Below are 49,010 nucleotides of genomic sequence, written 5' to 3' on the forward strand. Positions count from 1 at the left end.
GACCCGAGCAGCGTGGTCCGCCGGTCCGTCGCCTGGGCCGGGTACGGGGTGGCCGGGCTCGCCTCGGCACTCTGCGGGATGGCGGCGATGGCCACCATCGACGGCCCGCTGGCCGTACTCGCCGGGGGTCCGTTGCTGGTGACGGCCCTGCTGCCGGTTGCCGCAGCCGTCCGGTTGCGCAGCGCCGCCGTCGGGACCGGCGCGGCGGTCGTCTTCGTCGTGGCGCTCGCGGCGGCGCTGGTCCGGGCCGTCGTCGAGACGCCGTGGCCACTGCTCGGCTCCGCCGGGGTCGTCGCGCTGCTCGCCGCCGCGATCGCCGGCACCGCCCGGCTGGTGCCGGCCAATCTCCGGGTCGGTCCCCGGGCCGGCGGCCTGGTCGTGGCCGGCGCCCTGGCGGTGCTGACCGGGACGATGGCGCTGGTGGTCGCGACGGCCGTGGCACTGCGCTCGCAGCCGGCCTGGCGGGCGGAGTTGACCGCGCGATCCGGGCCGTTCGACTGGCAGCTTCCGCTGGCGCTGGCGCTGGCCGCCACGGCGCTCGTCCTGCTCGGCCGGCGTCTGGACCGGTCGCTGGTCGTGCTGGCCGCCGGGGTCGGCACGGTACTGGCGGCGCCGGCCGCGCTGCCGCTGCCCTGGTGGCTCGTTGCCGCCCTGGACCTGGTGGTGGCCGGCGCCCTCGTCCTGGCGGCCGCCCGGCCGGACCGGCGCCTTCGCGCGGTGCTGCCGATGGCGCTCGCCGCCGTGCCGCTGGCCGGGCACGCGGTACTCGTCGGGCTGGCCCGACCGGCCGGTGCCGCCGCCGTCTTCGGCAGCCTGGTACTGCTCGGCGTGGCGGTCGCGCTGACCGCGCCGCGTCCCGGCACCGTCCCCGGTCCGGCAGCGCAGGGCCGACCGGGCTCGGCCAGTCCTCGCGGCGACGCGGGCTCGGCCAGTCCTCGCGGCGACGCCCGACCGCCGGTCCCGGCGTTCCGGCGGGTGCTGGGCGGCACCGGGCTCGCGGTGGCGGTACTCGCCGCCCCGCTGACCGTCCTACTCGGACTCTTCGCCGTCGACGTACCGCCGTGGTGGCAGGCGCGGGCGGTGCTGGCCAGCGCGGTACTCCTCGCCGCCGGGCTGGTGCCGGTGCGTCGGGCGGTGCCGCACTACCAGCCGTACGCGAACGCGGCGCTGGCGGCCGTCGCGCTGGTGGTCGGCCTGGCGCCCGGGCTGCCCGGTGTCGGCGAACCGGCCGGCCCGTACGCCGCCGGAGCGCTGCTGCTCAACCTCGGCGTGTGGCTGACGGGGCGGGGTCGACCGCTCCCGGCCGACCGGAGCGTCGACCGGACCGCCGAACGGGTGGCGGCGGGCGTACCGGCGCTGGTCTCCGGGGCGATCCTGCTCCTCCGGACCGCCGCCGTGGCGGTGCCGGCGGTGCTGGTCGTGCTCGTCACCCCGTACGGCTGGCTGGGCCGGATCTGGTCGGGCCCGCCGGTCGGGGTGGGGCTGTATCCGGTCGGGAGCGGCTTCGAGCCGGGGCTGGACGCCGCCGCCACGCTGACCCTGCTGCTGCTCACCGTGGCGGCGGTGGTCGCCGGCTGGGCCCGGTGGCGGGGGGTCCGGACCGTCGCTCTCGTCGCGGCACCGCTCGCGGTCGGTACCGCGCTGGTCGGGCTGGTCGCCGCCGGGGCACCCTGGCCGATCGTGCCCGCGTCGAGCCTGCTCGCCGGGATCGCCGGCCTGCTCGCCGTGGCGCTGCGGCGGGACGCCGGCCGCCGCCTCTGGCTGCTACCGGTGGGGATCGCGTTCGGGGCGGCGGGACTGGCCGGGCTGCTGCCCACCAGGTCCGGCACGCTCGCCGGACTGGCGCTGGTCGGGGCGGCGGGACTGGCCGCCGGTGTGCTCGGTCGCACGTCGGCGGCCCGGGTGGCGGGGTGGCTGACCGGCGTCGCCGGTCTCGCGGCGCTGGCCGGCACCGCGACGGTCGCCGCCGCCCTGCCGCTGCGGATCACCGCACTGGTGGTGCTCGGCGTCGCCGCGCTGGCCCTGGCCGGCAGCACCCTGCTGGCCGGCTGGCGCGGGCCGGTCGGCGAGGGCGCGTCCGGTGTCGGGCCGGGTGGGGTGCGGCCGGGCCGGGGGGCCGAGGCGGTCGCCGTCGAGGTGGCCAGCCACGTGACCGCCGGGATCGCGCTACTGCTGACGGCCGGCCAGATCCGGTACGCGGCGGCGGTCTGCACGCTCTGGGGCGTGGCGCTGGGACTGCGCGCCCTGCGCCCGGCCGAGCCGGTGGCGCGGCGCTGGGCCCGGGTGGCAGCGGCCGGGGTCGCCGAGCTGGTTGCCGCCTGGCTGCTGCTCGGCTCGGTCCGGGTGGCGCTGGTCGAGGCGTACACACTGCCGGCGGCGGTGCTCGGGTTGCTGGCCGGCGCGCTGGCGTTGCGGGCCCGGCCCGCGTTGAGCAGCTGGCTGGCGTACGGCCCGGGGCTGGGCGCCGCGCTGCTGCCGAGCCTGGTGTCGGTCATTGTCGCCGGCGACCAGCCGTGGCGGCGGCTGCTGCTCGGCGCCGGTGCCCTGCTGGCGGTACTGGCCGGTGCCCGGTGGCGACGCCAGGCACCGGTGCTGCTCGGCGGCGGCGTCCTTGCCATACTGTCGCTGCGGGAGGTGGTCGATGTGTGGGATCGGCTGCCCCGGTGGAGTTTCCTGGCCGTCGGCGGTTTCGCGCTGATCGGCCTGGCCATGACGTACGAGCGGAGGCGCCGCGATCTGCGCCGACTGCGCTCGGCCGTCAACAGGATGAGCTGACCGCGTCGAAGCTGACCGCCGCGTCGAGCTGACGGCTCGCCGAGCGGTGAGCCGGCGGCGGGCGGCCGGGCGGGCGTCCTGGCAGTGGTGCTAGCACTACCCCGGATACGGGGGTTTCCGGGTTTACTGTGCGCAATCTTGGCCCGGAGACTGGAAGTCAGCGCTTCGCCGACCGGCGTGGCGAAAAGCGACGTAGGGAGCATGAAATGGCGGTCCTCGCTGCCGCGGCCGAACCGGAGGTCCGTCGAGGAAGCGATTACTCACGGTTATCTCGACGGATCAGTGCGGCGGGTTTGATGGAACGCCGAACCGGCTGGTACGTCACCCGGATCGCGCTCACCGTCGTGCTCTTCGTCGCCGGTTGGGTCGCCTTCGCCGTCGTCGGCGACTCGTGGTGGCAGATCCTGGTGGCCGTCTTCCTGGCCGGCGCCACCACCCAGGTCGCCTTTCTCGGGCACGATGCCGGGCACCGGCAGATGTTCCGGCACCGGCGCGCCAGCGAGGTGGCCGGGCTGCTCGCCGGCAACCTCGCGGTCGGGCTCAGCTACGGCTGGTGGATCGACAAGCACAACCGGCACCACGCCAACCCGAACCACGAAGACGACGATCCGGACGTCGGGGCGGGCGCGCTGGTCTGGACCGAGGAGCAGGCACAGGCCACCCGGGGCTTCGGCCGGTGGCTGGCGCAGCGGCAGGCGTACCTGTTCTTTCCGATGCTGCTGCTGGAGGGGCTGGCCCTGCACGTCTCCAGCGTCCGGGCGCTGACCGACGGTACGCCGATCCGGCGCCGCCGGGCCGAGGCGGTGCTGCTGGCCCTGCACGCGGTCGGCTACCTGGGTGCGCTCTTCACCGTGCTCTCCCCGGGGAAGGCGCTGGTCTTCCTCGCCGTGCACCAGGGGCTCTGGGGGCTCTACATGGGGTGCTCGTTCGCGCCGAACCACAAGGGCATGCCGGTGGTGACCGCCGAGGACGAGCTCGACTTCCTGCGCAAGCAGGTGTTGACCTCACGCAACGTCCGGGGCGGGGTACTTGTCGACTTCGCGCTGGGCGGCCTCAACTACCAGATCGAGCACCACCTGTTCCCGAGCATGCCCCGGGTGAACCTGCGCCGGGCCCAACCGATCGTCGCGCGGTACTGCGAAGAGCAGGGCATCCCGTACGAGGAGACCGGGCTCTTCGACTCGTACCGGCAGGCGTTGCGGCACCTGCACTCGGTCGGCGCCCCGCTGCGGGACGGGGCTCGTCACACCTCCAGGCTGTCGACCAGCGATCCCGGCAGCTCGACGACCTCGGAGGCGGCGGGGCGCTCTGCCTCCACCGCCTCCGACCTGCTGTAGCTGTACCTGACCTCGCCGGATCCCGGCAGCACGGCCGGCACGTCGATGACGATCTCGTGCAGGTGCCCACCGGAACTCGTACGGGCGCGGAACGGGACGGCGCCGGCCCTCGGACCGAGTGCGGCAAGCAGGCTCCGGCTGGTGATCCGCGACCGGGTGAGGTCCATCATGCCGACGAACTCGTACCCGCCCTTCCGAACCGCGCTGACGACGCAGTCGGCGAGGTCGGCGGCACCGGTGTGGTCGCCGCCGCGCAGCAGGCGCAGCGGGTTGCCCGCCGGAAGGTCGGCGGCCTTGCCGCGCATCCACTTCTTCGGCGCGCCGGGCAGGTCGGGCATCCGCACGTACACGTCAGTGTCGAACTGGAGCACCTCGATCCGGAGGATCTGGTCATCCAGGTCCCGCAGCGTGATGGTCATCCTAGCCTTCCTGCCGGCCAGGTCGATCCTGGTGTCGGTGAGCACGCCGGGGGCCCACTTCACCACGGTGATGACGCCCTGGTTCGTCTTCGCCGCCGCGTCCGCCAGTTTCTCCACCGGGCTGAGCTGTTTCGGTGCGGGCGTCTCCGCCTCGCGTGGCGCCGCCCGGTCGGGGAGTCCGGCACGGATGCCGCAGCCCGCGACCGAGAGGCACATCGCCGCGGCGAGGACGAACACTGGTACAGCCGACCGCAGAGCAGGCACCTGCGTTCCTCCCGTTGACAGAGCACGCGTACCCGGACCCTTACCGGCAGGATCCGACCGAACCACTGAAGCGGGCGACGCGGCGACCGCCAGGGTCAGGGGCGGCGTCAGCTACCGACCGGGTCGGGACGCTCATCGTAAGGCGTAACCGCGCCGGGCGTGGGCCCGGCGACCGACGTACTGGTCGCCGCTGCCGGCGAATCGGGTTGCACACCACGGCCGCCGGCCCCGGCGGTAAGGTCTGGCCATGGCAGAGGTGCTGGACGCGGAGGCGGTGCGGACCGGGTTGGCCGGGTTGGACGGCTGGGCCGGTGACCCGGCCGGCATCGCCCGTACCGTCGAACTGCCCACGTTCCGTGACGCCATCGGTGTGGTGGACCGGGTGGCAGTGGTCGCCGAGGAACTCGACCACCATCCCGACATCGACATCCGGTGGCGCACGGTGACCTTCCGCTGCGCGACCCATTCGGTGGGTGGGGTGACCCGACGTGACGTCGAGCTGGCGCGGCGTATCGACGAGACAGTCCGGGGAGCGGTGTGAGATTCGAGATAAGCAAGGTCCTCGACGCGATCGAGGACCGGGTCAGCACCGACCCGTCGCTGGTCCGGGGCGTGCTGGATCTGGCCGAGGTGGTCCGCTACCAGGATCTCGACGGCGGCCGTCCGGCCAGCACCCTGCGACTCGGCATGGTTATCGACGCGCTCGGGCGGCATCTGGAGGAGGACAACGTCCCCGTGTACGCGGTGGTGCACCGCGCGCTGCTCAGCGAGGCCGACCTCACCTCCAACGAGCGGATGGTGCTCCGGCGCTGGGCCGACAACGGCCTGATCGAGGTACTGGTCAACCCCGGTGACCGCGTGCTGGAGGTGGCCGACCTGCTCGGCCTGCCGGTGCTGAGCCGGGGCCGCTTCGACGGCATCTCCGGGCGCTTCCCGTGGGTGACCAGCGCGCCGGGCCGACTGCTCGCCCCGCTGCCGGGAGCCGGCGGCCCGGTGCTGGCCCAGCGGGTGAAGGGGACGCCGGCGGCCACCGGGCCGTCGCCGACCGGCCGGAAGCTGCTCGCCCGCACCTGGCGGTGCAAGGAGCCCGGCTGCGTGTTGTTCGGCGGCGGTGGCGGTGGCGGTGCCTTCGCCGACCTCGCCGAGATCGACCGCAAGCCGAGCGGCCAGCCGCCGCCGACGCTGCGTGGCGGGATGCCGATGTGCCCCCGGCACGACCAGCGGCTCAGCGACGCCGGGCCGAGGCCGAACGAGGAGGTGCTGTCGATCCGGATCGGCGGCATGGTCCGACGCCGGTTCGTGGTGACCGCCGAACGCCCGGTGGTGGTCGGCCGGGCGCCGGACGACTCCGGCGGGATCCGGCTCGGCCAGTGGCTCAACGACGAGGCGCGGCGCTGGATCAGCCGCAGCCACGTCCGGTTCGAGCTGCGTGGCGGCGACCTGGTCGCCCAGGACGTCAGCACCAACGGCTCCGGCGTACGGCCGGGTGGCTCGATGGACGAGGCCGAGCGGGTCGCGCTGGCCCGTCAGCAGTCCCGGGTGATGCGCGGCGGCGACATCGTGGAGCTCTATCCGGGCGTGCAGGTGGGGCGGGCGAGCACCTGGACCTCCGGCGGCATGACGAACCCGACCTCGGTGATGGCCGAGGCGCCGACCATGGCGATCCGGCTGCCCGACCGCCGCTGACCCGTCCGGGGCGGCCGGGTCAGCGCAGTACGGCGGCGAGCTGCTCCAGCACGTGGTCCAGTTCGGGTGCCTCGATGACGAGTGGCGGCGCGAGCCGGATCGTCGAGCCGTGGGTGTCCTTGGCCAGTACGCCGCGCTCGGCGAGCCGCTCGCACGCCTGGCGCCCGGTCATCAGCGCCGGGTCGATGTCGATGCCGGCCCATAGTCCCCGGCCGCGCACCGCGACCAGCCCTTCGCCGACCAGCCCGCGCAGTCCGGCGTGCAGCCGCGCGCCCAACTCGGCCGACCGGTGCTGGAACTCGCCGGTGGCGAGCAGCCGGACCACCTCGGTGGCTACCGCGCAGGCCAGCGGGTTTCCGCCGAACGTCGAGCCGTGCTCGCCGGGCCGGAGTACCCCGAGCACGCCCGCGTCGGCCGCGACCGCCGAGACCGGCACGATGCCGCCGCCGAGCGCCTTGCCGAGGACGTACATGTCCGGCGTGACGTCCTCGTGGTCGCAGGCGAACGTCTCGCCGGTCCGGCCGAGCCCGGACTGGATCTCGTCGGCCACGAAGAGCACGTTCCGCTCGGTGCAGAGCCGGCGTACTCCGGGCAGGTAGCCCGGGGGCGGCACCACGACGCCCTGCTCGCCCTGGATCGGCTCCAGCAGGACGGCCACGGTGGTCTCGTCGACCGCCTCGGCCAGCGCGGCGAGGTCACCGTACGGGACGATCCGGAACCCGGGGGTGTACGGCCCGAAGTCGTCCCGGGCATCCCGATCGGTGGAGAAGCTGACGATCGTGGTGGTACGCCCGTGGAAGTTGCCGTCCGCGACCACGATCGTGGCCCGCCCGTCCGGTACGCCCTTGACCCGGTAGCCCCACTTCCGGGACACCTTGATCGCGGTCTCCACCGCCTCGGCGCCGGTGTTCATCGGCAGCACCAGGTCCTTGCCGCAGAGCTGCGCCAGCTCCCGGCAGAAGTCGGCGAACTGGTCGTGCACGAAGGCCCGGCTGGTCAGGGTGAGCCGGTCGAGCTGGGCGTGCGCGGCGGCGATCAGCGTCGGGTGCCGGTGCCCGAAGTTCAGCGCGGAGTAGCCGGCCAGGCAGTCGAGGTAGCGCCGGCCGTCGACGTCGGTGACCCAGGCGCCCTCGGCCGAGGAGATCACCACCGGCAGCGGGTGGTAGTTGTGCGCGGTCCAGCGTTCCGCCTCACGTACCGCTTCCGGGGTCCGCAACGCGCCATCCGCTTCGGAGCCGCGCAGCACGTCGTCCACGATCACTTGGTCGCCTCTCGTTCCCGCAGCACCAGGGTGCAGCACTTCGGTCCGCCGCCGGCCTTGCGCAGCTCGGACAAATCAACACCAATTGTGTCGTACCCGCGTTCGCGCAGCGCCGCCGACAGTCCGGTGGCCTGGGCCGGGAGTACGACGTGCCGGCCGTCACTGACCGCGTTCAGGCCGAGCACCTCGGCATCGGCCATCCCGGCCAGCACCGCGTCGGGGAAGAGCCGGCGCAACACCGCCCGGCTGCCCGGCGAGAACGCCTCGGGCAGGTACGCCACCGTCTCGTCGTCGAGTACGCAGAGCGCGGTGTCCAGGTGGTAGAAACGCGGGTCCACCAGTTGCAGGGTGATCACCGGCCGCCCGAAGACCTCCTGGAGGTGGGCGTGCGCGGCGTGCGAGGTCCGGAACCCGGTGCCGGCGAGCAACAGCCCGCCGACCGACAGGATGTCGCCCTCACCCTCGTTGACGTGTTTCGCCTCGTGCACCTCGAAGCCGGCCCGGTCCAGCCAGCCGGCGTACGCCGGGGCCTCGTCGGCGCGCTCCGGGTCGCGGAACTGCACCGCCAGCGCGCGGCCGTCCAGCACCGTCGCGCCGTTCGCCGCGAAGACCATGTCGGGCAGCCCGGGCAGCGGCTCGATCTCGTCGACGCTGTGCCCGAGGTCCAGGTACGTCTGCCGCAGCGCCTCCCACTGCCGCACCGCGAGGGTGGTGTCGATCGGCGCGGTCGGATCCATCCAGGGGTTGATCGCGTACTCGACGGTGAAGTACGTCGGCCGGCACATGAGGTAGCGCCGGGTCTGCGCCGGGCCGGCCGGGGTACGCCCGCCGGTGGCGGTGGCGTCCAACGTCATGCTCCTGCTCCTGGGGGGTTGGGCGCGCCCGGCCTCCGTACGGCTCACGAGCTGGCGCCGAACCTCAACGCTATGCGCGGCCCGCCGGCCGGAACCACGGTTGAGAATTGCTTGTCCCGGCTGATCGTTGCGTCTGGCGGGGGAGGCAGCCACGAACCGTTGCGCGGGCCCGGGATTCCTCCGGGCAGGAGCAGGATTGGCCCCGGACGCACTTCGGGGGCGGCGTCGACGCCGCCCCCGAGAATGTGCGCTCAGGTGGTGAACCACCACCGGCTGGCGGGGCCGGAGCGATGCACCACCGCTCCGCGCCGGTCCTTACCCGATCAGAACCGGTCGACAAACTGTGAATCAAGCCACTCGCGGAACCGGACGACGTTGTCGCCGTCGGTGTTGGGCCAGTCGAACTGGCCGGTCATCGCCAGCACGGCGACGACGACGGCGCCGACCCCGAGGACGAGGCCGATCAGCGCCTCGGTCCGGCCGGCGACGTGCCGGCGGGCGGTCGCGGAGACACCGCCGACGCCGAGCAGCAGGGCCAGGGTGCCGAGCACGATGCCGTACCCGGCCAGGGCGCCGGTCAGCACGAAGGCGGCGGCGGCCACCCCGAGCACCAGGCTCAGCGTGGCGAGCATGCTGGCCCGGGGACGCGGACCCCGCTCCACCACGACCGGCTCGGTCTGCGGCGTACGCTCGCCGAGCCCGCGCTCAGGTTCGGCCCTGCGGTCGGTTTCGGGCCGGGTGTCGGTCCTGGCCCCGGCCGGGGGAGTCGGGGCGACCGGCGGCGCCTTCCGGGGTGCGGGGTCGGGCTCGGTGACCGTGCTTCCGGCCCGGCGGTTCGGCCCGCTGTCGGTCCGGTCGGCCTCGTCCCGCCCCGCGGTCCGGTCGGCCGACCGGGTACGGGTGCCCGCGGTGTCGGCGGCGGTGCCGGTCGACCGCTCGTTGCGGTCGCCAGGGCGCTCGTCGCGGCCGTCGACCCGGCCGTCGCGGTTCTCGTCCCGCGTCGGCGCCGGCTCCGTATGGCGCATCAGTGATGGAATCCTGACCACAACACACCTCCTGATCCATGCGTGGAGCCTCGTCGATGGCGCCTACGCAGCGTTGGGATCGGTGTACCCCGATGGGCGATCCACCACACACATCGGGCGAGGTGGGTCGAACTGGCCTGGTGATGGTCGGGCCGAGTCGAGTGATGGTGGGCCGAGTCGAGCCTCAGTCGTCGTCGACCTGGGTGAAGGTGACGGTGGCCGGGCGGTAGCCGGGCACCGTGAGGGTGAGGACGGCGACGTCGTCGAACGAGTCGGCGTCCTGCGTGCTGTAGAGGAGGTACGACTTCGGCGTGCTCCAGTCGGTCGGGCTGAAGGTGATGACCATCGGCGGCGAGGCCCAGACGCCGGTGCCGTTGATCGTCATCTGGACCTGGACCGACTGGGTCGGCGGATGGCTCAACCGTACGGTGAACGAGGCGCTGCTGCCCTCGGGCACGGTCCGCGTAGCCGGGTCGACGAGCACGGCCGGCGACCGGCCCGGCGCCGAACACGCCACCCCGTTGACCCGCCAGTTGGACGGCGGCAGGGCGGTCCCGGTGTAACGGACGACGAAACCGAGGTCTATCGAGCCGCCGGGTGGCACCGGAGGCGCTCCGATCGCGCGCTCCGCCCGGACGTGCTGGCCGAAGACCTGCACGTTGTAGTTCCAGATCGATGTGAGCTGGTGGTTGTCCGGAAGGGTGAACTCCACCAGGACGCTGTTCCAGGGGATGTCACCGACGTTGCGGATCCGGGCATTGCCGACGTAGCCGCCGGTCCAGATACTCGAGGTGAAGTCGACCTCACAGGCGACCGCGGCCGGGGCGGGCGCGGCCGAGGCGGGCGCGGCCGGAGCGGCCAGCCCGGTGACGGCCAGGGCCAGTGTGGCGAAGGTGGCGGACCAGCGGCGTACGGAATTGCGACTCATCAGTTTCCTCTCGGGTCGGAGTCGGGCGTGCGGAACCTGCCGCCGTTGCCCGTCGGCGGTTGTGACCCGTGCCACCCGCTAGGAACATTGACAGCCTCCCATCTGTTGGGGTGTCCCGGAAGGCCGATGCCGGTTCGGTCGTACCGGACCATCCGGTAGTCCGGCACCATCCGGTAATCCCGGCACCGTCGGTTGTCCGGCTGTCCCGTTGGAGAGGTCGTCAAGCCGATGTTCGACACCGTGCAGAGGTCGCCAAGCCGACGTTCGACCTGGCCGGCCGGATACTGCCGGGCGGCGGCGCCCGTTTCTGAGCCCGGTCGCCCCCTCCCATGGTTTGCCGACCGGGTTCCTGTGCGGGGCGCCGCCGCCTCGGCTGCCGGTACCGTTCACGGGACCGGCTGCCGTCGTGATGCGGAAGCGGCGATTGCCGGCATACCGACCACCAGAAGACGGCGTAGAGATGAGTAGTGGGTGCGTCGAAGGCGAGTAGAGGATGCGTGGAGGGCGAGTAGGAAGTCCGATGCTGGAAATCCACATCCGGTGCCGGTCGAGGACCGTCTATGCAGTGGCCTACGTCAATCCGACTTGCGCACGCCGGGTCCGCCTACACCCGGAGGGGACGCCGGCCGGTTTGTGTCCTGTCGCGCCGCTGTGCAGGCAGAAGTTTCGGCTTCTGCGGGGGGTGGCGGACCGGGCGCAGGCCAGCGAACTGGACGTAGATCTCACGTCGCGCAACGGCCTCCCCGTATTCGTCGACTGTGTAACCGGTGAGCCAGCACCAGCCGTGATAGGTGGGCTTTTCGTCCACCCGGGTCACCCTGAACAGCAGTCCCCGCCGACCGCTGAACTGTATGCTCGCGGCCGCCCCAACCTGCACCAACATTCCGGGGCGGGGTGGCCCGTGCATCACGGCACCGGGATGAGAAAGCCGGGCCCGTTCGGGTCGAGCCGTACCCAGCAGTTGACGGCATCGCCACACACGGGGCATCTTCCGAACCGATCGGGGCTGTGTGAGTCGGCCAGCAGATAGCTGTTGACGAGGATGTCGGCCGACGTGTACGGCGGTGGATCCGCAGCCCGGTCGGTCCAGGCGATGAAACGATTGTGCAGCCAGCCGGCCGGAACGTGTCGCAGATCCTCGGCGGCGTTGACGAGATGATGGGCGAGGTAGTACCGGAGTGAGACGGTACTGCCTGCGAACTCCGCTCGTAGCTGTCGCCTTCGGACCGCACAGGGCCAGTCGTCGCCGCATCCGGTACAGGTCCACAGGGGAGCGGTGGGGTCGTGGTCCCACATTTCCGTTTCCCCCGCTTGGGTCGTCAGAGGTTCGGCTGCCATGCGATCGATGCTTTACTAGAGCGCGAAATAATGCAATATTACGTCTTGGCTGAACGATTTCCCTCTAGCGATCTGTAATTGCGGGTATCACGGAGAGTGCTCAGTGGACGTTACACATCGAGTGAAAGGTTCGCTCGAAACGTAATAACCGAGAGGGGGAGTGAAGTGCAGGCAGGGGTGGACTCCACCGTTCCTCGCAGGGCGCTCGGGCGGCATCTACGCCAGCTCCGAGAGGAGGCCCGGCTCACCATCAAGACAGTGTCCGAGGCGCTGGAGTGGTCGATGCCGAAGATCTGGCGGATCGAGAGCGGGGCGACCAGCATGCGCTCGCTGGACGTCGAGGCGATGTGCCGGATATACGGTGCGTCACCAGAAATGACCAAGGCCCTGACCGGGCTGGCGAAGGAAACCAGGGCACGCGGCTGGTGGCACTCCTACGGCGACACCATCCCCGGATGGTTCGAGCCGTACACCGGGCTGGAGGCGGCGGCCAGCCATCTCCGGATGTACGAGCCACGGTTCGTCCCGGGGCTGCTACAGACACCGGCGTACGCCTCGGAGGTCGTCCGGATCGTCAATCCTGAACTCGGGCCGGTCGAGCGCGAGCGGGCGGTCGGGGTCGAGCTGGCCCGGCAGGAGATCCTCAACGGGCGGCGGCGGCATGCGCCGCAGCTCGACGTGGTCCTCGACGAGGCGGTGCTGCGCCGGGTCGCGGGCAGCGGGCAGATGATGGGCGAACAGCTACGGCACCTCGTGGCCGTCAGCCAGCAGCCGAACATCTCGATCCGGGTACTGTCGTTCTCGGCCGGGCTCTACCGGGCCGAGCGCGCCAACGGTGGCTTCGCCATCCTGGAGTTCCCGAAGGACGGACTCGGGCGCCGCATCGAGCCGTCGATCGTCTACAGCGGCGGCCTCACCGGCGCGCTCTATCTGGAGAAGCCGCACGAGGTGGACAGTCACGCCGCCGTCTGGCGTGACTTCGAGGAGATCAGCCTCACCGAGGAGCTGTCCCGGAAGCTGATCACGACGGTGGCGGAGGAATACGGCGGCTGACGCTCCTACGGCGACCGGATCACCATCGCGCAGCCGGTAGCCTGCCGTACGTCGTCGGTGTGGGGAGACATCGACGACGGGCAGGCCGGCGATGGAAGTGCCGGACCGAGTCGTCGGACGCTGTTCGGTAGCCCGCCGTTGCCCGGGACCGGGTCGGTGGGGTGGAGTGCGGTTGCCCGCCTCCACCCTCCGCGTCCGCACCCGAGGTGGACCGACGATCCCGGGCCGCGACGCGGGTCAGGCCCAGGCCCGGTCGAGTGCCGACGCCAGCCGGTTGACCCACTGCTGTGCGGTGCCGCCGACGCCGGGGTACTCGTCGACGAAGTTGGTCCAGTCCACCTTCCAGCCGAGCACCGTCTCGGCGGTGAAGGTGTCGGCTTCGGCGCCGAGCTCGGGTCGCATGAGCGTACGGACGAGGGCCGGGTCGACGGTGGTGTGTTCGGCGAGGAGCACGGCGTCGTACAGGTCCTTGCCCTGCGGGTACATGTCGGTGGCCAGCCACAGCAGCTTCCACGCCAGGGACAGCTCGGCGGACGCGGCGCGCACCGGCTCGTCGACGCCGGGCAGCATCAGCGCCTCGGGTGCGAGGGGGAGCCGCTCACCGAACACGATGTCGAGCTGCACGTGGCCCTCCGGCGCCTCCGGCGGGTGGAACGGGATCGCCAACCGCCGCCCGTCCGCGCGTTCGTACGTCCAGATGGCCGTCTCGGTGATCTGGTCCGCCCGCAGCCCGGCGTCGTCCTCGGGGATGCGCCGGACGGCGGCCTTCAGGTCGTCCAGCAGCGCGCCGGCGTCCGCGCTGTCGCTGGTGACGGTGTGCGGGGTGACGACGAAGTCGAGGTCGCCCGGCTCCCGCGCCGCGTCGCCGACCCAGGCCGCCATCGTGACACTGCCGCGCAGCACCAGGTGCTCGGCTCCCCAGCGCGTGCCGGCGATCGCCGTCAGGATGCGGTTCATCGCGGCGTGCCGGGCGCCGCACCAGCGTTCACCGGTGGCCGCGACCAGGAAGGTGGGTTCACCGGCGCGGTAGGCGTGCCGGTACTGCTTCAGCGCCGGGTCGAACGCCGCCCGCTGCCGGACGGCCGGTTCGGCGGGCAGCGGCCGGTAGGTCGGCGGATAGTTGGGGGAACCGGCCGGTGCGATCCTCATCCTGTCCTCGTGTCTCTTCGCCTGGTCGCTCGTGTGCCGGTCGTGAACGTCGGTCAGCCAGCCCTGGTCGTGCGACAGCTGGTCGTCGAAGACGACGTACTCCTGCTCGACCGCCACGATCTCGTGTCCGGCCGACCGGAGGGCCTCGACGAGTGCGTCGAGCCGTTGCCCGGCGGTGTCGAGCCCGACCCCGTGGCAGCGCTGGGTCACGAACCTCTCCTGCGCGCCATCGGCCCGCTCCCGGCGGGCGTTGCGGGACAGCCGGGCGCCGTGCGGCGTGACGACGTCGGTGACGGCCAGCAGCTCCGCGACCGTCGTGCCGGGCAGCAGCAGTTTGACGTCGTGCTCGAAGTACCGCCCCGCCGGCTCGCCCGCCGCTTCCCGATCGGAGCGCGGCACGCCGACGCACCACGGTGCAGCCTCGATCTTGGCACGGCAGGGGTGCACCCCCGCCGCGCGCAGTTCGTCCTGCCAACGCCGGACCGTGGCGTGCTGCTCGGCCAGGCTGCCCCGGCCGGTCAGGGTGAGCATCGGCTGCGAGGCGTACGCGCCGCGGTCGAGCACGATGTGCAGGTACTTCACCCCGTGCTGCGCCGCGAACGCCGCCAGCTTCCCGGCCTGCTCGGCATGGACCGTAACGTGGATCTCGAAGTCCCCCGACACCTCGGACATCGGCGTAGCGTACGAGACCGGCACGCCGACCCGTCATCCACCGTCAGCCGGGTAGGGCGATCCAGGTGGCACGGGCGCGGGCCAGCTCCGCGCCGTCCGACGCGTACAGGGTGGTGTGCACCAGGGCCTTGCGGCCCTCGGCGGAGGCGAGGGCGCCGCGTACCACACACTGCTGGCCGGGGGCGGGCAGCCGGTCGACGCGCACGGCGATCCGGCCCAGCACGTACGGCCGGCCGGCGGCGATCACCGCCCAGCCGCCGGGGCAGTCCAACGCGGCCCAGACGGTCGGGGTCGAGACGTCGTCCGGGACGGTCCACGGTGCGGCGGTGCTGCCGTCGGCGAGCCGCCCGGGGAAGATGCCCAACCCGTCGGACCGGTCCGGGCCGCAGACGTAGCAGGTCGGGAAGGGATGGTCGGCGAATCCGGCGTACCATTTGGCGGCCTCGACCGCGTCCGCCCACCCGATCGGCGGGACCACGGTGTCGACCTCGGCGTTCGCGGCGACCTCGGCCACGACGGCGTCGTCGGCGGTGCGGACCTGACAGTCGAGCACCGACAGCGGGGTGTCCAGCGGCGGCGGCATCCGGAGCGTCACCTCGGCGGTCTCGCCGTGTGCGAAAAGGCCGGCGGAGTAGCCGCCGTTGCCGGAGCCGGGCGGCCCGTTGAACCGGGCGGGGATGTACATCGGTCGGCCTTCCGCGAGGTCAGGGCCCGGGTCGCGGGCCGGTGGAGGACCACCCCACCGTACGCGGGACCCGGTGCCGACACCGACGGGCGTCCAGGGGGCACGCCTGCCGACGCGACGGTTCGGCGGGGCGGGTGTGAGAGCGGTACCAGCGGACATGGTGCCCGGCATGCAGATCCGCCCGTACCGACCGGGCGTACCGTGCCCGGCACCGCCGCCCGGCACCGGCCCGAAATGGGTGGGTGCGTCGCCGCCCCGTCGGTAGCCTGGGCCGGTGCCTCCGCAAATCCCGCATCCCGAACCGGGGGTGCCGGACACCCGGGGACCCCTGCGGTACATCTGGTGGCTCGCGCGCCGCCAGCCCCTGCGCGTGCTGCGGGGCAGCTTCTTCGGCACGGCGTGGATGGTCGGGCTCTCACTGCGGCCGTACCTCGTCTCCCGGGCGATCGACGACGGGCTGCGCACCGGAAACGGTGGTTCCCTGCTGTTCTGGGTCGCCACGATCGTCGTCGCCGGGCTGGGGCTGGCCCAGCTCGGGATCCAACGGCACCGGACGATGACGTTCATCCGGGAGGACGCGAGCGCCCGCTCCGCCGCCGTACTGCTGCGGCAGCTCTCCCGGATCGGCGCGGTACTGCCGCGCAAGCTCGCCGCCGGTGAGGTCGCCACGGTCGGCGGCTCCGACATCGGGCACACCTCGTACGTGTTGACGCTGACCGGCCCGGGCGTCGGCGCGGTCGTGGCGTACGCGGTCGTCGCGGTGATCCTCTGGTCGATCTCGCCACTGCTCGCCCTCTGCGTGCTGCTGGGCGTGCCGGCGGTCGCCGTCCTGATCGGGCCGCTGCTGCGCCGGCTGGACCGGGCCGAGTCCGTCTACCGCCAGCGGCAGGGCGTCCTCACCACCCGGGCCGGGGACATCGTCGCCGGGCTGCGGGTGCTTGCCGGGGTCGGTGGCCGGGACCTGTTCGCCCACAGGTACGCGGCCCGGTCGCAGGAGCTGAAGGACGAGGGCTACCGGGTCGGTGCCGTCGGCAGCTGGATCGAGGCGCTGACCGCCGCGATCCCGGCCGGGTTCCTCGCCGCCGTGATCTGGCTGGCGGCCCGGATGGCCGTCGACGGCGACATCACGATCGGGCAGCTCGTCGCCGTCTACGGGTACGTCGCGGTGCTGATCGTCCCGGTGTGGTTCCTGATGCAGGGGAGCTACCACCTGATCCGGGGTCGGGTCGCGGCCCGCCGGATCATCGCGCTGCTCCGGCTGACTCCGGACGGCGTCACCGGTTCGGGTCCGGACGGTGTCACCGGTTCGGGTCCGGACGGTGTCATCGGTTCGGGTCCGGACGGCGTCACCGGTTCGGGGCCGGTCCGTGTCGGTGGCTCCAGCCGGGACGGCGGCGATGGCGCCGGGCAGCGGCCGGGCCCGGCCGGCCCCGCCGAGCTGCACGATCCGGCCACCGGGCTGACGGTACCGGCCGGGCGGCTGATCGGGGTGGCCGCCGCCGACCCGGCCGAGGCGATCGCCCTGGCCGACCGGCTCGGGCGGTACGTCCCCAGCGGGGTGACCTGGGGCGGGGTGCCGCTGACCGCGATCGGGCTACCCGAGGTGCGGGCCCGGATCCTGGTCGCCGACCACGACGCCTACCTCTTCGCCGGGACACTGCGGGAGATCCTGCACGCTGGACGGTGGCACACCGACGCCGAGCTGCGGGCCGCCCTGCGGGTCGCCTCGGCGGACGACGTCGTGGACGCCCTGCCCGAGGCGCTGGACACCCCGATCGACACCCGGGCCCGCCGGCTCTCCGGCGGTCAGCGGCAGCGGGTACGCCTGGCCCGGGCGCTGCTGGTCGAGCCGGAGGTGCTGATCCTGGTCGACCCGACGTCGGCGGTGGACGCGCACACCGAGGCGCGGATCGCGCAGCGGCTCCGGACCGCCCGGGCCGGTCGCAGCACGGTCCTGCTCGCCACCTCGCCGCTGCTGCTCGGGCACGCCGAGCTGGTGGCGCACCTGCGCGACGGGCGGATCGTCGACCTCGGCAGCCATGCCGAGCTGCTCGACCGCGACCCGGGCTACCGGGCGCTGGTCTCCCGGGACGGCGAGCCGGTCCCGGCCGGCGGGTCCGTCGACGGCGAGGGGGCGCTGCGGTGACCGGACTGCCGGTGGCGGACCCGGCCACCGTACGCCGGGCGGCACGGGAGCTGATCGACCGGGATCGGCGGGCGGTCGCCGTCATCCTGGTGTTGCACGTCGGGGCGACCGTCGCCGGGCTGGCCGCCCCCTGGCTGCTCGGGATCATCGTCGACCAGGTGGTGGCCGGGGCCGGCACCGGCACCATCGACCGGCTGGCGCTGGCGATCGTCGGCTGCGTACTGGTGCAGACCGTGCTCTCCCGCTATGCCCAGTACGCCGGGCACCGGTTCGGGGAGCGCGCGGTGGCCCGGCTGCGCGAGGAGTTCGTCCGGCGGACGCTGGCGCTGCCGGTCTCGGTCGTCGAGCGGGCCGGCACCGGAGACCTCGCCACCCGCAGCTCGGTCGACGTCGCCACGGTCGGAGTCACGGTCCGCCAGGTGGTACCGGTGGTGGCGATCGCCTCGGCGCAACTGATCCTGCTGTTCGGGGCGATATTCCTGCTGCATCCGGTGCTCGGCGTCGCCGCGCTGGCCGGGCTGCCGTCGATCGTCGCGGTGACCCGCTGGTATCTGCGGCGGGCCTCCACGGCGTACCTCGCCGAGGGCGCCGCCTCGGCGGAGCTGACCGAGACCCTGACCACCACCGCCGAGGGGTCCCGGACCGTCGAGGCGCTCCGGCTCGCCGACGAACGGGTCGCGCACGGCCGGGCCCGGATCGGGCAGGTCTGGGCGACCCGGCGGCGCACCCTCGGGCTGCGCTCGGTCTTCTATCCGGTGGTGGAGTCGAGCTATCCGTTGCCGATCGCGGCGGTGCTGCTGGTCGGCGGCCTCGGCATCGACGGGGGACTGGTCACCCTCGGCGAGGTGGTCGCCGCCGCGCTCTACCTGCAACAGGCGATCGGCCCGATGGACCAGATCCTGCAATGGATGGAGCAGGCCCAGCGCGGCCTCGCCTCGTTCGCCCGGGTGCTCGGCGTCGGTCAGGTGCCGCCGGAGCCGCGCGGGCGTGGCACCGCCCCGTCCGGGCAGCAGATCGAGGTCCGGGGTGTGCGGTTCGGTTACGCCGACGGCCCCGAGGTGCTGCACGGCATCGACCTGGCGATCCGGCCCGGCGAACGGCTGGCCGTCGTCGGTCCCTCCGGAGCCGGAAAGTCGACCCTGGCCCGGCTGCTGGCCGGGATCGACCACCCCCGGCACGGCGAGGTCAGCCTGGGCGGCTGCCCGGTCACCGACCTCGACCCGGCCGGGCGGCGCCGCCGGATCGCCCTGGTCACCCAGGAGCACCACGTCTTCCTCGGCTCGCTGCGGGACAACCTGGCGTTCGCCGCCCCGGACGCCACCGACGCGCAGATGCGCGCCGCGCTGGTCGCGGTCGGCGCGGACTGGTACGCCGACCTCCCCGACGGCCTGGACACCGAACTCGGGGACGGGGCCCGGGAGTTGAGTCCCGCCGACGCGCAGCAGCTCGCGCTCGCCCGGCTGGTCCTGGCCGATCCGCACACGCTGATCCTCGACGAGGCGACGGCCGCGCTCGATCCGACCACGGCCCGGCGTACCGAGCGGGCGTTGGCGGCGGTGCTGGCCGGGCGTACGGTGATCGCGATCGCGCACCGGCTGAACACCGCGCACGACGCCGACCGGGTGGCGGTGATGGCGGACGGCCGGATCACCGAGCTGGGCAGCCACGACGAGCTGCTCCGGGCCGACGGCGCGTACGCCGCCCTCTGGCGCTCCTGGCACGGCTGAGTCGCTCACCCTCCGCCCGGAGCGTGCTGAGCGGGCCGAGGCGTGGGTCGGCGAGCTCGGCCTCCGGCACGTCCAGCCGGAACGGGCGCGGTGTCACGCGCGCTCCTAAGAGGTCGGGGTATCGGACCGGTCGTGTCGGGTGGCCGACCACCGCTGGCTAAGCTTGACGACCATGCCCGAGGGTCACACCATCCACCGGCTGGCCGCCCGGCACCGGGAGCTGTTCGGTGGAGAGAAGGTGCTGGCCAGCAGCCCACAGGGGCGGTTCGCCGAGGGTGCCGCACTGATCTCCGGGACGGTACTCGACGCCACCGAGGCGTACGGCAAGCATCTGCTGCACCACTACGACGGTGGGCAGACGCTGCACGTACATCTCGGGCTCTACGGCAGGTTCACCGACGGCGAGGGTGAGCCGCCGGCGCCGGTCGGCCAGATCCGGTTGCGGCTGCACACCGACCTGCACTGGCTGGACCTGCGCGGCCCGGCCGCCTGCGAGCTGCTCGCCCCGCCCGAGGTCGACGCGCTGCGGGCCAGGCTCGGCGCCGACCCGCTGCGCGCCGACGCCGACCCGGACGCCCCGTACGCCCGGATCCGGCGCAGCCCGACCCCGCTCTTCGCGCTGCTGCTCGACCAGTCGATCGTGGCGGGCACCGGGTTGATCTTCGTCACCGAGGCGCTGTTCCGGGCCGGCCTGCCACCCACCACTCCCGGGCGGGAGCTCAGCCCGGAGGGCTGGCGGAGGATCTGGGCCGACCTGGTGGAGCTGATGACGGCGGCCGTCGCGACCGGCCGGATCGACACCGTGCGCCCCGAGCATCTGCCGGAGGCGATGGGCCGGCCGCCCCGGGTCGACCGGCACGGCGGCGAGGTGTACGTCTACCGCCGCGCCGGGCTGCCCTGCCATCTCTGCGGCACCGTGATCCTCCGGGCCGACCAGGCCGGCCGCAACTCGTACTGGTGCCCGCGCTGCCAGCGGGCGCCGCGCCGCTCCCGGACCCTCAGGGCGTGACGCGGCGGATGGTCAGGTAGCCGGCCCCGGCGAAGAGTGCGGCCAGCAACGCCGGCCAGCCGACGAACCAGGCCGCCATCGGCTGCCCGGCCAGCCAGCCTCCGATGCCGGACCAGAGGTCCAGCCAGGTGATCAGCGCGGCGAGCCCGGCCAGCCCGAGCAGGGTGGCGGTGCTCAGCAGCCACATCCCGGTCAGCCCGAACCGCTTGTAGAAGACCGCGACGAAGATGCCGAGGAAGCCGAGCACGATGAACGGCATCGTGTAGATCGCGATCTGGAGCAGCGGGTTCAGGTCGTCGATGAAGTTCAGCCCGAAGAACCGCAGCCGGATTCCCCAGCCGTCGGTGGCGTCCTCGATCAGTTGGCAGCAGAAGAGCAGCAGGCCGAAGAGGACGGACTGGACCAGGAGAAAGAGCGCGGAGGCCAGGTAGAAGGTCCGCCGGATCACGCTCAGCGCCATGCTGAACGGCAGGAGCTGGGTGATCCAGTGGATGCAGGTGACGAAGACGACGATGTAGATCGAGATGAGCGCACCGGTCGTCGGATTGCCCTCCCGGTCGGCGATCAACAGGAAGAGGGCGTAGTTCACGGCGAAGATCATCAGGAGCAGCAGCCAGGGCCAGCCGAGGGTGTTCTGCCAGCCGACCAGTTGCACCCGGGTCACGGTCAGCACGCGGTTCATCGGGTTTCCTCCCCCTTCCGGGTACCGGCGACGCCGTCGCCGGACCGGGCGTGTGCGGTGGTGAGCCGGATGACGATGTCCTGGAGCGAGACCGCTTCCAGGTCCAGCCCGAGCGCCTTCGCCTGGGCGCGCTCGGCGGTGTCGAAGGTGCCGCGCAGGGTCACCCGGGCGTACCGGCCGAGGGTCTCGCGGTGCAGCTCCTCGTTGCGCGCGGCCAGCTCGTCGACGGCGGTGGCGGGCCCGGCGACGGTGACCACCTGGCCGCGCAGCGCCTCGGCGGCAGTGTCCAGCAACATCCGGCCCTGGTCCAGCAGCAGCACGTGTTCGAGCAGTTCGCCGACCTCGTCGATGAGGTGGGTGGAGAGGATCACGGTCCGGGGGTGCTCGGCGTAGTCGGTGAGCAGGTGGTCGTAGAAGAGGTGCCGGGCGACGGCGTCCAGACCGAGGTACGGCTCGTCGAAGAGGGTCAGCGGGGCACGGGAGGCGAGCCCGATGACGATGCCGAGCATCGAGTGCATGCCCCGGGACAGCTTCCGGACCTGCCGACCCAGCGGCAGCCGGAAGTCCGCCAGCAGGGCCTGCGCGAAGTCCTCGTCCCAGCCGGGAAATAGCAGCCGCGCCGCTTCCAGCGCGTGCCGCACCTTGAAGTACTGCGGATACGTCTGGCTCTCCTTGATGAAGCAGACCCGGGACATCACCGCCTCGTTCTCGTACGGCGACTTTCCACCGATGTCCAGCCGGCCCGAGCTGGCCAGCAGCTGCCCGGTCATGATCTGCATCAGGGTGGTCTTGCCGGCCCCGTTCCGGCCGAGCAGGCCGTGGATCCGGTTCTCCTCCAGGGTGAAGCTGACGTCGTCGAGCGCGGTGACGTCGCGGTACCGCTTGGTGACCCGCTCGGCCCGCACCGCCGTGGTCATCGGTCCTGCTCCCATCGGTCGATCATCCGTTTCAGTTCGTCGGCGTCGATGCCGAGCTTGTTCGCCTCGGCGAGCAGTGGGTGCAGGAACTGCTGGGCGAACTCCTCGCGGCGGCGGTCCCGCAGTCTCGCGCGGGCGCCGGTGGCGACGAACATGCCGATACCTCGCTTCTTGTAGAGAATTCCGTCGTCCACCAACTGGTTGACGCCCTTGCCGGCGGTCGCCGGGTTGATCCGGTGGAAGGCGGCCAGCTCGTTCGTCGAGGGCACCTGACCCTCCTCGGCGAGGGTGCCGTCGATGATCGAGTTTTCGATCAGCTCAGCGATCTGGAGAAAGATCGGACGCCCGTCCTCCATCAGCCGGACCCGCCCGCCCACCGCCCGGGTCCAAGGGGCGGAGCGGCCGGGTTCGGCTTCGTTGGTTCATTACTCATGTAACTAACCATCCAACCAGCGCCCCGCACTGTCAAGGTCGGGGAAGCGACTCGCGGGGTGGGCTAGGCCTGGCGGCGGGCGGTCAGTGCCGGTCCGGTGGGCGTACGGTCACCGAGCCGAAGATGACCCTGGAGTGCACCTCCAGCACCGGGGCGCCGGGCGAGGTGGCGCCACGCAGCTTGGACTCCTTGCTGCCGAAGATCGCCGTACCGCTGAGCCGCACCTCCACTCCCTCCGGTACGAAGATCGTGACCGACCCGAAGATCGCGGTCGCCTCGACCGTGACGACCGGGTGCGGCAGCGTGGTGTCCTGCAACTCGATGTGGCAGTCGCCGAAGACGGAACGCGCCTCCAGTCGGGCCGGGACGGGCCAGCGCCCCTTGCGGGACTCGTTGCCGAAGATGGCGACCAGGCGTTCCTGAGCCGGCCCGGCGACGGCGGACCCGGGTCGGCGGGCCGGCAACGGCGCGGCCGTCGAGTCGGTCGGCAGGTCGTCGGTGAGCCGGGCGAGTTCGCCCCGGGTCTTCGCGACGTGCGCGGCGGTGGCGCGGTCGGCGTACTCGTCCAGGGTCAGCCGGCCCTCGGCGGCCGCCGTCCCGAGCAGCTCGACGACCTGCTCGCGCTCGCGGTCGGAGACCCGGATCCGGTCGGCGTCGTCCTGCGATTCGCGCTCCACGGTGGCACAGCCTAGCGGGCGGCACCGGAAGGCGGGGCAGCCCGAAGCGTCGGCGTCTCCTCGGCTGGCAAAGGGACCGTTTGAGTTGTGGTCTCCGGCAACCAGTGGAGTGGTTTCGGCGCCGGGGATATCAGGAGAGCGACGCAATAATTACGTCTAGTGACCTCCGGCCGATCGCCAGCCAGTCCATCCAATTGATTACCCAAGCGATCCAATGTGTTACTGAGAGTGGCTTCAGGGCTATCGGGCTGACGAGGTTCACGACCAGAACGATCAAGGCGGCGGCCACGGCGGGTAACCTACCCTAGGCATCCGTTGTGGTTTCAGCCGGGATGCCATGTCTCTGGCGAAATTGGCAGCTTGCCTCTTACTTATTCTGATCCGTCAATGTTTTTGTGTATTGTTGACGTGTTGTCGCGCAAGGGACAACCCGTAGGTTCTCTCGGTTGGTGGGGGTGCGCTGGTGCGGGCGGTAGAGTGTTGGTCACCGGAATGATCGAGCAGGGTCGCTCACATTGATCAATCCGTGACCCCGGGTGCGACCTGTCGGAGGATTACGGAGATCGTCGATGCAGGATCAACTCGTTCTGGCCGTTGCCACCGCCTTGGCGACCAAGGGAAGCGAAGCGCTGATCACGGGCGGCGGTGGTGCCCTGGGACGGCTCTACCGGTTGTTGCGAGATCGATTCCGTTCCAGCGGAGTCGGAACGTCGGGTCTGGACGCGGCGACAGATGATCCGGACGAGGTCGACCGGGTCGAACTTGCCGAAAAGATCGGCCGGCTCATGGCCGCGGATCCCGATCTCCGCACTCGGGTGGAAGCGTTGTGGCGGGGCGCCGCAGCCGAGCTGGCGATGCAGTCCGGCGGGGTGATCAACCAGTTCAGCGGTGTTGCCGACCGGGTGCTGCAGGCCCGGGACATCGGAGGCGACGCCTCACTCTGAGTATCTGTACGCCGATCTGCGGAGGCGCCGGTGCGACAGCGGTCCGACGGAGACCCGCGAACCAACGACCTCGCGACACCCGGTTCGGGAACGTCCAACGTCATGTCGGGAACGGTCAGTGGACCGAGCCTGCAGGTCGGCTCCGTTGCCGGCAACGTGCACATTCATGCGTCAGAAGAAAACGTACCCCCAATTCCGCGTCAGCTCCCGGTTTCGACCCCGAACTTCGTCGGCAGGAAGCGGGAGATGGCCGAACTTGATGAAATTCTGGGCGGTGATGTCCCTGGGCTCGCGGTCCTCAGTGGTCCCGGCGGTGTCGGCAAGACGGCATTGGCCGTGCGCTGGGCAGAAAAGGCGCGGAACAGCTTTCCTGACGGACAACTCCATGTCGATCTGAACGGGTTCGGTGAGGGTGAGCCGGTCGATCCGAGCGAAGCCCTGGGCGAACTTCTCCGGGCGCTGGGCAGCCCGCCGGAGCGGGTCCCGGTGACGCTCGCCGAGCGGCGGTCGCTGTACCGGTCGGCGACCGCCCGGCGGGCCGTCCTGGTACTCCTGGACAGCGCGCGCTCGACTGCCCAGGTCCGGGCACTGCTACCCGCCGGGCGCTCGAAGGTACTGGTGACCAGCCGGGCCCGCCTGGTCGGGCTGGTCGCCGACGGCGGTCGACTCATCGAGCTGAGTCCGCTTCGCCCGGCGGAGTCCGTTCTGCTCCTGTCCCGGGCGGCCGGGCCGGATCGGATCGACCGGGAGCCGGCCGAGGCGGCTCGACTTGCCGAGATCTGTGCCGGACTGCCGATAGCCCTCTGCGTCGCCGCCGCGCGACTGGCCGCTCGGCCACGCCTGTCCGTGCGCCGGATGACGCTGGACCTTGCCTCCGAGACGCACCGGTTACGTCAGCTGTCCTCCGTGGACGGACTCTCGGTGCAGGCGATCTTCGACATCTCCTACCGATCCCTGCCGGTCGAGGCTGCTGCGGTCTACCGGCGGATGGCATTGCATCCGGGCCCGGAGTTCGGCATCGGTGCCGTTGCGGCGGTGCTGCCGGTACCCGCCCTGGGAGACACCAGCCCGGAGGATGCCGCCGAACCGCCCAACAGACCGGGCGGGCCCGACGATCCGGGTCCCGAGCGGTCCGACGGATCCGCCTGCCGGGACGAGCCCGAGGGACCTGCCGGGGCGGACCTGGTCGAGGCGTTGTTGGCAGCGAGCCTGCTGGAAGAGGTCGCCGAGGACCGTTTCCGCTACCACGACCTGATGCGGCTGCACGCGCGGCAGAAGGCAGAGACGGACGAGCCGGAGCCGGAACGCCGAATCGTGCTCCGCAGGCTGCTCGAGTGGTACCTCGCCGCCGCGGCTCGGGCCGACCTGGTACTGACCCCCTACCGTCGCCGGCTCCCGTACGACTTCGTCGGGAGCCCCGCCGAGCTGCCCCGGTTTCCGGACCGGCGGTCGGCGTTGGCGTGGCTGGACCGGGAACGGGCCAACCTCTTCACGGCGGGACGCACGGCCCTGCGGTGCGGCTACGCCAGGCTGGCCTGGCAGCTCTCCGACGTGGTGTGGCCACTCCTGCTGTACCGGAAGCACTATGTCGACCGCTTGGAGGTCGACCGGTGCGGTGTCGAGGCCGCCCGTTCCTGCGGCGACCCCTGGGCCGAGGCGGTGATGCTCGAGCGGTTGGGGCGGCTGCTGCGCAAGTTCGGTGACCACGAGGCCGCGCAGCGGCACCTCCGGGATGCCATCGAGCGCTACCGGGAGGCTGGTGACCTCCGGGGCTGCCTCGATGCCGAGGCCGGCCTGGCCACCCTTTACCGCGAGTCGGGCAGGCCGGCGGAAGCGGTGGAACTCCTCGTCCGGCTGGTCCGGGACAACCGGGCCTTCGGCAACGACCGGAGCATCGGGCTCACCTTGATCAACCTGGGAACCCTGCTCGCCGAGGTGGGCAGGCCCGACGAGGCGATCGGATTTCTGCGCGAGGCGGAGTGCATCTTCGCCGAGCTGACCTCGGTCGACCCGTACAACGGCGCCCGGGTGCTGATCGCCCTGGCCGGCGCGCTGTTCAGTACCGGGGATCTGGCCGGCGCGGATCGGGCCGCGACCGAGGGGGCCCGGCGGATGCGCGAGCTCGGCTCCGAATACGAGTACGCGGAGGCTCTCGGCAAGCTCGGACGGGTCGCGCGGCGGCGGGGGGACTCCACCGCCGCGCGGGAGCACTACCAGCGGGCGCGGGAGATTTTTCTGCGGCTGGATTCGTCACGAGTGGTTGACGTCGACCGGCACCTGTCCGAGTTGGCCGGCAGCCCGGGTGGGAACGGTCCGACGTCGCCGCCGGGACCAGCGGACGGTCCGGGTGTGCAGCCGGAACCCGGCGGTCGCGGCCAGAGCCCGCCCGGCTGAACCGGTCAGGTCGACGCCGAGCGACCAGTGTGTGTAGATCCAGCTGGCGACCTGCTCGATACGTCCCGCCGCGAGTACGTCCGAGTCCCCATCCCGGTCGCCGCCATGCGGTGCGGTGCGGCGTGACCGGTCGACCGAGACGGTCAGCAGCAGGCCGTCGCGCAGCCCGGCGGCGAGGCGGCGCCCGGACGGGGACGGCCGCCCGTCCCAGGTCTCGACGTGGCCGGCGCCGTCGGGCAGACCGCCGGACGCGGTGCCGACTCCGCCGGGCAGGAACAGGACCAGCGTCAGCCCCGGGTACCGGCCGAAGAGGTACGTGCAGCGGTCCGCGAGGACCTGCCGGTCTGCGACCGCGACCAGTACGTCCGCCAGCCCAGCCTGTCGGGGTGCTACCCCGGACGGGCCCATCCACCCGATCACCGGCTCCGGCGCCCCGTTCACGCCGGGTGCTCCGGGCGGAGCCGGGGCTCCGGTACCGGTGCCGGCCGGCGATGCCGGCCCGGTTCGGGGAGCCGCAGCAGCCGGTACATGGCCTGCCGGAGCAGGGAGTTCGCCCGGCCCGGCCGGGAGGTGAGTCGGGCCGCCACCGCCACCGGGTCGATGGGACGTACCACGCGGAGCTGGTCGAGCAGCGGCCGGTGCGGGTCGAGCCGGTCGGTGCCGGCGATCACCGCCGCCTGGGCCGAGCCTTCGGTCACGGCGGCCAGGCCGGGCGTGAGGTGCAGGATGTTGCGACCCAGCGCCGCCGCGTACGTGGTTACCGAGCCGTGATCGCCGATGACATGATCGGCGGCCACGACCAGGCTGCGCCAGTCGTCCTCCGGGTCGGGCAGGATCAGCCCGGCCTCGCGGCAGCTCCGCAGCCAGGCGCGGACCTGCCGGTGGCCGTGCGCGGACCACACCGCCGGATGCAACAGTGCCGCGACCCGGAACCGTTGCGGAGGGAGCTGGTCCATCACCAGCGGCAGTAGGTCCGGCCAGTTGCCGAAGAGGCCCGTCCGGCCCCAGGTCGAAGTCACCACCACGAACTCCCGGTCGTCGATGCCGAGCGCCCGGCGGTACCGGCTCCGCTCGGGCAGGCTCGCGACGAGCCGGTCGAAGCACGGGTCGCCGGCGACCACCGCCACCGGCACCGCCTCCGGGCACTGCCGTCGCAGGATCTCGAGTTCGTGTTCGGTGGCGAGCGCGATCGAGGACGGCAGTACCTCGCCGTTGCGGGTCAGCCGTTGCGGGTCGAGCCCGTACACCGGTGCCGTTGCCAACGCTGGCCCGCGCTGGCCGGACGGTCGGGTCGGCTTGCCGTGTCCGGCCCCGTGCGCCATCAGCAGCACGGGTGCGTGCAGATCGGCCAGGCCGCCGTACGCGGCGGTGAGCGCGAGGTCGAACCTCTCCCGGATGGCCTGCTGCCAGGGCAGCACGAGCGCGCCGATCTGGTGCAGGCGCCGGGTCACGCCCCGGTTGAACGCGTCCGGCGGGACGGTGAAGACCGTCTGGATCCGGGAATCCTCCTCCAACAACTCGACGGCATCCAGCAGTCGATGACAGCTGACAATGGTGTGTGCGACGATCAACACTTCACGGCAGCCATTTCTGGTAACCCATTGTGGTGCCTCGATTCCAATGGGCACCCGTGACCATTCATGGGTATTCATCTCATCCTCCCCTTCGTCTCGTCGTAGACGATGGGAGAGTCGGTGACAATGTTGCCGGTCGGCTTGCAGGACGGCTTGCAGCCGGCTTGCAGCGTCCACATAGCGGAATGTCGGAAGTTTGACGATGGGAATAGGGCTTGGTCGTCGAAGTGGTCGGGAAGAAACTGATGAAGGGTAAGTCGGTCCGACGGAGGGACGACGCCCGTGGAGTTCGTGATACTCGGCCCCACAGCGTTGCGCGTCGGCGGCCACCTCGTGTCGCTGGGTGCGGCGAAACAACGTGGTCTACTGGCGCTGCTGCTCTATCACAAGGGTTCCCCGGTGTCCGTCGACGTGATCGTCGATCACCTGTGGGGAAACCGGCCGGTCGATGCCTGTCGAGGAAACCTGCACGCCCTGGTCAGCCGCGCTCGTGCCGTGCTGAGGTCGGCCGGTCTGCCGGACGCTCTCGTCCGGATGCCGGGCGAGGCGTACCGGCTCGGCGTCGATCCGGAACTGGTCGACTACCACCGATTCCGTCGCCTGGTCGAGACCGCCCGCGCCGCTGCCGACGAGGGCGATCACGAAAGGTCCGTCGCACTGTTGTGCACGGCGGTCGATCTGTGGCGGGGTCAGCCACTCGCCGATCTTCGAAGCGCCCGATCCGAACACATCCGCCGGGCCATGAGGGAGGGATTTCTTGCGGCGCACAAGCTGCTCGCCGAGAGCCATGGCCGAATTGGCCGTTACGACGCGGTGCTCAGTCGGCTTGAACCGCTGCTGTTGACCTACGACGTCGATCAGACCCTGGCACGGTATTGGATCACCGCCCTCTACGCGAGCGGGCGCGAGGATGAGGGCCGGCGGTTCTCGATCGATTTCCGTCAGCGATACCGACGGAAGATGCGGACCGAGCCGACAATTGATCTGCCGGCACTACGCATGCGCAATCAACCCGTGCGCGCCGTACCCACCGGGCGGGACCCCGACGAGCCGGCGGCGTTCAGCCCGCCGCGACAGCTACCCGCCGACATCCCCGACTTCACCGGCCACCGCCCGGTGTTGGCCGAACTCGACGCGGCCGCGCGGACCCCGGCGGCCGGCGGCCGGGTCGTCGTGGTGAACGGCATGCCGGGAGTGGGCAAGACGACCCTGGTGCTGCACTGGGCGCACCGGCACCGTGACCGCTTCCCGGACGGGCAGCTCTACCTCAACGCCGACGCCTACGGACCGACGCTGCCGGTGTCCCCGGAGGACGCCCTGGGACGGTTCCTGCGCGCGCTGGGCGTCCCGGCCGACCGTGTCCCCACCGGAGGTGAGCAGCGCCGCGAGCGGTTCACCCAACTTCTCGCCGGCCGGCAGATGCTCATCATCCTGGACAACGTCCGCAACTCCGACCAGGTCCGCCCGCTGCTTCCCGCCGCCGAGGGCTGCGTGACCGTGGTGACCAGTCGCAACCGGCTGATGAGCCTGACCATCCGGCAGGGCATCCGCAGCATCACGGTGCCGCCGCTTCCCGACGACGACCGCCGTACCCTGCTGAGCCGGGTGATCGGCACGGACCGGGCCGGAGGTGAACCCGGACCGGTGGAGACGCTGGCACAGTTCTCCGATGGACTGCCACTCGCACTGAGGATCATGGGCGAGCAGATCACCGCCCGCCCTCGTGCCAGCATCGCGGACCTCGTCGACGAGTTGTGGGGCCGGCTGCTGGACTTCCCGGAGGACGATGAGGAAGACGTCAGGCTGAGTACGGTCTTTGCCTGGTCGTACAACGAACTCGACCCGCCGGCGAGCCGGCTGTTCCGCCTGCTGGGTCTGCACCCCGGCCGGAACGTCAGTCCAGCGGCCGCCGCCGCGCTGGTCGGCATCGAGCCCAGGCAGGCGGAGCGGCTGCTCGACGCGCTTGCCAAGCGCCACCTGGTCAACCACGACACCGCCCGCCGGTACCAACTGCATGACCTGCTGCGACGCTACGCTGCGCACCGGGCCGAGCAGGACGAGCCCGCCGAGTGCCGCCGGGCCGCGCTGCGGCGACTGCTCGACTGGTACCTGCTGTCGGCGGTCGACGCCGCCCGGGTGCTGACCCCGCACCGACGCCGGGTGCCGGACCTGCCAATCGGCGAGAAGGTCGAGCCGCTGCGGTTCGACAGCGACGGCGAGGCCCAGCGCTGGTGCGAGGCGGAGCGCGCGAACCTGGCCGCGGTGGTACGGGCGGCGGCGGACCAGGGGTTCCACCGGCACGCATGGCAGATCCCGGGTGCGGTGCACGAGGCGTTCGGTCGGTACGGGCGCCAGGACGACGTCCTGGTCATGCACCAGATCGCGCTGACGGCCGCCGAGGCGGACGGGCACCGGATCGGGCAGATCGGTACGCTGAACAATCTCGGCGGGACCTATTTCGTGCTCCACGACTACCATCGGGCGGCAAGCGCCTTCCAGGCCGGGCTGCAACTGGCCCAGGAGATCGGTACGGGCGGTCCGATCGACGTCTGCTCGCACAACCTGGCGAACGTCTACCTCAAGACCGGCGAGGTCCGCACGGCGATCGGCATCTTCGAACGGGTGCTGGCCGGCTGCCGGGAGAGCACAAACCTGCTCGGCCAGGCGGCTACGCTGCACCGGTTGGGTGACGCGCACCAGCAACTGCGCCGGTACGACCGGGCCGCCGCCTGCTACGAGGAGGCGTTGGCGATCCGGGAGGATCTGGGGACGTGGCGTGACCAGGCGATGACCCACGAGCGGCTTGCGGCGCTGTGGCTGGACACCGGCAGGCCGGAGGAGGCGCTGCGCCGCTGCGAACTGGCGCTGGCGATCCAGGCGCGGGGCCGGGACGATACCACTCGCTGTGACATTCTGATCACCGCTGCCGACGCCGAGCGCGTACTCGGCCGCCACGCGGCCGCGCTGGAGCGGGCGTCCGCGGCGATTGCGCTCAGTACCGCGATCGCGGACTCGCGACGCCGGGCGGCCGGACTGGCGGTGCTGGCGGACACCTTCCGGGCCCGCGGGGACCGGAAGGCCGCGTACGATTACTGTCTGCAAGCGCTGGCGATCATCGGCGAACTCACCGGACCCAACGTGGATCCCGTGCTGGACCGACTCCTGAGGATCGAAAACGCTGTGACACCGGAACCGCCGGCTCAGCGGATCAACTCGACCGCCTTGCGGGCGGCGACCAGCACCGGATCCCAGACCGGGGCGTACGGCGGCGCGTAGCCGAGATCGAGCCCGGCCATCTCGTCCACGGTCATCCGGTTCCACAGCGCCACCGCCAGCACGTCGATCCGTTTCGCCGCCTCGGAACGGCCGACGATCTGGGCGCCGAGCAGCCGCCCGCTGCGCCGTTCGACGATCAGCTTCACCGTCATCATCTTCGTCCCGGGGTAGTAGCCGGCCCGGTTCATCGACTCCACCAGTACGGTGACGAACTCGAAGCCGGCCGCCGCCGCCTCGTCCTCGCGCAGCCCGGTACGCCCCACCTCCAGGTCGCAGACCCGGGTGACGGCGGTGCCGACGATTCCGGCGAAGGTGGCGTAGCCGCCGCCGATGTTGATCCCGGCGACCCGGCCCTGCTTGTTGGCGTGGGTGCCGAGCGGCACGAATACCGCCTGGCCGGAGACCCGGTGCACCGACTCGACACAGTCGCCCGCCGCCCAGACCCCGGGGGTGTCGACCACCCGCATCCGCAGGTCCACCCGGATCCCGCCGGTCGGGCCGAGCGGCAGGCCGGCCCGGGCCGCGAGCGCGGTGTTCGGGCGTACCCCGAGACCCAGCACCACGACGTCGGCCGGCAGCGTGCCGGCGTCGGTGACCACGGCGGTGACCCGGCCGTCCCGGGTCTCCAGCCCGGTCACGCGGACCCCGTTGCGCACCTCGAGGCCCAGCCCACACAGCGCGCGACGGACCAGGGCGCCCATGTCCGGGTCGACCGTCGACATCGGCTCGGGGCCCCGCTCGATCAGGCTGACCGACAGGCCGCGCTTGATCATCGCCTCGGCCATCTCGACGCCGATGTAGCCGCCGCCGACCACCACCGCCCGGCGCGGCGCCGGATCTCCGTCCAGCCAGTCGATCAGCGCCGCGCCGTCGTCCAGGGTCTGCACCCCGAACACCCCGGCCGCGTCGGTGCGGGCCCAGTCCGGGGTGACGGGTACCGCGCCGGCCGCGTACATCAACTGGTCGAAGCCCTCCCGGACCTCGCGCCCGCCGCGCGCGAGATCCCGGGCCACCACCTCACGCCGGTCCAGGTCGATGTCGACCACCTCGTGCCGGAGGCGTACGTCGACCTGGAAGTCCCTGCGGAACGTGGCCGGATCCCGGCTGACGAGCTGGTCCACGTCGTCGACCACCCCACCCACCCAGTACGGGATGCCGCAGGCCGAGTACGACGTGAAGTTGCCGCGCTCGAACGCCACGATCTCCAGTTCCGAGGCGTCCCGGCGGCGGCGGGCCTGGGACGCGGCGGACATCCCCGCCGCGTCGGCGCCCACCACCACCAGCTTCTCAGGCATGGCCGGCGCTGCCCCGGGTACGTCGGACCAGATCGTCCAGCACGTCGGAGATCTCGTGCCGCCCCGCGTAGGCGGCCCGCTGCCGGGCGGCGCCGGTGCCGTGTGCCTGCAACCGGCTCAGCAGCTCGGTGACCACCGGCAGGTCCCCGTGCCGTTCGAGCGCCGGTCGGAGTCGGTGGAAGAGCCGGCGCATCAGGTGCCAGGCCGGCCGCAGACCGCCGTCGACCGGGTCCACGGCCAGCCCTTCGAGTCCGTCGTGTGCCGCCCGCCAGTGCGCCGCCACCAGCATGTGGTGCGGCACCCGGGGCGCCGGCAGCCCGGCCGCGATGTCGGCCAGCGCGGTGTCGACAAGCGCCCGGACCAGGGCCGCGATCAGGATGGTGTCGTCCAGGCCCGGGCAGACGTCGCCGATCCGGATCTCCACCGTCGGATACCTCGACGAGAGCCGGGCGTACCAGTAGAGCATGCCCTCGTCGAGCATCATCCCGGTGCCGATCAGATCGTCGACCAGGCTCTCGTAGTGCGCGTGCGACTCCAGCCACGGAGTCGGCGCCACCGACGGCCAGCGCTCCCAGAGCACCGAGCGCCAGCTGGCGTACCCGGTGTCCCGGCCCTGGTAGAAGGGCGAGTTCGCGGTGGCGGCGTGCAGGATCGGCAGCGCCGGGCGGAGGTGGTTGAGCACCTGCACCCCGATCTCCGGCTCGGGCACCCCGACGTGCACGTGCATGCCGTTCACCCCGGGGGACGGGACCATCAACCCGAACTGCTCGATCATCCGGTGGAACCGTGGGTTCTCCACCAGCGGCGGCATCGGGCCGTCGACCGGGCCGGTGCCGACCGCGACCAGGCGTACCCCGGCCGCCTCCGCCGCGTCGGCCAGCCCGGTACGCAGCAGCCCGAGCGAGTGCCGCAGTGCGCTCAGCTCCAGGCCGGGCGGGGTGCCGATCTCGATCTGGCTGGTCTGGAACTCGTGCTGTACCTGCCCGCGCAACTCGTCCGGCACCTCGGCGAGTACCGCTTCCACGGCGGGTGCCGCCGCGCCGGTCACCGGGTCGACGAGGAGGAACTCCTCCTCGACCCCGACCGTCAGGGGGTCGGGTCCGGCTTCCGGTACGGGTCTTGCGGGCGCGGCCGTCTCATCGACCATCACCATCACCATCACCGCCGTCACTCGCTCGGCACAGCGTCGCTGGCGCGACCGGTAGCTCATTACCCTCAGTGTCGATGCCGGAAAACTCCCTGGGGGCACCGATCGCGGCATCCGCCCCCCACCGATCGCGGCATCCAGGTGTTGCGGCGCGGCAGGGCATCGACAAGTGTTGACATGTGGGGGCCCGGGACGTACAACTCCTGAGAGAGCGCTCTCTCAGCTCCGACCCCCACGTAGGGGCCCGCCACTACGTAGGGCACCCCCCGTCCCCTGTAGAGAGGCCCGCACATGAACACCATCCGGGTCGCCCGGCCGGACTCCGCCGGCCGGAACACCAGACGCCGCCTCGCCCTGCTGGTCGCCGCGTCCACCCTGCTCGCCGCCGCCCTCGGCACGGTGACCGTGACGGCCCGCGCCGCCATTCCACCGCCGGCCTCCGGCTGGAGCCTGGTCTGGGGCGACGACTTCACCGGCGCGGCCAACACGCTGCCCTCGTCGACGAACTGGATCATCGACACCGGCACCAGCTATCCCGGCGGCCCGGCGAACTGGGGCACCGGCGAGATCCAGACCTACACCAACAGCACCGCCAACGTCAGCCACGACGGCAGCGGCAACCTGCGGATCACCCCGGTCCGCAACGCCTCCGGCCAGTGGACCTCGTCCCGGATCGAGACCGTCCGCAGCAACTTCAAACCGCCGGCCGGCGGGGTGCTGGCGATCGAGGGGCGGATCCAGATGCCGAACGTGACCGGCGCGGCGGCGGCCGGCTACTGGCCGGCGTTCTGGGCGCTCGGCGCGCCGTACCGGGGCAACTACCAGAACTGGCCGGGGATCGGCGAGTTCGACGTGATGGAGAACGTCAACGGGATCAACTCGGTCTGGGGCGTACTGCACTGCGGCGTCGCGCCCGGCGGGCCGTGCAACGAGTTCAACGGCATCGGTGCCCAGCGCGCCTGCCCCGGCTCGACCTGCCAGTCGGCGTTCCACACCTACCGGTTCGAGTGGGACGCCTCGGTCAGCCCGCAGCAACTGCGCTGGTACGTCGACGGCCAGCACTACCACACCGTGACGCAGTCCCAGGTCGGCTCGTACTGGTCACAGATGACCGACCACGCCGGCTACTTCCTGCTGCTCAACGTCGCGATGGGTGGCTCGTTCCCGAACGGCGTGGCCGGTGGCACCACCCCGACCTCCGCGACCGTCTCCGGCCGGCCGATGCTGGTCGACTACGTCGCCGTGTACAGCCGGGGCGGTGGCGGCAACCCGACCAACCCGCCGACGACCCCGCCGCCGACCACGCCGCCGCCGGGCGGCACGGTGAGCGCGTACTCGACGATCCAGGCCGAGGCGTACCAGGGGCAGCAGGGTGTCGGGGTCGAGACGTGCAGCGAGGGCGGCCAGAACATCGGCTGGCTGGCCAACGGTGACTGGGTCCGGTACGACCGGGTCGACTTCGGGTCGACGCCGCCCCGGGACTTCGTGGCCCGGCTCGCCTCCGGCGCGGGCGGCGGGGTGAGCGGTCTGGTGCAGGTCCGGGTGGACAGTCCGACCGGTCCGGTGCTGGGCAGCCTCGCCGTCGGCAACACCGGCGGCTGGCAGAGCTGGCAGTCGATTCCCGGCAACGTCTCGGCGGTGACCGGGGTACGCACGGTCTATCTGACCTTCAGCAGCGGCCAGCCGGCGGACTTCGCCAACCTCAACTGGTTCACCTTCCGCCACTGAGGTGCGAGGAAGGGCCCCCCGCTACCACAGAAAGCGACAAGCGTGGGCCCTTCCCTGCACCTGCCGGGTACGGCGCCGGGCGGTCAGCGCGGGCTGGCGGGCTGGCCCCGGTGCGAGCGCCGACGCAGCTTCTTGACCACCCACAGCCCGATCATGACCGCGAAGACGGCCAGCAGCGCATAGTCGAAGTAGCTGGCGTACCTGTCGATCTGCTGCCAACGGGACCCGAGACCGTAGCCGAGGCCGACGAAGACCGTGTTCCAGATGCCGCTGCCCAGCGTGGTGAGGATCAGAAACCGGCTCACCGGCATCCGGTCGGCGCCGGCCGGAATCGAGACCAGGCTGCGGAACACCGGAATCATCCGGCCGAAGAACACCGCCCAGGAGCCGTACCGTTCGAACCAGCGGTCGGCCCGGTTCAGATCGTCGGTGTCCACCAGCGGGACCCGGTCCAGCCAGCGCTTGAGCCGGTCCTCGCCGAGCGCCGCGCCGAGCCAGTAGAGCAGTACGGCGCCGAGCACCGAGCCGGCGGTGGCGGAGATCACCACCAGGACCACGTTCATCCGGCCCTCGCCGGCCAGGTAGCCGGCCATCGCCAGCACCAGCTCGCTCGGCACCGGCGGGATGACGTTCTCCAGCGCGACCAGCAGACCCACCCCGGGTACACCCATCGCGTCGATCACCCCGGCTATCCAGCCGGTCAGGCCGCCGAGTTGCGTCGGGTCCACGTCCTGGGCGAGGGCCACCGCGCACCCACTCCTTCGTCGGCTCGTAGGTCGGTTCGGCGGAAAGCCCCGGAGATCCAGGGACGAGCCCGGGGAGGAGGTCTGCTTTACCCCGTGATCGCCCCGGTTACACCGTCGAGTCGCTCACCGCGGATCCAGGGGAACCGCTCACCGCGGATCCACGAGAATCCTGCGGGTGTGGTCGACCTCCGGTTTGCCGGTCCGGCCGATCGGAAAAGAGCTTCGGCTATGAGGGACCGGTGGTATGCCAAGGCTGTCGTCTACTGCCTGGACATCGACACGTACGCCGACTCGGACGGTGACGGGGTCGGCGACATCAAGGGGCTGATCGGCCGCCTCGACTATCTGGCCCGGCTCGGCGTGACCTGTCTCTGGCTGCACCCGATCCACCCCTCGCCGCATCGGGACGACGGCTACGACGCCACCGACTTCTACGGTGTCGACCCGAAACTCGGCACCCTCGGGGACTTCGCGGAGTTGCTGCACCAGGCCGCCAACCGGGGCATCCGGGTCATCATCGACCTCGTCGTGAACCACACCTCCGACCAGCACCCGTGGTTCCAGTCCGCTCGGTCGTCGCCGGACTCGCCGTACCGGGACTGGTACGTCTGGTCGGACGAGGCGCCACCGGACCGGCGCCAGGGCATGGTCTTCCCGGGCGAACAGGAGGAGACCTGGAGCTACGACCGGACCGCCAGGGCCTGGTTCTACCACCGCTTCTACCGCTTCCAGCCGGACCTCAACTTCGGCAACCCGGCGGTACGGGCGGAGATCAAGAAGATCATGTCGTTCTGGCTCCAGCTCGGTGTGTCCGGGTTCCGGCTCGACGCGGCGCCGTTCATCATCGAGCTGACCGAGCCGGGCAACCCGGACTCGCCCAAGGACTTCGAGTTCCTCACCGAGCTGCGCCAGCATGTCCAGTGGCGCCAGGCCGACGCGCTGCTGCTGGCCGAGGCGAACGTGGAACCGGCGGACCTCGTGCACTACTTCGGCGACAGCGGCGGCTCCGCGAACCGGCTGCACATGCTCTTCGACTTCATGCTGAACGGCCGGCTGATGCTCGCGCTGGCCCGGCAGGACCCGGAGCAGATCATCGACGCGCTGCGCGACACCCCGGCGCTGCCGGCCGGTGCCCAGTGGGCCACCTTCCTGCGCAACCACGACGAGATCGACCTGTCCCGGCTCACCGCCAAGCAGCGGGCCCAGGTCTACGAGCAGTTCGGCCCGGACGAGAGCATGCGGATCTACGACCGGGGCATCCGGCGACGGCTCGCCCCGATGCTCGGCAACGACCGGCGCCGGATCGAGCTGGCGTACGCCCTCCAGTTCTCGCTGCGCGGCACGCCGGTGCTCCGCTACGGCGAGGAGATCGGGATGGGGGAGGACCTCTCGCTGCCGGGCCGGGAGTCGATCCGTACCCCGATGCAGTGGTCGGGTAAGCCGAACGCCGGCTTCTCCACCGCGCCCGCCGACAGGCTGGTCCGGCCGGTGATCGACAGCGGCGAGTACGGCTACGAGCGGGTCAACGTCACCGCGCAACGGCACGACCCGAAATCCCTGCTGGCCTGGTTCGAGCGGATGATCCGTACCCTGCGGGAGGCACCCGAGGTCGGCTCCGGCTCGTGCACGCACGTCGACCAGGAGATGCCGCCCGGCGTCCTGGCGCACCGCGCAGACGGGCTCACCGGCTGCATGCTCTTCCTGCACAACCTCGGCGCTCGGCCGGCCGTGGTCAACCTGGGTGCGCTCCTGCCGGAGGCGGACATGCCGATCGACGTACTCGCCGACCGGGAGTACCCGCCGGTGGGCAAGCTCGACGCGCTGGAACTGGCCGGGTACGGCTACCGCTGGATCCGGCTGTACCGCTCCGACGCGGTCGAGTGACCACTGCCGTCAGGTGACCACTGCCGTCAGCTGCTCCGGGCGGTTCGGGTGCGGCGCAGCCAGAGCAGGCCGAGCACCGGCAGCACCAGCGGGACGTAGCCGTAGCCGCCGCCGAAGTCCGACCAGACGGTGTCGTCCGGGAAGAGCGCCGGATCGAACAGGCTCAACGCCCCGACGCTGAGCACCCCGACGAGTTCCACGGTGCAGCAGACCAGTGCGGTGCGGCGTCCGACCCGGTCACCGCGGGCCAGCCCGACGGTGGCCACGATGTAGATCACCGCGGCGAGCGCGGAGAGCAGGTACGCGACCGGGGCCTCGTCGAACTTGGTGATGATCTGCACCCCGGCCCGGCAGCTCGCGGCGATCGCGAAGAGGATGTAGACCGCGACCAGCGCCCGCCCCGGACCGCTGTTGATCCGCCTGCGCGGCGTGCCGGAGGTCGTCGGCTCGGTGGCCACCGGCTCAGCCACCGGGGATCTGCCAGGTCTGTTGCAGGCGCAGCACGACCACCGGGATCACCAGGCAGACGACGGTGACGATCACCGAGCCCCAGCGGGTCGGTTCCATCCGGGCCAGCACGCCGGCCAGCGGCGGCAGGCAGACCAGGGTGATCAGGTAACCGGCGAAGGTGCCGGCCTCGGCGGGCTGCTCGCCGCCGATCCAGGCGGCCACCGCCGCGGCGGCGAGCGCCAGCAGCACCAGCTCCAGCACGGCCAGGCCGGCGAGGTGGGAGACGTCCGGCGGCCGGTTGCGCATGGTCGTCACCAGGCTCCAGCCGGCGAGTACCAGCGAGAGCACGATCGAGGACGTGACCAGGAAGTCGTTCACCGGCCGGCCCCGGGGTGAACGCCGGTGCGGGATGGCAGCGCGGCGGCGCGGGACCGGTCTCTGCTCACCGCCGCAGTCTACTAACCGGCGTAGTAGGCCCTTGGTCCGGGTCGGCCCGGTGCGCCGGGGGTTGGGCGATCATGGTGGGAATATCAGCACCTTCTATGATTGGCGACACCCCCGACCCCGCCACCTCACCGGGAGCCCCGCCGCGTGGACCTGTCCGGCATCGACGCGCTCTCCGCGCTGCTGATCGCCGGTGGTGTGGTGCTCTTCTCCCTCCTCGTCCTCGCCGTGGTCGCGGACCGGCCGAGGACCCCGCGCCCCGACCCGGAGCGGCTGCGCGCCGCCGTCGAGGAGTTGGAGGCGTACGCGGTGGCGACCCAGACCGAGGCCGGCCGGGCCGCCGCGATCGCCGCCGCCGCCCGGGTGTCGCTGGCCGAGGCGGAACGGCACCGGGACGAGGCGTGGGCGCACCAGGAGGCGGCCGAGCGGGAGTACGACCGGGCCTGGCAGGCGGTACTCGCCGGCCGGGAGGCGGCGGCCGGCGCACCGACCGGCGGTTCCGGTCCCGACCCGGAACGGGACCGCGCGGTGGCCCGGGCGGCCCTGGCGGCGTACCGGCGCGGCGACCTCTCGCTGTCGCAACTGCGCGAGGTGTTCCGGCGTACCGGGAACTGGGACCCGGCGCAGGAGGAGCGGGAACGGCGACTCGACCTCGCCCGGATGTGCCTGGCCGAGGCGCGCCGGGGGTACGACCGGGCTGCCGCCCGGGCCCGGCGTGCCGAGCAGGAGGCCCGGACCGCCGAGGCCGCCGCCTGGGAACTGCTCTCCGAGGCGAACCGGTCGGTCGCCGAGGCGCGGGAGGCGTACCACACGATTCAGCGGTTCAACCAGCGGCACGGCCGTGACCGGCGGCGACGGAAGCGGCGGGCCGGCTAGGTCGGCCGGGACCGCCCCGGTGTGCTAGGAAGAACTCCCTGCTCAAAGCGGCGCGAAGAGGGGACTGGCGTGCTCACGTTCGGACTGTTCGGCACCGGTCACTGGGCGGCGGAGGTGCACGCGGCCGCGCTCGCCGGGCATCCCCGGGCCCGCCTCGCCGGAGTCTGGGGCCGGGACCCGGCCAAGGCCGAAGCCCTGGCCGACCGGTACGGCGTGCCGGCCTACCGCGACGCCGACGCGCTGATCGAGGCAGTGCAGGCGGTGGCCGTGGCGCTGCCGCCGGACGTCCAGGCTGATCTGGCGGTGCGGGCCGCCACCGCCGGCCGGCACCTGCTGCTGGACAAGCCGCTGGCGCTGAGCCTGCCGGACGCCGACCGGGTGGTGGCGGCCGCCGCGCAGAGCGGGGTCGCCTCGGTGGTCTTCTTCACCAACCGCTTCCATCCGGCCATCTCCACCTTCCTGGCCGGCGCGGCGGCGACCGGGGGCTGGCACGGTGCCCGGGGCGTGCACCACGCGTCGATCTTCCAGCCCGGGAACCCGTACGGCGGATCGGCGTGGCGGCGGGCCCACGGCGCGCTCTGGGACGTCGGCCCGCACGCGCTCTCCCTGATCCTGCCGGTGCTCGGCCAGGTGACCCGGGTCGCCGCGATGGGCGGGCCCCGCAACAGCGTGCACCTGACGCTGGCGCACGGCGAGACCGCGACCAGCAGCGTGTCGCTGGCCCTGGACGCCCCGCCGGCCTCGACCACCGTCGAGTTCGCCTTCTACGGCGAGGACGGCATCACGGTGGTGCCGGACCGGACCGGCCCTCCGGTGGACGCGCTCCGGCTGGCGATCGAACAGCTCTGCACCGAGGTCGACAGCGGCACCCGCGACCACCAGTGCGACGTGCGGTTCGGCCGGGACGTGGTGACGGTGCTCGCCGCCGCGCAGACCGCCCGCGAACAGGGCAGGACCGTCACTCTGCCCTCCTGACCGCGAGTTCGCCGGTCTGGCCGGGCCGAGGCGTTGCTGCGGTAGTCCCGGGTTCGGGCCGCCCCGTGCCAACCCGAACCCGGGACTCGCCGGGCGGCTGCTCAGGCCCTGCCGACCCGGGCCAGCAACTCCGGGCCGCCAGCCGCCAGCCGCCGGTGGGCGAGCCGCCCCAGCACCCAGCCGAGCAGCAGCCCGCTGAGCACCCCGACCGGGGTCGCGGACCAGAGCATGGTCGAGTCGCCGGCCCGGGTGCCCTGGTAGAGCAGCCAGGCGGTCGGTGCGGCGGCCACCGCGAGCAGCCCGAGCATCAGCCAGACCAGTCCGCCGACCGGACCGCCGTCCTCACCCGGGTTGCCGCCCCGGCGGTGCGGGTCCGCCATCCGGACCGGCACCAGCACCGAGACCAGCACCACCAGTCCGGAACCGGCGCCGAGCACCACCGGCAGCAGCCCGGCCACCCAGGGCAGGGTCCACCAGTGCACGGCGCCGACCAGGCCGGCGAGGGTGAGCAGCACCGCCGGCGGCGCGACGACGAGCAGCCAGGCGACCTGCCGGGCGCGTACGTCGATCCGCTCCGTACCGGGCGCCATCAGGGTCATCCACAACGCGGTGCCGTCGGAGCTGTACAGGTGTGCCGAGGAGGAGGCGATCATGATCGCTACCACCAGCCCGGCCAGCGGCAGCAGGTCGCTGATCCGGATCACCAACGGCATCAGCACGAAGACCAGCCCGTAGACCAGGGCGAAGCTGAGGTAGTGGATCCGGACCAGATCCCGCCACCAGGTACGCAGTTCCTTGCCGAGTACGGCGTGGAACGCGGAGCCCGGCGGCCGGGAACTCGTACGCCGGGCGACCCTGGAGACCGGGGCGGCGGCGGGGCGGTCCAGGAGACAGGCCCAGGCGAGCAGGACCAGCGCGGCGAGTACGGCCAGCCCGGCGAGGGCGGCGGCCACCAGCGCCCAGTCGCCCCGGTGCGCCGACTCGACGGCGACGACCGGCCAGCCGGACGGCAGGATCCGCAGCGTTCGGGCGGCGGCGGACGGGAGCCCGTCGGCGAACGGCCGGGCGCTGCCGCCGAGCGCGACGAAGACGACCCAGCACTGCGCCATCCCGGCGGTGAGCACCGCCCAGGGCAGCGCGCTCAGTGCCGCACTCGGCCGGCTGCCCAGTACCGCGCCGAGGGTCGCCACCACCAGTCGGGCGAGCGCCACCAGCAGGAGTACCAGCAGGATCACGGCCGGCACCCCGACCAGCGCCGGTACGACGCCGAGCCGGGCGCCGTACGCCACCAGGGCGGTCGAGGCGATCAGGGTGACGGCCGGGCCGACCCCGGTCAGGGCGGCGCCGTAGAGCCCGAGGATCAGGTCGCGGCGGCGTACCGGAAGCAGTGTCAGGTGTTCGCGGCGGATGCCCAGGTCCCCGCCGCCGCCCAGCGCCGGCCCGGCCAGCCAGCCGACCAGGGCGCCGGCCAGGGTGAGGCCCAGCAGGTCGCCGGCCCGGGCCGGGGTGCCCCGGGTGGCGAGCCAGAACATGCCGACCGCTCCGGCCAGCCCGCAGAGCGCCCCGAACCCGATGCTGTAGCCCTGGGTGCCGGCGAACGACCGGCGCAGCAGCGTGAGCCGCAGGTCGATCAGGACGCCAACCATGACAGCTCCTCCCCGCTCGGCACCGGGGCGCCGACCAACTCGACGAACCTCTCCTCCAGGCTCCGGTCACCCCGGACCTCGGCGAGCGGTCCGGCCGTGACCACCCGTCCCCGGTGCATCACCCCGACCGAGTCACAGACCTGCTCGACCAGCGCCATCACGTGGCTGGAGAGCACCACCGAGCCGCCACCGGCGACGAACCGGCGCAGGATCGCCCGGATGGACGCCGCCGAGACCGGGTCGACCGCCTCGAACGGCTCGTCCAGGACGAGTAGTCGGGGCGCGTGCAGCAGCGCGGTGGCCAGGCCGATCTTCTTGCGCATCCCGGCGGAGTAGCCGAGTACCAGGGTCCGCTCGGCCCGCTCCAGGTCGAGCACCCGCAGCAGCTCGTCGATCCGCCCGGCCAGCACGTCCGCCGGCATCCCCCGAAGCCGCCCGAAGTAGCCAAGCAGTTCCCGGCCGGTGAGCCGCTCCGGGAAGGCCAGCCCGTCCGGCAGTACCCCGACCTGGCGCTTGGCCTCCATCGGGTCCTGCCAGACGTCCACACCGAAGATCTCGGCGCGGCCCGCGTCCGGGCGGAGCAGCCCGACCGCCATCGACAGGCTGGTGGTCTTGCCGGCACCGTTCGGGCCGACGAGGCCGAAGAACGAGCCGGCCGGCACGGTCAGCTCCACGGAGTCGACGGCGGTGGTGTGGCCGAACCGCTTGGTCAGCCCGGTGAGCCGCAGCGCGGCCGACCCGGCGGCCCGCTCGGCCGGCCGGGAGGAGTTGTCGTTCATAGCAGGAACTGTAGGAATGCCCGGCGATGGCCAGTATGGGGCCGGATGCCGACCCGGGGTGTAGCTAACCCCACCCCCGCCCGGCGCGTTCCGGCACTGCCGCCGCCGACCGGAAGAGGCCAGACTTGATCGCATGACAACCAGAGCGGTACGCGCCGCCGGGCTCGCCCTGCTGCACGGGGCGGCGCTGGCCGGGCTCGGCCTGGCCGGGGCGGTGTCGCTCCTGGTGCACCTGGTCTTCTTCCTGCCGGGGTTCGGGCTCGGGCTGATCTTCCTGCTGCCGGTGCCGATCCTGGCCGGGCGGCGGCACACCGATCTGGTACGGCGGGTGGCCGGGGCCGGCGCCGCGCCGCTCGGCTCGCCGTACCGGCCCCGGCCGGCGCCGCCGCGGCCGGAGGCGGACGGGCGCTATCTGCACGACAACCGGCTCTACCGGCGGCCCTGGGTGCCGGCGTTCCTCCGCCGGCTGGACTGGCTGCTCGGGGATTCGGCCACCTTCCGCGACCTCGGCTGGATGACCCTCACCCCGGCGGTCGGGCTGCTCCTCGGCGGCCTGCCGGTCGGGCTGGTCGCCGCCGGTGCCTGGTATGCGGCCAGCAACGCCGCCCGGCACTGGTGGGCGGTACCGGCCGGGCTCGCCGTCGCCGCCGCCGGCCTGGCCGTGGCGCCCTGGCTGCGTACCCTGCACCTGGGGTGGACCCGCTGGTGGCTGGCGCCGACCGATCGCCAGCCCGGCCGCCTCCGCGTCTGGTACGGCCGCCAACTCATGCTGCTGCTCCGGCTGCTCTGCCTGCTCGGGCTGAGCCTGGCCGCCCTGCCGCTGGCCGTGCTCTCCGCCGTCGCCCTGCTGTTGACCTACGGGCTGGGGATCGTGGTGGTGCTGCCACCGGTGATCCAGAACATCCGCTGGCTGCCGGACCTGCGCCGCCGGCTGGCCGGGCGGTGGAGCGGGGTGCCGGTGGAGTCGCCGTACCTGCCCCGGCCGGGGATGCCGGACCGGCGGCCGGACGGCCGCTACCAGGTCGGGAACCACCTGTACCAGACCGAGCGGTGGGCGGCCTCCAACCTGCGACTGCGCTGGCTCACCCGGGATCCGGCGAGCTGGCGGGACTTCGGCTGGCTGCTGCTCGACCCGTTCGTCGGCGGGCTCTCCCTGGCCGCCCCGCTCGCCGCGATCGGCTACGGGATCTTCGGCCTGGCCCTGCCGCGGTTCTGGATGCTGGTCGGGCTGCGGACCGACGGCGGCACCGACTGGTACGCCTCGGTCGCCGGCTCCGAGGCGGCGGCGATCCCGGTCGGGTTGGCCCTGACCACGCTCGGCCTGCTGGCCGCCCCGGCGGTGCTGCGGCGCAACGGCCGGTGGGTCGCGCTGCTGCTCGCCCCGACCGCGAAGGCCCGGCTGGCGCTGCGGGTCCAGCGGCTCACCGAGACCCGGGCCGACGCCACCGAGAGCCAGGCGGCCGAGCTGCGCCGGATCGAACGCGACCTGCACGACGGCGCCCAGGCCCGGCTGGTGGCGATGGGGATCAACCTCGGCAACGTCGAGTACCTGATGGACCGGGATCCGCAGGCCGCCCGCGCGCTGCTGGCCGAGGCGCGGCAGGCGTCCGCGCAGGCGCTCACCGAACTGCGCGACCTGGTCCGGGGCATCCATCCACCGGTACTCGCCGAGCGCGGGCTGGTCGACGCGGTCCGGGCACTCGCCCTGGACCTCCCCGTCCGGACCGACGTCACCGTCGACCTGCCGGGCCGGCCGGAGCCGCCGATCGAGTCGGCGGCGTACTTCGCGGTGAGCGAACTGCTCACCAACGCGGTGAAGCACGCCAGATCCGCCCGGATCACCGTCGATCTCGGGTACGCCGACGGCCGGCTGCGGATCGTGGTCGCCGACGACGGGCGGGGCGGCGCGGACGAGACGGGGGGCAGCGGACTGCGCGGCATTGTCCGCCGGCTCGGTACATTCGACGGGGTCGTCGACCTGAGCAGCCCGCCGGGAGGCCCGACGACGGTGAAGCTGGAGGTGCCGTGCGCGTTGTCCTCGCCGAGGACCTCTATCTCCTGAGAGACGGCCTTTCCCGGATGCTGACCGCGCACGGCTTCGAGGTGGTGGCGGCGGTGGAGACCGGTCCGGAGCTGCTGGCGGCGTTGCTGGAGCTGCGTCCCGACGTGGCCGTGGTGGACGTACGCCTGCCGCCCACCCAGACCGACGAAGGGCTCCAGGCGGCGCTGGCGGCCCGCCGGGAGGTGCCCGGCCTGCCGGTGCTGGTCCTCTCCCAGCATGTGGAGCAGCTCTACGCCCGGGAACTGCTCGCCGACGGCACCGGCGGGGTCGGCTACCTGCTCAAGGACCGGGTCTTCAACGCGGAGCAGTTCGTCGACGCGGTACGCCGGGTGGCCGGCGGCGGTATGGCGATGGACCCGGACGTGATCGCCAAGCTGGTCGCCCGGAGCAGCCGGGACGCCCCGATGGCCCGGCTGACCCCACGGGAGCGGGAGGTGCTGGAGCTGATGGCGGAGGGGCGCTCGAACAGCGCCATCGGGCAGCGGCTCTTCCTCAGCGAGAGCGCGGTCGGCAAGCACACCGCCAGCATCTTCGGCAAGCTCGACCTGGCACCGTCGGACGACGACAACCGCCGGGTGCTGGCGGTGTTGGCATACCTGAACGGCGCTGCCGGCGCCTGAACCGTTGTTTCACAGCGGGTCAGGAGACTTCGATGATCGCGTCGCCGATCTCGGTGGGGGTCTCGAACTGCTCGACCGGCAGCGACTGGAGCAACCTGAGGGTCTGGGTGTCGACCCCGGTCTCCTGGGCCCAGCGGACCAGGTCCTCCTTTGACACCGGGTAGTCCAGTCCGGCGAGCGACTCCTGGAACTGGATCGCGTTGGCTCGCATACCCGGTCGATTACCCGGTCGTTCCCCCGCCACACCACGGGTTTACCGTCCCGGGCCGTGGGGTAGCCGCGCCCATGCAGGTTCACCGGCTCGGGGCACCGGACGACTTCGATCCGCTGCTGGAACGGATCGGCTCGGCTCGGGTGGTGATGCTCGGCGAGGCGAGCCACGGCACGTACGACTACTACCGGCTGCGCGAGCAGGTGACCCGGCGGCTGATCGCCGAGTGCGGCTTCTCGTTCGTCGCGGTGGAGGGCGACTGGCCGGACTGCGACCTGGTGCACCGCTCGGTGACCGGTGCACCGGGCGGCGACGACGATCCGCAGCGCGCGCTGGAGCGGTTCCAGCGATGGCCGACCTGGATGTGGGCGAACGCCGAGGTGGCCCGCTTCTGCCGGTGGCTGCGGGCGTGGAACCTGGACCGGGCGGACGATCTGCGGGTGGGCTTCCACGGGCTCGACGTCTACAGCCTGTGGGACTCGATGCAGGCGATCCTGGACTACCTGGGCGAGGAGGACCCGGCGTCGCTGGAGGCCGCCCAGGAGGCGTACCGGTGCTTCGAGCCGTACGGCAGCCGGATCGAGGAGTACGGGCTGGCCAGCCGGTTCGTCTCGGCCCGGTGTGAGGACGAGGTGGTGCGGCTGTTGGCGCGTACCCGGGAACGGGCCGCCGCCGACGGTGCCGACGCCTTCTCGGCCTGGCAGAACGCGGCGGTGGTGGCCGGCGCGGAGCGGTACTACCGGGCGATGGTCGGCGGCGGCCCGCAGTCCTGGAACGTCCGGGACAGCCACATGATCGACACCCTCGACCGGCTGCTCGACCGCTACGGCCCGCGGGCCCGGGCGGTGGTCTGGGCGCACAACACGCACGTCGGCGACGCCCGGGCCACCGACATGGCCACCGGCGGGATGGTCAACATCGGCCACCTGGCGAGGGAGCGCTACGGCACCGACGACGTGGTGCTGGTCGGCTTCGGCAGCTACCAGGGCAGTGTGGTCGCCGCCAACCGGTGGGGTGCGCCGGCCGAGGTGCTGACCGTGCCGGCGGCCCGGGCCGGCTCGGTCGAGGAGCGGCTGCACCACCTGCTCCCCGAGCGGGCCCTGCTGGTCTTCGACCCCGCCACTCGGGGCGCTGCGCGCCGGGGCGCGGCCGACCGGGGCGCTGCGCGCCGGGGCGCGGCCGACGGGGGCGCGGCCGACCGGCCGGACTGGCTGGTCGAGGAGGCCGACCACCGGGCGATCGGAGTGGTCTACGACCCGTCGTTCGAGGCGTGGGGCAACTACGTGCCGACCCGGCTCGGCGACCGTTACGACGCCTTCATCTGGTGCGACCACACCACCGCCCTACACCCGCTGCCCGCATCACCGGCCCCCGGCGAACTGGAAACCTACCCCTCCGGGGTCTGACACCTTCCGCTGCCGAGACGGGAGGCACTACTTCACGGAAGGAGTGCCTACAGCGCGCGGCGAGCCCACTCTTTCCCTGAAGTAGGTCACCGGTAGGGGATTTCCTCGACGGTGCTGGTGCCGGAGCCGGTGCGGGATTCCCAGGACCAGGTTTCGTGGAGGCGGAGGCGGCCGTCGGGCAGCATCGAGATCCGGCTGTGGCAGTGGCCGGTGGAGGTTTCGCCGGCGGTGTTCAGCTGCACGTAGCGGAAGTCGAGGGTGTCGCCGTCCCGGGTGCCGACCAGGTGGCCGCGCCGGACACTGCCCCCGGAGTACGCCGCCGAGATCTCTCCGTCGCGCTCCCGGTAGTCGAAGGCGGTTTCGGCGCCGACCTCGCCGCCGTCGACCTCGGCCACCGCGCGGAACCGCCGGCCGTCCAGCGAGGGCGGTGAGCCTCCGGGTACGCCCCCGGCGACCGTCCGCTCGAAACAGACCTGGTTGTACGGGCTGTCGCCGTACGCCGGGATCTCCCGGTAGCCGGCCGAGCGGTAGAGCGCCGCCGCCTCGGGCAGCGATCGGTGGGTGCCCAGCCGCACGGTGTGCAGGCCACGGGTCACCGCCTGCCGTTCCAACTCGGCGAGGAGCCGGCGGCCGAGCCCCAGGCCGCGGGCGTCGCCGTGCACCCACAGGTGGCAGAGTTCCGCGACGCCCGGCCCAAGGGTCCGGATCCCGCCGCAGCCGACCGGGCGCCCCTGCTCGTGGGCGACCAGGAACGCGCCGCCGGTCCCGCCGAGTTCGGCCGGGTCTGCCAGGGCCCGGCTGTCGTATCCCTCGGGGAACCGGTGCGACAGTTCGGCGGCGTACCCGGTCAGGCACTCGCGGGCGGCGGCCGAGTCGGCCCCCATGCCCTCGATTGTGACGGTGGCCAGCCGGAGCAGTCGGCGGGTGCGCCGCTGGGCCGCGATCAGCTCCGCCCGCTGCGTGCCGGTGAGCGGCGCCAGCAGTTCGGCGGCGGCGGCGGTCGACCGCCGGTCCAGCTCGGCGAGTTCGGCGGTGCCGGCGGCGGTCAGCTCGGCGATCCGGACCCGACCGTCCGTCTCGGCTGTCCGGAGCTGGACCAGGCCCTGCCCTTCGAGGGAGCGGAGCGACCGGCTGAGGTAGCCGGAGTCCCAGCCGAGCCGGCCGCGCAGGTCGCGGAGGGCCGCCCCCGCGCCGATCTCGTAGAGCAGCCGCGCCTCGCTGAGCGGCCGGTCCTGCCCGAGATAGCGGTCGGTGAGCAGCCCGATCCGCTGGGAGTAGTAGCGGTTGAAGTCGCGGAGCGACCGCGCCTGTTCGGTCATCGCCCCCTGCGCGGGCATCCCGGTCATTCCTCTGACTATAGTCAGAGATCCCGGCGCAACAGCTCTCCTGCACTGCGCGACGTCGGCGACGCCCACCATGTGGATGGCCATCAAGATTCTTGGAGACCTACGGTTCCCTACGAACCACAGGTCATCAAGAATCTTGCGACACCTCACCTCGGTGAGGTGCGGGCGGG

General features: G+C 72.3%; 40 protein-coding genes and 1 pseudogene. 19 read left to right on the forward strand and 22 right to left on the reverse strand.

What is annotated here, in order from left to right:
• Together ABNF97_RS30870 and ABNF97_RS30875 are read left to right on the forward strand one after the other, a co-directional pair.
• Positions 1-2,775: SCO7613 C-terminal domain-containing membrane protein (locus tag ABNF97_RS30870; RefSeq protein WP_349340669.1), on the forward strand; the 2,775-nt coding region annotated here is incomplete at its 5' end.
• A gap of 206 nt (positions 2,776-2,981) precedes the next feature.
• Positions 2,982-4,112, forward strand: coding sequence for a fatty acid desaturase (locus tag ABNF97_RS30875; RefSeq protein WP_130464795.1), 1,131 nt, complete (start codon positions 2,982-2,984; stop codon positions 4,110-4,112).
• Here the strand turns inward: ABNF97_RS30875 and ABNF97_RS30880 are convergent.
• Positions 4,019-4,768, reverse strand: coding sequence for a hypothetical protein (locus ABNF97_RS30880; protein ID WP_130464794.1), 750 nt, complete (start codon positions 4,766-4,768; stop codon positions 4,019-4,021). The genes ABNF97_RS30875 and ABNF97_RS30880 overlap by 94 nt on opposite strands.
• 274 nt (positions 4,769-5,042) lie before the next feature.
• Between ABNF97_RS30880 and ABNF97_RS30885 the strand changes: the two genes are divergently transcribed.
• Both ABNF97_RS30885 and ABNF97_RS30890 read left to right on the forward strand, forming a co-directional pair.
• On the forward strand, positions 5,043-5,336 hold the full coding sequence (locus ABNF97_RS30885; protein ID WP_130464793.1) for a 4a-hydroxytetrahydrobiopterin dehydratase: 294 nt from the start codon (positions 5,043-5,045) through the stop codon (positions 5,334-5,336).
• Positions 5,333-6,481 (forward strand): FHA domain-containing protein, encoded by a 1,149-nt coding sequence (locus ABNF97_RS30890; RefSeq protein ID WP_130464792.1) that lies wholly within the window; start codon positions 5,333-5,335, stop codon positions 6,479-6,481. Before ABNF97_RS30885 ends, ABNF97_RS30890 begins: the two co-directional genes overlap by 4 nt.
• A gap of 19 nt (positions 6,482-6,500) precedes the next feature.
• Here ABNF97_RS30890 and rocD read toward each other — a convergent pair whose 3' ends face one another.
• From rocD to ABNF97_RS34380, 5 genes are all read right to left on the reverse strand, one after another.
• Positions 6,501-7,697, reverse strand: coding sequence for an ornithine--oxo-acid transaminase (gene rocD / locus ABNF97_RS30895; protein ID WP_349340690.1), 1,197 nt, complete (start codon positions 7,695-7,697; stop codon positions 6,501-6,503).
• 41 nt (positions 7,698-7,738) lie between these two features.
• Positions 7,739-8,596, reverse strand: coding sequence for a dimethylargininase (ddaH, locus tag ABNF97_RS30900; RefSeq protein WP_130464791.1), 858 nt, complete (start codon positions 8,594-8,596; stop codon positions 7,739-7,741).
• A 323-nt stretch (positions 8,597-8,919) separates the two neighbouring features.
• Complete coding sequence (locus ABNF97_RS30905) at positions 8,920-9,621, reverse strand: hypothetical protein (RefSeq protein ID WP_349340670.1); 702 nt, start codon at positions 9,619-9,621, stop codon at positions 8,920-8,922.
• A gap of 184 nt (positions 9,622-9,805) precedes the next feature.
• Positions 9,806-10,549: a cellulose binding domain-containing protein gene (locus tag ABNF97_RS30910; RefSeq protein WP_349340671.1), complete on the reverse strand. Its 744-nt coding sequence runs from the start codon at positions 10,547-10,549 to the stop codon at positions 9,806-9,808.
• A gap of 906 nt (positions 10,550-11,455) precedes the next feature.
• Positions 11,456-11,887, reverse strand: coding sequence for a hypothetical protein (locus ABNF97_RS34380; RefSeq protein WP_502930575.1), 432 nt, complete (start codon positions 11,885-11,887; stop codon positions 11,456-11,458).
• A 177-nt stretch (positions 11,888-12,064) separates the two neighbouring features.
• Between ABNF97_RS34380 and ABNF97_RS30920 the strand changes: the two genes are divergently transcribed.
• Complete coding sequence (locus ABNF97_RS30920; protein WP_349340691.1) at positions 12,065-12,940, forward strand: helix-turn-helix domain-containing protein; 876 nt, start codon at positions 12,065-12,067, stop codon at positions 12,938-12,940.
• Between the two features lie 237 nt (positions 12,941-13,177).
• On the opposite strand, the gene ABNF97_RS30925 is transcribed toward ABNF97_RS30920, so the two are convergent.
• Together ABNF97_RS30925 and ABNF97_RS30930 are read right to left on the reverse strand one after the other, a co-directional pair.
• Entirely contained in the window at positions 13,178-14,761 is a 1,584-nt protein-coding gene (locus ABNF97_RS30925; protein ID WP_349340672.1) for a nucleotidyl transferase AbiEii/AbiGii toxin family protein, read from the reverse strand.
• Between the two features lie 43 nt (positions 14,762-14,804).
• Positions 14,805-15,446, reverse strand: a complete 642-nt coding sequence (locus tag ABNF97_RS30930; RefSeq protein WP_130464785.1) for a hotdog family protein — start codon at positions 15,444-15,446, stop codon at positions 14,805-14,807.
• Between the two features lie 274 nt (positions 15,447-15,720).
• Here ABNF97_RS30930 and ABNF97_RS30935 point away from each other — a divergent pair, with 274 nt between their 5' ends.
• From ABNF97_RS30935 to ABNF97_RS30945, 3 genes are all read left to right on the forward strand, one after another.
• Positions 15,721-17,592: an ABC transporter ATP-binding protein gene (locus ABNF97_RS30935; protein WP_349340673.1), complete on the forward strand. Its 1,872-nt coding sequence runs from the start codon at positions 15,721-15,723 to the stop codon at positions 17,590-17,592.
• A complete protein-coding gene (locus ABNF97_RS30940) occupies positions 17,589-19,319 on the forward strand; it encodes an ABC transporter ATP-binding protein (RefSeq protein WP_349340674.1) in 1,731 nt (576 codons plus the stop codon). The genes ABNF97_RS30935 and ABNF97_RS30940 overlap by 4 nt, the downstream gene beginning before the upstream one ends.
• Positions 19,320-19,491: 172 nt before the next feature.
• The gene (locus ABNF97_RS30945) at positions 19,492-20,328 is read left to right on the forward strand and encodes an Fpg/Nei family DNA glycosylase (protein ID WP_349340675.1); all 837 of its coding nucleotides are present in this window, start codon (positions 19,492-19,494) and stop codon (positions 20,326-20,328) included.
• On the opposite strand, the gene ABNF97_RS30950 is transcribed toward ABNF97_RS30945, so the two are convergent.
• From ABNF97_RS30950 to ABNF97_RS30965, 4 genes are all read right to left on the reverse strand, one after another.
• Positions 20,318-21,010: an ABC transporter permease gene (locus tag ABNF97_RS30950; protein ID WP_349340676.1), complete on the reverse strand. Its 693-nt coding sequence runs from the start codon at positions 21,008-21,010 to the stop codon at positions 20,318-20,320. The genes ABNF97_RS30945 and ABNF97_RS30950 overlap by 11 nt on opposite strands.
• A complete protein-coding gene (locus ABNF97_RS30955; protein ID WP_130464780.1) occupies positions 21,007-21,927 on the reverse strand; it encodes an ATP-binding cassette domain-containing protein in 921 nt (306 codons plus the stop codon). The genes ABNF97_RS30950 and ABNF97_RS30955 overlap by 4 nt, the downstream gene beginning before the upstream one ends.
• Entirely contained in the window at positions 21,924-22,283 is a 360-nt protein-coding gene (locus ABNF97_RS30960) for a GntR family transcriptional regulator (RefSeq protein WP_130464779.1), read from the reverse strand. The genes ABNF97_RS30955 and ABNF97_RS30960 overlap by 4 nt, the downstream gene beginning before the upstream one ends.
• Before the next feature lie 160 nt (positions 22,284-22,443).
• Complete coding sequence (locus ABNF97_RS30965; RefSeq protein ID WP_130464778.1) at positions 22,444-23,037, reverse strand: DUF1707 domain-containing protein; 594 nt, start codon at positions 23,035-23,037, stop codon at positions 22,444-22,446.
• Positions 23,038-23,606: 569 nt separating this feature from the next.
• Here ABNF97_RS30965 and ABNF97_RS30970 point away from each other — a divergent pair.
• Both ABNF97_RS30970 and ABNF97_RS30975 read left to right on the forward strand, forming a co-directional pair.
• Complete coding sequence (locus ABNF97_RS30970) at positions 23,607-23,981, forward strand: hypothetical protein (RefSeq protein WP_349340677.1); 375 nt, start codon at positions 23,607-23,609, stop codon at positions 23,979-23,981.
• Positions 23,982-24,227: 246 nt separating this feature from the next.
• Positions 24,228-26,375, forward strand: a complete 2,148-nt coding sequence (locus tag ABNF97_RS30975) for a tetratricopeptide repeat protein (RefSeq protein WP_165436862.1) — start codon at positions 24,228-24,230, stop codon at positions 26,373-26,375.
• Positions 26,376-26,812: 437 nt separating this feature from the next.
• On the opposite strand, the gene ABNF97_RS30980 is transcribed toward ABNF97_RS30975, so the two are convergent.
• The gene (locus tag ABNF97_RS30980; RefSeq protein WP_349340678.1) at positions 26,813-27,949 is read right to left on the reverse strand and encodes a hypothetical protein; all 1,137 of its coding nucleotides are present in this window, start codon (positions 27,947-27,949) and stop codon (positions 26,813-26,815) included.
• A 534-nt stretch (positions 27,950-28,483) separates the two neighbouring features.
• Between ABNF97_RS30980 and ABNF97_RS34385 the strand changes: the two are divergent.
• Positions 28,484-28,888: pseudogene (locus ABNF97_RS34385) on the forward strand (AfsR/SARP family transcriptional regulator); the annotation flags it as partial.
• Positions 28,889-28,909: 21 nt separating this feature from the next.
• Complete coding sequence (locus ABNF97_RS30990; protein WP_349340680.1) at positions 28,910-31,225, forward strand: ATP-binding protein; 2,316 nt, start codon at positions 28,910-28,912, stop codon at positions 31,223-31,225.
• Here the strand turns inward: ABNF97_RS30990 and ABNF97_RS30995 are convergent.
• On the reverse strand, positions 31,150-32,520 hold the full coding sequence (locus tag ABNF97_RS30995) for an FAD-dependent oxidoreductase (protein WP_130464773.1): 1,371 nt from the start codon (positions 32,518-32,520) through the stop codon (positions 31,150-31,152). The two genes, ABNF97_RS30990 and ABNF97_RS30995, sit on opposite strands and share 76 nt — an antisense overlap.
• Complete coding sequence (locus tag ABNF97_RS31000; protein WP_130466280.1) at positions 32,513-33,673, reverse strand: carboxylate-amine ligase; 1,161 nt, start codon at positions 33,671-33,673, stop codon at positions 32,513-32,515. The genes ABNF97_RS30995 and ABNF97_RS31000 overlap by 8 nt, the downstream gene beginning before the upstream one ends.
• Before the next feature lie 285 nt (positions 33,674-33,958).
• On the opposite strand from ABNF97_RS31000, the gene ABNF97_RS31005 reads away from it, so the two are divergent.
• A complete protein-coding gene (locus ABNF97_RS31005) occupies positions 33,959-35,395 on the forward strand; it encodes a carbohydrate-binding protein (protein ID WP_349340681.1) in 1,437 nt (478 codons plus the stop codon).
• An 83-nt stretch (positions 35,396-35,478) separates the two neighbouring features.
• Here ABNF97_RS31005 and ABNF97_RS31010 read toward each other — a convergent pair whose 3' ends face one another.
• On the reverse strand, positions 35,479-36,141 hold the full coding sequence (locus ABNF97_RS31010; protein ID WP_349340682.1) for a DedA family protein: 663 nt from the start codon (positions 36,139-36,141) through the stop codon (positions 35,479-35,481).
• Positions 36,142-36,369: 228 nt separating this feature from the next.
• On the opposite strand from ABNF97_RS31010, the gene ABNF97_RS31015 reads away from it, so the two are divergent.
• On the forward strand, positions 36,370-38,025 hold the full coding sequence (locus ABNF97_RS31015) for an alpha-amylase family glycosyl hydrolase (protein WP_130464770.1): 1,656 nt from the start codon (positions 36,370-36,372) through the stop codon (positions 38,023-38,025).
• 26 nt (positions 38,026-38,051) lie between these two features.
• Here ABNF97_RS31015 and ABNF97_RS31020 read toward each other — a convergent pair whose 3' ends face one another.
• Together ABNF97_RS31020 and ABNF97_RS31025 are read right to left on the reverse strand one after the other, a co-directional pair.
• Positions 38,052-38,495 (reverse strand): hypothetical protein, encoded by a 444-nt coding sequence (locus ABNF97_RS31020; RefSeq protein ID WP_349340683.1) that lies wholly within the window; start codon positions 38,493-38,495, stop codon positions 38,052-38,054.
• Positions 38,488-38,886 (reverse strand): hypothetical protein, encoded by a 399-nt coding sequence (locus ABNF97_RS31025; RefSeq protein WP_130464769.1) that lies wholly within the window; start codon positions 38,884-38,886, stop codon positions 38,488-38,490. Before ABNF97_RS31025 ends, ABNF97_RS31020 begins: the two co-directional genes overlap by 8 nt.
• Positions 38,887-39,066: 180 nt before the next feature.
• Here ABNF97_RS31025 and ABNF97_RS31030 point away from each other — a divergent pair, with 180 nt between their 5' ends.
• Positions 39,067-39,795 (forward strand): hypothetical protein, encoded by a 729-nt coding sequence (locus tag ABNF97_RS31030; RefSeq protein ID WP_349340685.1) that lies wholly within the window; start codon positions 39,067-39,069, stop codon positions 39,793-39,795.
• A gap of 69 nt (positions 39,796-39,864) precedes the next feature.
• A complete protein-coding gene (locus ABNF97_RS31035) occupies positions 39,865-40,770 on the forward strand; it encodes a Gfo/Idh/MocA family oxidoreductase (protein ID WP_130464767.1) in 906 nt (301 codons plus the stop codon).
• 101 nt (positions 40,771-40,871) lie between these two features.
• Here the strand turns inward: ABNF97_RS31035 and ABNF97_RS31040 are convergent, their stop codons facing one another.
• Positions 40,872-42,416, reverse strand: coding sequence for a hypothetical protein (locus ABNF97_RS31040; protein WP_349340686.1), 1,545 nt, complete (start codon positions 42,414-42,416; stop codon positions 40,872-40,874).
• Positions 42,401-43,195, reverse strand: a complete 795-nt coding sequence (locus tag ABNF97_RS31045; RefSeq protein WP_349340687.1) for an ABC transporter ATP-binding protein — start codon at positions 43,193-43,195, stop codon at positions 42,401-42,403. The genes ABNF97_RS31040 and ABNF97_RS31045 overlap by 16 nt, the downstream gene beginning before the upstream one ends.
• A gap of 133 nt (positions 43,196-43,328) precedes the next feature.
• Here ABNF97_RS31045 and ABNF97_RS31050 point away from each other — a divergent pair, with 133 nt between their 5' ends.
• A complete protein-coding gene (locus ABNF97_RS31050; protein ID WP_349340688.1) occupies positions 43,329-45,257 on the forward strand; it encodes a sensor histidine kinase in 1,929 nt (642 codons plus the stop codon).
• Positions 45,221-45,877, forward strand: a complete 657-nt coding sequence (locus ABNF97_RS31055) for a response regulator (protein WP_130464764.1) — start codon at positions 45,221-45,223, stop codon at positions 45,875-45,877. The genes ABNF97_RS31050 and ABNF97_RS31055 overlap by 37 nt, the downstream gene beginning before the upstream one ends.
• Before the next feature lie 19 nt (positions 45,878-45,896).
• Here ABNF97_RS31055 and ABNF97_RS31060 read toward each other — a convergent pair whose 3' ends face one another.
• Positions 45,897-46,088 carry a DUF2795 domain-containing protein gene (locus ABNF97_RS31060; protein ID WP_130464763.1) on the reverse strand — a complete coding sequence of 64 codons (192 nt, stop codon included), beginning with the start codon at positions 46,086-46,088 and terminating at the stop codon, positions 45,897-45,899.
• A gap of 74 nt (positions 46,089-46,162) precedes the next feature.
• On the opposite strand from ABNF97_RS31060, the gene ABNF97_RS31065 reads away from it, so the two are divergent.
• Positions 46,163-47,494, forward strand: a complete 1,332-nt coding sequence (locus ABNF97_RS31065; protein WP_130464762.1) for an erythromycin esterase family protein — start codon at positions 46,163-46,165, stop codon at positions 47,492-47,494.
• A gap of 86 nt (positions 47,495-47,580) precedes the next feature.
• On the opposite strand, the gene ABNF97_RS31070 is transcribed toward ABNF97_RS31065, so the two are convergent.
• Positions 47,581-48,840: a bifunctional helix-turn-helix transcriptional regulator/GNAT family N-acetyltransferase gene (locus ABNF97_RS31070; RefSeq protein ID WP_349340689.1), complete on the reverse strand. Its 1,260-nt coding sequence runs from the start codon at positions 48,838-48,840 to the stop codon at positions 47,581-47,583.
• Between the last annotated feature and the right edge of the window lie 170 nt (positions 48,841-49,010).

The sequence above is a fragment of the Plantactinospora sp. B6F1 genome (genome assembly GCF_040120695.1).
Classification (GTDB): Bacteria; Actinomycetota; Actinomycetes; order Mycobacteriales; family Micromonosporaceae; genus Plantactinospora.

Excerpts from the sequence above, each read along its gene's own strand:
- ABNF97_RS30875 (WP_130464795.1), top strand. The coding sequence starts at position 2,982 with ATGGCGGTCCTCGCTGCCGCGGCCGAACCGGAGGTCCGTCGAGGAAGC.
- ABNF97_RS30885 (WP_130464793.1), top strand. The coding sequence starts at position 5,043 with ATGGCAGAGGTGCTGGACGCGGAGGCGGTGCGGACCGGGTTGGCCGGG.
- ddaH (WP_130464791.1), bottom strand. The coding sequence starts at position 8,596 with ATGACGTTGGACGCCACCGCCACCGGCGGGCGTACCCCGGCCGGCCCG.
- ABNF97_RS30905 (WP_349340670.1), bottom strand. The coding sequence starts at position 9,621 with ATGCGCCATACGGAGCCGGCGCCGACGCGGGACGAGAACCGCGACGGC.
- ABNF97_RS30910 (WP_349340671.1), bottom strand. The coding sequence starts at position 10,549 with ATGAGTCGCAATTCCGTACGCCGCTGGTCCGCCACCTTCGCCACACTG.
- ABNF97_RS34380 (WP_502930575.1), bottom strand. The coding sequence starts at position 11,887 with ATGGCAGCCGAACCTCTGACGACCCAAGCGGGGGAAACGGAAATGTGG.
- ABNF97_RS30925 (WP_349340672.1), bottom strand. The coding sequence starts at position 14,761 with ATGTCCGAGGTGTCGGGGGACTTCGAGATCCACGTTACGGTCCATGCC.
- ABNF97_RS30930 (WP_130464785.1), bottom strand. The coding sequence starts at position 15,446 with ATGTACATCCCCGCCCGGTTCAACGGGCCGCCCGGCTCCGGCAACGGC.
- ABNF97_RS30945 (WP_349340675.1), top strand. The coding sequence starts at position 19,492 with ATGCCCGAGGGTCACACCATCCACCGGCTGGCCGCCCGGCACCGGGAG.
- ABNF97_RS30950 (WP_349340676.1), bottom strand. The coding sequence starts at position 21,010 with ATGAACCGCGTGCTGACCGTGACCCGGGTGCAACTGGTCGGCTGGCAG.
- ABNF97_RS30955 (WP_130464780.1), bottom strand. The coding sequence starts at position 21,927 with ATGACCACGGCGGTGCGGGCCGAGCGGGTCACCAAGCGGTACCGCGAC.
- ABNF97_RS30960 (WP_130464779.1), bottom strand. The coding sequence starts at position 22,283 with ATGGAGGACGGGCGTCCGATCTTTCTCCAGATCGCTGAGCTGATCGAA.
- ABNF97_RS30970 (WP_349340677.1), top strand. The coding sequence starts at position 23,607 with ATGCAGGATCAACTCGTTCTGGCCGTTGCCACCGCCTTGGCGACCAAG.
- ABNF97_RS30975 (WP_165436862.1), top strand. The coding sequence starts at position 24,228 with ATGGCCGAACTTGATGAAATTCTGGGCGGTGATGTCCCTGGGCTCGCG.
- ABNF97_RS30990 (WP_349340680.1), top strand. The coding sequence starts at position 28,910 with ATGCGGACCGAGCCGACAATTGATCTGCCGGCACTACGCATGCGCAAT.
- ABNF97_RS30995 (WP_130464773.1), bottom strand. The coding sequence starts at position 32,520 with ATGCCTGAGAAGCTGGTGGTGGTGGGCGCCGACGCGGCGGGGATGTCC.
- ABNF97_RS31000 (WP_130466280.1), bottom strand. The coding sequence starts at position 33,673 with ATGGTGATGGTCGATGAGACGGCCGCGCCCGCAAGACCCGTACCGGAA.
- ABNF97_RS31005 (WP_349340681.1), top strand. The coding sequence starts at position 33,959 with ATGAACACCATCCGGGTCGCCCGGCCGGACTCCGCCGGCCGGAACACC.
- ABNF97_RS31015 (WP_130464770.1), top strand. The coding sequence starts at position 36,370 with ATGAGGGACCGGTGGTATGCCAAGGCTGTCGTCTACTGCCTGGACATC.
- ABNF97_RS31040 (WP_349340686.1), bottom strand. The coding sequence starts at position 42,416 with ATGGTTGGCGTCCTGATCGACCTGCGGCTCACGCTGCTGCGCCGGTCG.
- ABNF97_RS31045 (WP_349340687.1), bottom strand. The coding sequence starts at position 43,195 with ATGAACGACAACTCCTCCCGGCCGGCCGAGCGGGCCGCCGGGTCGGCC.
- ABNF97_RS31050 (WP_349340688.1), top strand. The coding sequence starts at position 43,329 with ATGACAACCAGAGCGGTACGCGCCGCCGGGCTCGCCCTGCTGCACGGG.
- ABNF97_RS31060 (WP_130464763.1), bottom strand. The coding sequence starts at position 46,088 with ATGCGAGCCAACGCGATCCAGTTCCAGGAGTCGCTCGCCGGACTGGAC.
- ABNF97_RS31065 (WP_130464762.1), top strand. The coding sequence starts at position 46,163 with ATGCAGGTTCACCGGCTCGGGGCACCGGACGACTTCGATCCGCTGCTG.
- ABNF97_RS31070 (WP_349340689.1), bottom strand. The coding sequence starts at position 48,840 with ATGACCGGGATGCCCGCGCAGGGGGCGATGACCGAACAGGCGCGGTCG.